At 71.0% G+C, this 47,768-nt stretch carries 40 protein-coding genes, 2 rRNA genes and 1 pseudogene; 17 read left to right on the top strand and 26 right to left on the bottom strand.

Features of this window, described 5'->3' with window-relative positions; translation table 11 throughout:
• The 3 genes from MTQ01_RS24610 to MTQ01_RS24600 form a co-directional block, all read left to right on the top strand.
• Positions 1-85, top strand: a 23S ribosomal RNA gene (locus MTQ01_RS24610); the annotation flags it as partial.
• Between the two features lie 68 nt (positions 86-153).
• Positions 154-270, top strand: a 5S ribosomal RNA gene (gene rrf, locus MTQ01_RS24605).
• Between the two features lie 250 nt (positions 271-520).
• Positions 521-1,675, top strand: coding sequence for a serine hydrolase (locus tag MTQ01_RS24600; RefSeq protein ID WP_247493079.1), 1,155 nt, complete (start codon positions 521-523; stop codon positions 1,673-1,675).
• A 233-nt stretch (positions 1,676-1,908) separates the two neighbouring features.
• Here MTQ01_RS24600 and MTQ01_RS24595 read toward each other — a convergent pair whose 3' ends face one another.
• The 4 genes from MTQ01_RS24595 to MTQ01_RS24580 form a co-directional block, all read right to left on the bottom strand.
• Positions 1,909-3,207, bottom strand: a complete 1,299-nt coding sequence (locus MTQ01_RS24595; RefSeq protein WP_282614106.1) for a glycoside hydrolase family 18 protein — start codon at positions 3,205-3,207, stop codon at positions 1,909-1,911.
• A gap of 475 nt (positions 3,208-3,682) precedes the next feature.
• Complete coding sequence (locus MTQ01_RS24590; RefSeq protein WP_282614105.1) at positions 3,683-4,696, bottom strand: RNA polymerase sigma-70 factor; 1,014 nt, start codon at positions 4,694-4,696, stop codon at positions 3,683-3,685.
• Positions 4,696-5,340: a carboxymuconolactone decarboxylase family protein gene (locus tag MTQ01_RS24585; protein ID WP_247493078.1), complete on the bottom strand. Its 645-nt coding sequence runs from the start codon at positions 5,338-5,340 to the stop codon at positions 4,696-4,698. Before MTQ01_RS24585 ends, MTQ01_RS24590 begins: the two co-directional genes overlap by 1 nt.
• 249 nt (positions 5,341-5,589) lie before the next feature.
• A complete protein-coding gene (locus tag MTQ01_RS24580) occupies positions 5,590-6,015 on the bottom strand; it encodes a nuclear transport factor 2 family protein (protein WP_247493077.1) in 426 nt (141 codons plus the stop codon).
• Between the two features lie 122 nt (positions 6,016-6,137).
• On the opposite strand from MTQ01_RS24580, the gene MTQ01_RS24575 reads away from it, so the two are divergent.
• Both MTQ01_RS24575 and MTQ01_RS24570 read left to right on the top strand, forming a co-directional pair.
• Positions 6,138-6,836, top strand: a complete 699-nt coding sequence (locus MTQ01_RS24575; protein ID WP_374207855.1) for a PadR family transcriptional regulator — start codon at positions 6,138-6,140, stop codon at positions 6,834-6,836.
• 26 nt (positions 6,837-6,862) lie between these two features.
• Entirely contained in the window at positions 6,863-7,657 is a 795-nt protein-coding gene (locus MTQ01_RS24570; protein WP_247493076.1) for an SGNH/GDSL hydrolase family protein, read from the top strand.
• Between the two features lie 258 nt (positions 7,658-7,915).
• Here the strand turns inward: MTQ01_RS24570 and MTQ01_RS24565 are convergent, their stop codons facing one another.
• The 7 genes and pseudogenes from MTQ01_RS24565 to MTQ01_RS24535 all read right to left on the bottom strand — a co-directional run bounded on the left by MTQ01_RS24565 (position 7,916) and on the right by MTQ01_RS24535 (position 15,780).
• Positions 7,916-9,745, bottom strand: a complete 1,830-nt coding sequence (locus MTQ01_RS24565) for a type VI secretion protein (RefSeq protein WP_247493075.1) — start codon at positions 9,743-9,745, stop codon at positions 7,916-7,918.
• A 125-nt stretch (positions 9,746-9,870) separates the two neighbouring features.
• A pseudogene (locus MTQ01_RS24560) lies at positions 9,871-11,265 on the bottom strand (ATP-binding protein); the annotation flags it as partial.
• A gap of 288 nt (positions 11,266-11,553) precedes the next feature.
• Positions 11,554-13,104: an SCO6880 family protein gene (locus tag MTQ01_RS24555; protein ID WP_247493073.1), complete on the bottom strand. Its 1,551-nt coding sequence runs from the start codon at positions 13,102-13,104 to the stop codon at positions 11,554-11,556.
• A complete protein-coding gene (locus tag MTQ01_RS24550; RefSeq protein ID WP_247493072.1) occupies positions 13,101-14,378 on the bottom strand; it encodes a hypothetical protein in 1,278 nt (425 codons plus the stop codon). Before MTQ01_RS24550 ends, MTQ01_RS24555 begins: the two co-directional genes overlap by 4 nt.
• A complete protein-coding gene (locus MTQ01_RS24545; RefSeq protein ID WP_247493071.1) occupies positions 14,368-15,186 on the bottom strand; it encodes a hypothetical protein in 819 nt (272 codons plus the stop codon). Before MTQ01_RS24545 ends, MTQ01_RS24550 begins: the two co-directional genes overlap by 11 nt.
• A 244-nt stretch (positions 15,187-15,430) precedes the next feature.
• Positions 15,431-15,616 carry a hypothetical protein gene (locus MTQ01_RS24540; protein ID WP_247493070.1) on the bottom strand — a complete coding sequence of 62 codons (186 nt, stop codon included), beginning with the start codon at positions 15,614-15,616 and terminating at the stop codon, positions 15,431-15,433.
• Positions 15,610-15,780 carry a hypothetical protein gene (locus MTQ01_RS24535; RefSeq protein ID WP_247493069.1) on the bottom strand — a complete coding sequence of 57 codons (171 nt, stop codon included), beginning with the start codon at positions 15,778-15,780 and terminating at the stop codon, positions 15,610-15,612. The genes MTQ01_RS24540 and MTQ01_RS24535 overlap by 7 nt, the downstream gene beginning before the upstream one ends.
• Positions 15,781-15,947: 167 nt before the next feature.
• On the opposite strand from MTQ01_RS24535, the gene MTQ01_RS24530 reads away from it, so the two are divergent.
• Positions 15,948-16,220: a winged helix-turn-helix domain-containing protein gene (locus MTQ01_RS24530; protein ID WP_282614110.1), complete on the top strand. Its 273-nt coding sequence runs from the start codon at positions 15,948-15,950 to the stop codon at positions 16,218-16,220.
• 442 nt (positions 16,221-16,662) lie between these two features.
• Here MTQ01_RS24530 and MTQ01_RS24525 read toward each other — a convergent pair whose 3' ends face one another.
• The 5 genes from MTQ01_RS24525 to MTQ01_RS24505 form a co-directional block, all read right to left on the bottom strand.
• Positions 16,663-17,436, bottom strand: coding sequence for a hypothetical protein (locus MTQ01_RS24525; RefSeq protein ID WP_247493067.1), 774 nt, complete (start codon positions 17,434-17,436; stop codon positions 16,663-16,665).
• Positions 17,437-17,521: 85 nt separating this feature from the next.
• The gene (locus MTQ01_RS24520) at positions 17,522-17,887 is read right to left on the bottom strand and encodes a DUF6086 family protein (protein WP_247493066.1); all 366 of its coding nucleotides are present in this window, start codon (positions 17,885-17,887) and stop codon (positions 17,522-17,524) included.
• A gap of 82 nt (positions 17,888-17,969) precedes the next feature.
• Positions 17,970-18,668, bottom strand: a complete 699-nt coding sequence (locus MTQ01_RS24515) for a response regulator transcription factor (RefSeq protein ID WP_247493065.1) — start codon at positions 18,666-18,668, stop codon at positions 17,970-17,972.
• A complete protein-coding gene (locus MTQ01_RS24510) occupies positions 18,665-20,053 on the bottom strand; it encodes a sensor histidine kinase (RefSeq protein WP_247493064.1) in 1,389 nt (462 codons plus the stop codon). The genes MTQ01_RS24515 and MTQ01_RS24510 overlap by 4 nt, the downstream gene beginning before the upstream one ends.
• A 398-nt stretch (positions 20,054-20,451) precedes the next feature.
• Complete coding sequence (locus tag MTQ01_RS24505) at positions 20,452-21,435, bottom strand: alpha/beta fold hydrolase (RefSeq protein WP_247493063.1); 984 nt, start codon at positions 21,433-21,435, stop codon at positions 20,452-20,454.
• A gap of 528 nt (positions 21,436-21,963) precedes the next feature.
• Here MTQ01_RS24505 and MTQ01_RS24500 point away from each other — a divergent pair.
• From MTQ01_RS24500 to MTQ01_RS24490, 3 genes are all read left to right on the top strand, one after another.
• Positions 21,964-22,278: a hypothetical protein gene (locus MTQ01_RS24500; protein ID WP_247493062.1), complete on the top strand. Its 315-nt coding sequence runs from the start codon at positions 21,964-21,966 to the stop codon at positions 22,276-22,278.
• Entirely contained in the window at positions 22,275-23,189 is a 915-nt protein-coding gene (locus MTQ01_RS24495) for a WXG100 family type VII secretion target (RefSeq protein ID WP_247493061.1), read from the top strand. The genes MTQ01_RS24500 and MTQ01_RS24495 overlap by 4 nt, the downstream gene beginning before the upstream one ends.
• A gap of 473 nt (positions 23,190-23,662) precedes the next feature.
• Entirely contained in the window at positions 23,663-24,007 is a 345-nt protein-coding gene (locus tag MTQ01_RS24490) for a hypothetical protein (RefSeq protein ID WP_247493060.1), read from the top strand.
• 91 nt (positions 24,008-24,098) lie between these two features.
• Here MTQ01_RS24490 and MTQ01_RS24485 read toward each other — a convergent pair whose 3' ends face one another.
• Positions 24,099-25,010, bottom strand: coding sequence for an alpha/beta fold hydrolase (locus MTQ01_RS24485; RefSeq protein WP_247493059.1), 912 nt, complete (start codon positions 25,008-25,010; stop codon positions 24,099-24,101).
• A 344-nt stretch (positions 25,011-25,354) separates the two neighbouring features.
• Here MTQ01_RS24485 and MTQ01_RS24480 point away from each other — a divergent pair, with 344 nt between their 5' ends.
• Both MTQ01_RS24480 and MTQ01_RS24475 read left to right on the top strand, forming a co-directional pair.
• Positions 25,355-25,924 carry an RNA polymerase sigma factor gene (locus tag MTQ01_RS24480; protein ID WP_247493058.1) on the top strand — a complete coding sequence of 190 codons (570 nt, stop codon included), beginning with the start codon at positions 25,355-25,357 and terminating at the stop codon, positions 25,922-25,924.
• Complete coding sequence (locus tag MTQ01_RS24475; protein WP_247493057.1) at positions 25,921-27,078, top strand: maleylpyruvate isomerase N-terminal domain-containing protein; 1,158 nt, start codon at positions 25,921-25,923, stop codon at positions 27,076-27,078. Before MTQ01_RS24480 ends, MTQ01_RS24475 begins: the two co-directional genes overlap by 4 nt.
• Positions 27,079-27,213: 135 nt before the next feature.
• On the opposite strand, the gene MTQ01_RS24470 is transcribed toward MTQ01_RS24475, so the two are convergent.
• Together MTQ01_RS24470 and MTQ01_RS24465 are read right to left on the bottom strand one after the other, a co-directional pair.
• The gene (locus MTQ01_RS24470) at positions 27,214-27,669 is read right to left on the bottom strand and encodes a hypothetical protein (RefSeq protein ID WP_247493056.1); all 456 of its coding nucleotides are present in this window, start codon (positions 27,667-27,669) and stop codon (positions 27,214-27,216) included.
• A gap of 125 nt (positions 27,670-27,794) precedes the next feature.
• Positions 27,795-28,133: an MmcQ/YjbR family DNA-binding protein gene (locus MTQ01_RS24465; RefSeq protein ID WP_247493055.1), complete on the bottom strand. Its 339-nt coding sequence runs from the start codon at positions 28,131-28,133 to the stop codon at positions 27,795-27,797.
• A gap of 324 nt (positions 28,134-28,457) precedes the next feature.
• Here MTQ01_RS24465 and MTQ01_RS24460 point away from each other — a divergent pair, with 324 nt between their 5' ends.
• From MTQ01_RS24460 to MTQ01_RS24450, 3 genes are all read left to right on the top strand, one after another.
• A complete protein-coding gene (locus MTQ01_RS24460) occupies positions 28,458-29,054 on the top strand; it encodes a TetR/AcrR family transcriptional regulator (protein ID WP_247493054.1) in 597 nt (198 codons plus the stop codon).
• 389 nt (positions 29,055-29,443) lie between these two features.
• Positions 29,444-31,003: a hypothetical protein gene (locus tag MTQ01_RS24455; RefSeq protein WP_308294443.1), complete on the top strand. Its 1,560-nt coding sequence runs from the start codon at positions 29,444-29,446 to the stop codon at positions 31,001-31,003.
• 335 nt (positions 31,004-31,338) lie between these two features.
• The gene (locus MTQ01_RS24450; RefSeq protein WP_247493053.1) at positions 31,339-32,127 is read left to right on the top strand and encodes a hypothetical protein; all 789 of its coding nucleotides are present in this window, start codon (positions 31,339-31,341) and stop codon (positions 32,125-32,127) included.
• A 155-nt stretch (positions 32,128-32,282) separates the two neighbouring features.
• Here MTQ01_RS24450 and MTQ01_RS24445 read toward each other — a convergent pair whose 3' ends face one another.
• Positions 32,283-33,014, bottom strand: a complete 732-nt coding sequence (locus MTQ01_RS24445) for a DUF4097 family beta strand repeat-containing protein (protein ID WP_247493052.1) — start codon at positions 33,012-33,014, stop codon at positions 32,283-32,285.
• Between the two features lie 284 nt (positions 33,015-33,298).
• Positions 33,299-34,486: a helix-turn-helix domain-containing protein gene (locus tag MTQ01_RS24440; RefSeq protein WP_247493051.1), complete on the bottom strand. Its 1,188-nt coding sequence runs from the start codon at positions 34,484-34,486 to the stop codon at positions 33,299-33,301.
• Positions 34,487-34,863: 377 nt separating this feature from the next.
• On the opposite strand from MTQ01_RS24440, the gene MTQ01_RS24435 reads away from it, so the two are divergent.
• From MTQ01_RS24435 to MTQ01_RS24425, 3 genes are all read left to right on the top strand, one after another.
• Positions 34,864-35,253 (top strand): hypothetical protein, encoded by a 390-nt coding sequence (locus tag MTQ01_RS24435; RefSeq protein WP_247493050.1) that lies wholly within the window; start codon positions 34,864-34,866, stop codon positions 35,251-35,253.
• A 158-nt stretch (positions 35,254-35,411) separates the two neighbouring features.
• Positions 35,412-36,125 (top strand): TetR family transcriptional regulator, encoded by a 714-nt coding sequence (locus tag MTQ01_RS24430; protein WP_247493049.1) that lies wholly within the window; start codon positions 35,412-35,414, stop codon positions 36,123-36,125.
• A gap of 418 nt (positions 36,126-36,543) precedes the next feature.
• The gene (locus MTQ01_RS24425) at positions 36,544-38,178 is read left to right on the top strand and encodes an MDR family MFS transporter (protein WP_247493081.1); all 1,635 of its coding nucleotides are present in this window, start codon (positions 36,544-36,546) and stop codon (positions 38,176-38,178) included.
• A 215-nt stretch (positions 38,179-38,393) separates the two neighbouring features.
• Here the strand turns inward: MTQ01_RS24425 and MTQ01_RS24420 are convergent, their stop codons facing one another.
• From MTQ01_RS24420 to MTQ01_RS24400, 5 genes are all read right to left on the bottom strand, one after another.
• Positions 38,394-39,557: a glycosyltransferase gene (locus MTQ01_RS24420; RefSeq protein ID WP_247493048.1), complete on the bottom strand. Its 1,164-nt coding sequence runs from the start codon at positions 39,555-39,557 to the stop codon at positions 38,394-38,396.
• Between the two features lie 70 nt (positions 39,558-39,627).
• The gene (locus MTQ01_RS24415) at positions 39,628-40,452 is read right to left on the bottom strand and encodes an alpha/beta fold hydrolase (protein ID WP_247493047.1); all 825 of its coding nucleotides are present in this window, start codon (positions 40,450-40,452) and stop codon (positions 39,628-39,630) included.
• Between the two features lie 3 nt (positions 40,453-40,455).
• The gene (locus tag MTQ01_RS24410; RefSeq protein ID WP_247493046.1) at positions 40,456-40,773 is read right to left on the bottom strand and encodes an acyl carrier protein; all 318 of its coding nucleotides are present in this window, start codon (positions 40,771-40,773) and stop codon (positions 40,456-40,458) included.
• Positions 40,770-45,674: a polyketide synthase gene (locus MTQ01_RS24405; RefSeq protein WP_308294442.1), complete on the bottom strand. Its 4,905-nt coding sequence runs from the start codon at positions 45,672-45,674 to the stop codon at positions 40,770-40,772. The genes MTQ01_RS24410 and MTQ01_RS24405 overlap by 4 nt, the downstream gene beginning before the upstream one ends.
• Before the next feature lie 143 nt (positions 45,675-45,817).
• Positions 45,818-47,768, bottom strand: a 1,951-nt coding sequence (locus tag MTQ01_RS24400) for an SDR family NAD(P)-dependent oxidoreductase (RefSeq protein ID WP_247493045.1), incomplete at its 5' end; no start/stop codon positions are given.

The raw sequence follows: 47,768 nt of genomic DNA, 5'->3' as shown, positions 1-47,768 counted from the left end.
GTAGACGACTGGGTTGATAGGCCGGATATGGAAGACCTGTGAGGGTTGGAGTTGACCGGTACTAATAGGCCGAGGGCTTGACCATAGATTTGCTCGCGTCCACTGTGTGGTTTCTGAGACAGCAACCCGTTCCGGTTGTGTGTTTCACCGTGTTTCGGTGGTCATAGCGATGGGGAAACGCCCGGTTACATTTCGAACCCGGAAGCTAAGCCTGTCCGCGCCGATGGTACTGCATGCGGGAGCGTGTGGGAGAGTAGGTCACCGCCGAACAATCATTGAAGCGAGTCCCCCTGGGTTTTCCCAGGGGGACTCGCTTTTTTTGTGTCCTGATTTCGGTGAGGCAGTCCTGTGTTTTCGCGGGTCCGGCTGAGGCTGTCCCCACCTCAGTGGTGATGCCGGCCGGATGGAGTTTTCCGTGGTGTCCGCCGAGGCTCGTGGTGGTGGTTCCGAGCGGAGCGAGCACAAGGGAGCGGGGAAGCCGATGAGGTCGGGGAAGAGATTCGCGGCACTGTATGCGGGGATGTGTGCTGCTGCGCTCGCCGGGGTGCTGGCGGTGTCGGCGCTCGACCGAGCTGCGGGGGCCGAGGCCCGTGACGGGCTGCGGGACGGCCTGGAGCAGATGGTGGCGGACGGTTTCCCCGGCGCGGTGGCGTACGTGCGGGACGGCACCAGGGAGGAACGGGCCGCCTCGGGCCTCGGCGACGTCGAGCGGCGGGTGCCGGCCGCCATCGGCGACCGGTTCCGTATCGCCAGCAACACCAAGGCCTTCGTCTCCACCGTGCTGCTGCAACTCGAGGGAGAGGGACGGCTGTCGCTTGCCGACAGCGTCGAGCGGTGGCTGCCCGGCACGGTCGTGGGCAACGGCTACCGGGGTGCGGAGATCAGCCTCCGCCAACTGCTCAACCACACTTCGGGAGTTCACGATCCGACCACGGAGGCTGAGTTCTTCGCGCCCTATCTGCAGGACGGTGATCGGGACCGTGTCATTTCGCCGCGGGAGGTGATCCGGCGTGCCGTCGAGCACGGTCCGGACTTCGCGCCGGGAGAGCGCTGGGGCTACTCGAACACCAACTACCTGCTGGCCGGCCTGGTGATCGAGGCGGTGACGGGCCGCAGCGCTCCGGAGGAGATCGACCTGCGGATCGTGCAGCCGCTGGGCCTGGACGGCACGTACTTTCCGGTGTCGGAGTCGTCCGTGGCGGGCCGGCATCTGCGGGGCTACGACCTCGACGGGCAGGACATGACCCGGTTCAGCACCTCCTACGACTGGACCGCCGGTGCGATGGTGTCCACGGTGGACGATCTGGCGCGCTTCCACCGGGCGCTGTTCGGCGGCGAGTTGCTGCCGGAGAGGCAGCAGCGGGCGCTGCTGGAGACGGTGCGTCTCCCGGACGCTCCGCGGTACGGGCTCGGGGTGCAGCGCATCGAGGTGCCGTGCGAGGACGGTGACCCGGACGGAGACGGGAGTGGCGCGGACGGCCGGTCGGTCGAGGCGTGGATGACGGACGGCGGCGGTCCCGGCTACACCAGCGTGGCGGTCGGCAGCGCGGACGGACGTCGTCAACTGGTGCTGGTGGGCAACGTGTTCGACCTCGCGGAGGAGTTGGCCGGCCGGGCGCCGGTGCCGCGCAGCGAGGCGGTGGCGCGGCTGCAGCGTGCGGCGCTGTGCGGGTGAGCGGCGCCGGCCGAGTCGCCGCGTGACTGCCTCGGCGCCTGCCTGCACGGCCGCGTACCGCCACGCACGCCCGCGTGCGGGCTGCGGGGGCCGTGTCGGCCGGGCGGGCACCGTGGGGTGTACGGGCCGCGCCCCCGGTCCGGGTGGGGGCCGGGGGCACGGTGTTCGGGCAGACGGGGCGGTCCGCTGCCCGGACGGCGAGGCGGGTCAGGCCTCGTGGTGCGGGACGTGGGTCAGGACGTCAGACCGTTGTGCATGGCGGTGATGAGCTCGCCGTCGGCGGTGTCGCCGCTGGCCTCCCAGAAGAAGGCGCCGCCGAGGCCCTTCTCCTTGGCGTAGCCCATCTTGTCGGTGATGGTCTCCGGGGTGTCGTAGCCCCACCAGTTGTTGCCGCAGTGGGCGTACGCGGTGCCGGCGACGGTGCCGGTGCTCGGGCAGGTCTCCTTGAGGACGCGGTAGTCCTCGATGCCGTCCTCGTAGGTGCCGGGCGCGGCGCCGGTGGCGCTGCCGCCGGGCTCGGACTGGGTCACACCGGTCCAGCCGCGGCCGTAGAAGCCGATGCCGAGCAGGAGCTTCTCGGAGGGGACGCCGATCTCGGTGAGCTTGGTGATGGCGGCGTCGGAGTTGAAGCCCTCGGACGGGATGCCGTCGTAGCTGTTGAGCGGCGAGTGCGGGGCGGTCGGGCCCTGGGGGGCGAAGGCGCCGAAGAAGTCGTACGTCATCACGTTGTACCAGTCGGTGTACTCGGCCGCGCCGGCGTAGTCCGCCGCGTCGATCTTGCCACCGTCCGAGGCGTCCGCGGTGATGGCGGCGGTGACGAGCTTGTCGTCGCCGAACTCGCCGCGGAAGGCCTGCATCATGTCCTTCATCGCCGCGTGCCCGCTCTCGTCGCAGGTCTCGCCGCAGGCGTTGGGGTACTCCCAGTCGAGGTCGATGCCGTCGAAGACGCCTTCCCAACGCTCGTCGTTGACGAGGTCGTTGCAGGACTTGGCGAAGCCGGCCGGGTCCTTCATCGCCTCACCGAAGCCACCGGACCAGGTCCAGCCGCCGAAGGACCACAGCACCTTGATGTGGGGGTACTCGGCCTTGAGCTTCTTGAGCTGGTTGAAGTTGCCGCGCAGGGGCTGGTCCCAGGCGTCCGCCACTCCGTCGACGCTCTCCTCGGCGGTGTAGGCGCGCTCGGTCGCGGCGAAGTTGTCACCCATGGTGCACTTGCCGCCCTCGACGTTGCCGAAGCCGTAGTTGATGTGGGTGAGCTTCTCCGCGGAGCCGCTGGAGACCAGGTTCTTGACGTGGTAGTTGCGGTCGTAGACGCCCCACTCGATGAAGTAACCGAGGTTGATGTGGTCGCCGGGGGCGGCAACTGCCTTGTCGTCGGCTGCCTTCGGCGGTTCGGCGTCGGGCGCGGCCTGGCCGGAGGGGGCCAGGCCCACCACGAGGGCGAGTGGGACGACGACCGCTGCGGTGACGGCGGCGATCCGCCGTCTGAGCCGTCCGGTCCTGGGGTGACGTCGTACAGTGCCTGCTCTCAAGGGGTGCTCCTCGAGCTGTGGTCCGGAAACCCGGAGGGGGAACGGGGGGACCTGCGCCGCCTTGCGAGTACGTGAGGTGCGCGTTCTCGCCGCAGTGTTCGCGAGCGTAGAAAGGTCCAGACCATTGGTCAAGGGTCTGGACCGAAGTACGAGGAGTGCCGGCGGCGCGCGGGTACGGGTGGTACGGGTGCGTGTGCGAGCTGCGACGGGTCGAATCTGCTCGTGCGAGTGCGTGTCCAGCGTATACGGCGCCCGGCGGTTGCGGCGGGCCCCGGCGAACTCGACGGCGTGCACGGGGAGTTCGTGGCGCGGGCTGCGGACGCACGGACTGTTCGGGCGCCCACGACGGGGGTTGGGGCTTCCGCCGGGTCAACTCGTCGCGGCACCGCGGGGGTTGGTCGCGGCGCGGGCCGGGCTGGGTGACGGGCCCGCGGGTCGTGCGGGGCGGGAGCTCTTCGGGTCGGTGGGGCGCGGGTCAGCGTTCGAAGCGGGTCGGTTCGCTCAACCGGGTCAGCTTGTGGGGGTTGTTGACGGTGTAGATGCCGGTGATGAGGCCGTCGACGATCTCCAGCGAGCCGAGCGCGGCGAAGCGGCCGTCGGCCTCGATCCACAGCCCGGGCCCGCCGTTGACCGGTACGGTGCGGCCGTCGATGTCGACGCGCCGATGGCCGGCGGCGAGCAGCCGGGCGACCTTCTGCGCTCCCGTCACCGGGCGCAGTACGGCCTTCACGAAGCCGCCGCCGTCGCCGACGAACACCACGTCGGGGGCGAGGAGTTCGAGCAGCGTGTCGAGGTCACCGCCGCGCACGGCCGCCAGGAAGCGCTCGGAGACCTGCTCGCGTTCGGCCGCGCTGACCCGTGTGCGGGGGCGTCGCGCCTCGACGTGGGTACGCGCGCGGCGAGCGATCTGCCGCGTGGCCGCGGTGGTCTTGTCGAGCGCGGCGGCGATCTCCTCGTGGGGCACCGCGAACACCTCGCGCAGCACGAACACCGCCCGCTCCACCGGTTGCAGCGTCTCCAGCACGGTCAGCATCGCCATCGAGACGCTCTCCGCCAGCTCCACGTCCTCGGCGACGTCGGGGGTGGTCAGCAGCGGCTCGGGCAGCCACTGGCCGATGTACTCCTCGCGCCGGCGTGCGACCGTACGCATCCGGTTCAGCGCCTGGCGGGTCACGATCCGCACGAGGTACGCGCGCGGCTCGCGCACCTGCTCGCGGTCGGCGCCGGCCCAGCGCAGCCAGCTCTCCTGCACGACGTCCTCGGCGTCGGCGGCCGAACCGAGCATCTCGTAGGCGACGGTGAACAGCAGCCCGCGGTGGGAGACGAACGGATCGTCGGCGTACGGGACGGAGCCGGGCGGGTCCGAGCCGGCCGGGACGGACCTGGACGGGACTGGGCCGTCCGGCCCGTCGGTCGCCGGACGGTCGTCGGCTTCGCGGTTGTCCCGGGGCGGGGGTGTGGGTTCGGGCACCCCACCACGATCGGTCATCACGAGGACGCGCGCCTTTCGCCCTGCCGAGCCGTGCGTTCGTCGGCGGCAGTGCCCGCGGCCGGGTGTTCGGGTGTCGGGCGCTGTGCCATGGGACGCAGGCCGCAGGAGGCGGAGAAGCCCTGCGACTCGATGCCCAGCGCGATGTTGGTTCTGGCCGCCTGGTTGGCCATCGCGACGTAGGCGGTGAGCTCCACCAGCGCGGGTGCGCCGAGCTCGGCGAGGAGACGGGCGGAGAGCTCGTCGGTCACGGTGGGAGGGGTGAACGACATCGCCTCGGCGTACTCCATCACGTCGCGCTCCAGCGGTGTGAAGACCTCCGACTCGCGCCAACCGGGCACCTCTCGCGCCTTGTTGACGTCCAGGCCCTTGTGGTGGGCCTCGAAGTAGCCGAGGTCCAGGCACCAGGAGCAGCCGACGAGCGACATCACGGCCAGGTGCGCGTACGACTTGAGGCCGTTGTCGCAGGCGTCCCACTTCTGCGTCCCGCGGCCCTGGGCGAGTCCGGCGCGGAGCACGCGGCGGTTGTGCCAGAGCACGCCGAGCGGCTCGGGGGTGTCGCCGAACATCCGTCTGGCCATCCGGGTGACCAGCGCTCCGTACGGGCCGGTGATGCGTGCCGGGGGAATTCTGGTGGTGGACATGGTGCCCTCCCGCTGTCCGGGTCTGTTGCGGCGCGTACGGCCTGTCTGTGGGGCCGTACGGCCGCCTGTCTGGTCCTGCACCCATCCAGACACCGGCCGCGGGAGGGATGTGACAGCGCGTCCCGCCGCGGAGCGAGTTCTCCCGGGGCGCGCTGCTGCGCCACCGCGTCCCGCGCTGCTGCGCCACCGCGTCCCGTCCTGCTCGCTACCGCGTCCCGTCCTGCTCGCTACCGCGTCCCGTCCTGCTCGCTACCGCGTCCCGTCCTGCCCGGTCGCCGCCGCCTGTGCGGCCGTCGCCTCGGCGGTGATCCGGTCGAACTGGGCGCCCATCGCCTCGGCCAGCGCGTTCGCCGCCGACAGCGGGCGGACCATCACCTGGAAGTCGTCGATCAGGCCGCTCTCGTCGAGGTGGAGGAAGTCGCAGCCGTTGATCTCCAGGCCGTTCACCGTGGCCCGGAAGACGAGCGCCTGGTCGCGGCCGTCGGGGCTGGTGATCTCCCGCTCGTAGCGGAAGTCCTCGAAGACCCGTCCCACGCCGCGCACGATGGCGGCGGTGAGCGCCCTGCCCTCGTACGGCTTGAACGCGACCGGGCTGGTGAAGACGACGTTCTCGGCGAGCAGCTCCTCGACTGCTTCGAAGTTTCCGGCCTCCACTGCGGTGCGGAATGAGTCCACGATGCTTCCTCCCTGCTCGGGGCCGCGGCCGTCCCAGTTCGTGGCGGTGCGCCCGGCGGCTCTACTGCTTGTCGAGTTGATTACTCAAAAAGGTTACTACTCACTTCCGCTACTCTTGGCTCATGGCACTACGCAATGCGGTACTCGCCGCCCTCCTGGACGGCGAGGCGTCGGGGTACGAGCTGGCCAAGGACTTCGACGCCTCGATCGCCAACTTCTGGATGGCCACGCCCCAGCAGCTCTACCGCGAGCTGGCGCGGATGGAGTCCGAGGGGCTGCTGTCCGCACGCGTCGTGCGGCAGGAACGCCGCCCGGACAAAAGGCTGTTCAGGCTCACCGACGCCGGTCGTGCGGCGCTGCGCGAGTTCGCCGCCGCCCCGCCCAAGCCCGGCACCGTCCGGGACGAGCTGATGATCAAGGTGGCGATGCTCGACGACGCGGAGCCGGGAGCCGTCCGCGTCCACATCGAGGAGCGCGCCCAGTGGGCGGGCGCCAAGCTCGAACGCTACGAACGTCTCCGCGGTCGGCTGCTCGACGGCCGCACCGAGGCCGAGCACTTCCGCGAGGGCGAGCGGGTGGGCCCCTATCTCGCCCTGCTGCGCGGTATCGCCTTCGAGCAGGACAATCTGCGCTGGTGCGAGCTGGCCCTCTCCGTCCTCGACGCCCGCGAGGCGGCGACGATGCGTACGGCGCCCGCCGCGGACGAGCCCGCAGGCGGCGAGGCGCCGGAGGGCGAGGCACCGGAGCGAGAGGCACCGGAGGGCGAGGCGCCGGGCGGGCCTGGCGGCGACGCCAACTCCCGCGAACGCAGAGCCCGTTGACCGTCCCGCACCGCTTCGGAGGACCCGTGCCGCAGTACCACCGCTACGTCGCCGTCGGGGACAGCCAGACCGAGGGCGTCGGTGACGGCGACGACGCCGCCGGGCTGCGCGGCTGGGCGGACCGCCTCGCCGTCCGGCTGGCCGCCGAGAACCCGGAACTGGGCTACGCCAACCTCGCCGTCCGCGGCCGTACGGCGCAGCAGATCCACGCCGAACAGCTCGCTCCCGCACTGGAGTTGAAGCCCGACCTGGTCAGCATCGTCGCCGGGATGAACGATCTGATGCGGCCCCGGTGCGACATCGGGGAGGTGGCGGGCCATCTGGAGGCGATGTTCGCCGCGTGCACCGAGGCCGGTGCCGAGGTCGCCACCTTCACCTTCCCGGACGTGTCCCGCTTCTCGCCGTTCGCCAGGCCGCTGCTGCCGCGCGTCGTCGCGCTCAACTCCCGTGTGCGCGAGCTGAGTTCGCAGTACGGCGTACATCTGGCGGAGATGTACGGGACGCCGGTGGTCACCGACGCGCGGCTGTGGAGCCCCGACCGGCTGCACGCAGGTCCGCTCGGCCACCAGCTGCTCGCCGACGCGGTGGCCGAGGTGCTCGGGCTCCCCGGCGCCGACGACTCCTGGACCCGTCCGCTGCCCCACCGCCCGGCGCCCGGTCTGCCGGCGACAGTCGCCACCGAGCTGCGGTGGGTCGGGACGTTCCTCGGGCCGTGGCTCGGTCGTCGGCTGCGCGGTCGATCCTCCGGAGACGGTCGCACGGCCAAGCGCCCGCAGCTTCTGCCCGCGGACCCCCTGCCCCTGCCGGACAGCCTCGGCTGAGGCGGTGCGATGGCGCCCGGCGCCGGGCAGCGAGTCGTGACGGCGGGCGCGTGGCGGTGGACGCCGCACAGTGGGCCGTGGCGGCGGGCCTGCGGCGGTGGCGGGCCGGTCGGGTAACCGCCGGCTGCGCGCGCGTACCTCAACAACCGGCCGGCGGCCCGGAGTTGACGCCGCCTGCCGGTGCGGCTTCGTCCCGTGTGAACTCGCGCGCCGGTGCGGTGCGGTGCGGTGCGGTGCCGGTGCCGCCTGCCGGTGCCGTCAGACGCGGGCGCGCAGCTCCGGCCACCAGGCGGCGGCCTGGTCGGGGGAGCGGTGGTACGCGTGGACGTCGAGCCCGTAGGTGGGACCCTCGGCGAGGAGCACCGGCAGGGTGGGCAGCGGTGCCACGGTCGCGGGGGTGTCGAGGACCACGGTCATTGGTGGGTCGAGCCGGCCGGAGGATGACCGTGCGGCCATGCGGCGGCCGAGCTCGACCACGTGTGTGGTGAGGGCGGTGACCAGCGGCATCGCGCCCGGATCACGGCGCGGGTCCTCCCGGGAATCGCCCAGCACGTAGAGCGTTCCCCCTTCGGCGACGAATGATTCCAACGCGAGGACATCGGCTCTGTTCGTCGTGCAGGAGTTGCGCACATGCAGCTGGGCCAGGCAGTCGAAGGCGTGCCGGATCAGTGCGGTGGCCTCGTCGCGCCGCTCCGGGTGGCCGATCAGTGCCGCCTCCAACTCGCCCGCCGCCCCGGAGTGAGCCGACTTGTGCTTGCGCAGTATCCGCACCGCGTCGCTCGCCGAACCGGCCACCGTCGTCCAGCGGTGCGCCTGCTTGAACGGCTGCCCGTCCACGGCCGCCGCGTGCAGGGCGCAGCGCAGCAGGGTGAGCGCGGTCTCGTGGGTCGTCTCGTCGATCTTCGCGGGGCTGCGTACGGGTGCCAGGAGGGCTGCGGCGCGCGAGGCGGCGGTCTCCATGTCCTGGCAGCCGCGCTCGGGCGACCAGCGCAGCCGTACGGGCGCGTCGGTGGTGTGGGTCGGGTCGTACAGGTGCGTCGGCCCCAACTTGCCGCGTGCGCCCACGGTTTCGGCCCAGAGCGCCGGGTCGGCGGTGACCACCAGCGCCGGTCCGCTCGCCTCGGCCAGCACCTCCGCGGGGGACGCGTCGCGCGGCAGCGGCGCGGCGTCGGCCACCACCGACGAGCCGAACGGTGCGATCAGCGCCGCGGCGGACGCCCCCTGCCCGGCCTGCGGACCGGCCGGGTCCTCGGCCCGGGGCGAGGTCCCCGGCTCGGTCCGGACGGGCTCGGCGGTCGGTGCGTACCGGGCGGGCTGTGCGGGCTGCGCCGCCGGTGTCTGCGGTACGTGCGGTACGTGCTGCTCCGCCGCAGCTGCCGCCGCAGCGCCCGAACGGCTGCCGGACGCCCTCTGCGTGTACGGGCCGTAGGCCGAACTGCCCTTCTCCGCGTAGGAGTTCGCCTGCGTGGCTGTGTCCGTCGACGTCTCGTGGGTGCCGGACGCCCCCGGACCGACGCCGGGCAGCCGCGCACCCGAAGCGCCCGGAACACCCGGAGCACCCGAGCCCGGAACACCCGAAGCGCCCGAAGCACCCGCGTCCGCCGCGGTGTGGTCCTGCGTGCCGGTGGGGCGGGTCTCGGCGCTCGCCCGGCGGGCCTGCGCGCCCGCGTGGCGGGCCTCCTCGCGTGCCGCCCGGCGCTCCGCGCGGCGGATGCGCCGCTTGGTCAGCGCGCTCATCACCACTACGGCCGCGGTGAAGAGCAGCATCAACTGGCCCACCAGCAGGCCCCAGAAGAGCCCGGGTCGGGCCAGTTCGTCCGCGGACGCCCGCGGCCAGGCGCTCGCCGGGTCGCCCGGTTCGCCGACCAGGGCTCGGACCGCGCTCGCGCTCTGTCCGATGCTGACGCCGCTCGGCCAACTCCCGTGCGTCATGAGGGCGGAGAGGCCGGCGGCGAGCCAGACGAGCACCGTCGAGGAGAGCAGCAGACCCAGCAGTCCGAGCAGCAGACCGTCCGGCACGCCGCCGGAACTGCGGCCTCCGCCGCCCTGCCGCCCGCCCGCGTCGCCGTGCTCCGGGTACTCCGGCATTCTCACGCCACCGTTTCGTCAGCCGTCGAACTGTGCCGCGCGGAACCACCTCGCCCGGGGAATCCGTGGCCCCCGTGGCCCATCGCTCCGCCCGGCAGCGCGCCGGAACTTCCGTCGTCCTTCTCGAAGGAGAGCGCCCGCCGTTCGGTCTCGGCCTCCAGCGCCTGGTCCAACTCGTCCATCTCCGAGGCCGGTTCGAGGCCGGGCCCGGGGGAGGACTCGGTCATCGCGCGGTCGGTGAAGACCAGCGGCCGTTCCGCCTCGCTCACCAGGTGCTTGACGACCTGCACGTTTCCGTTGACGTCCCACACCGCGATACCGGGTGCGAGCGTCGGGATGATCTCCACCGCCCAGCGCGGCAGCCCGAGGACCTGGCCGGTCGCCCGGGCCTCGTCGGCCTTCTGGGCGTAGACGGTCCGGGTCGAGGCCATCTTGAGGATCGCCGCGGCCTCGCGCGCCGCGGCGCCGTCGACCACGTCGGAGAGGTGGTGCACCACGGCGACGAAGGACAGACCCAGCCGACGTCCGAACTTCAGCAGCCGCTGGAAGAGTTGGGCGACGAAGGGGCTGTTGATGATGTGCCAGGCTTCCTCGACCAGGAAGATGCGCTTCTTGCGGTCGGGCCTGATCCAGGTGTGCTCCAGCCAGACGCCGACGATCGCCATCAGGATCGGCATGGCTATGGAGTTGCGGTCGATGTGCGAGAGGTCGAAGACCGTCAGCGGCGCGTCCAGGTCGATGCCGACCGTCGTCGGCCCGTCGAACATGCCGCGCAGGTCGCCGTCGACCAGCCGGTCCAGGACCAGCGCCACGTCCAGGCCCCAGGAACGCACGTCCTCCAGCGCCACGTTCATCGCGAGCGCCGACTCCTCCTCGGGGTGGCGCAGCTGCTCGACGATGTCGGTCAGCACGGGCTGGCGGCCGACGACCGTGGAGTTGACGTAGCTGTGCGCCACCTTCAGCGCGAAGCCGGCGCGCTCGTCCAGCCCGTGGCCCATCGCCACCTCGATGATGGTGCGCAGCAGCGCCAGCTGACCGGTGGTGGTGATCGACGGGTCGAGCGGGTTGAGCCGAATTCCCTTGTCCAGCGCGGCAGTCGGGTCCAGCCGTACGGGCGTGATGCCCAACTCCTCGGCGATCAGGTTCCATTCGCCGACGCCGTCCTCGCCCTGGGCGTCGAGGACGACCACCTGCCGGTCGCGGAACCGGAGTTGGCGCAGCACGTACGTCTTCTCCAGCGCCGACTTGCCGTTGCCGGACTCGCCGAGCACCAGCCAGTGCGGGGCGGGCAGCTGCTGCCCGTAGAGCTGGAACGGGTCGTAGATGTAGCCCTTGCCGCTGTAGACCTCGCGGCCGATGATGACGCCCGAGTCGCCGAGGCCGGGCGCGGCGGTCGGCAGATAGACGGCCTGCGCCTGCCCGGTGGAGGTGCGCACCGGCGTACGGGTCGTCTCGGTCTTGCCGAGTACGAAGCTGGTGAACGCGTCCGTGATCGCTGTGATGGGGTCAAATCCGGCCATTCGCCCGCTCCTTCCTCGTCCTGCACACCGCCCGCGCATCCCGCGCGGACCACCTCACTCGCGTGCCCCGCGGAGCCCCCGCGTCCCGCGCCGCACGCACACCCCGTACACCACTCGTACCCCGCGAGCCGTCCGTCACCCGGGCGTCCGTGACCCGGGCGTCCGTCCTCCCGGCGTCCGTCCCCCGGCCGTCGGTCACCCGGGCCCCTGTCGCCCCCGGCAGCTCCGGCATGCCCGACGCCCCCGACGCCCCCGGCGTGCGCTTGCGGCTCAGCCTCCGGCAGCCGCTCAACGCTTGATACCGGTCGCGAACGGCAGGGTGTTCACGAACGCCCGGTGGTGCTCGCGGTCGCACCACTCCAGCTTCAGGAAGCTCTTGCCCGCGGCGGCGCGGATGGTGCGCCTGTCCCGCACCAACGCGTCGGGGTTGCGGGAGGACACGGTCAGATAGCCGACCAGGTTCACGCCCGCCGCGCCGCTGGCCAGATCGTCGCCGCGCTGGTCGACCCGGCCGTGGGCGGCGACGTCGCGCGGGTCGATGGTGCGGTTCATCTTCGCCTGACGGGACGCCTCCGCCTCGTCGTTGGTCTTCTCCGTCAGCATCCGCTCGATGGCGACCTCGGTCGGCTCCAGGTCCATGCAGACCGCGACGGTGCGGATCACGTCCGGGGTGTGGACGAGCAGCGGGGCGAGGAAGTTGACCCCGACCGGAGTCATCGGCCACTCCTTGACCCAGGCCGTCGAGTGGCACCACGGCTCGCGCGTCAGCGATTCGCGGGTCTTGGCCTGGAGGTACGTCGCCTCCGTCGCGTCGAGCTCGGCCGGCCAGGCGTTGCGCATCGTCATCGCCTGGAGGTGGTCGATCGGATGGTCCGGGTCGTACATGGAGTGGATCAGCGAGGCCATCCGGCCCTGCCCGAGCGGCTGCCGCACCCTGATGTCCGCCTCGGTCAACCGGGCGCAGATGTCGGTGAGTTCACGCGTCATGATCAACGCGATGCCCTCGTCCTTCGACAGCTTGCGACCGCGCGAACTGCGCGCGGCCTTCGCCAGCGTGCTCGCCTCCGCCGCCAGCTCCCGCCCGTACGTCATACAGGCGACCAGATAGGCGCGGTGCTGCTCGCTGGAGGTCGACACCATCGACTGGAGCTGCTCGTAGGACTCCCGCAACCACTCGGGGGCCGCAGCGTCGCCGCGCTGGGCGACGTCCTTGGCGTGCGCGTCCGGGTCGGCGGGCAGCGTACGGGCCAGCATCTGGAGCCGGGTGACGTAGCCGTCGCCGTTGGCCACGTGCTTGAGCAGCGTGCCGAACCGGTCGACCAGCGCCTCCTGGTCCTCGCTGTCGCGCAGGCCCACACCCGGGCCCTCGATCTCGATGGCGGCCGTCACCGTACGGCGGTCGGCGTGCAGCAGCACCGCGATCTCGTCCGGCCCGAACGGCGCGGACAGCCAGCTGATCCGGCCCACCCCGGGCGGCGGACCGACCTCCACCTCGCGCCCGTCCAGCCGAACCCCGGCCTCCGCGGCGTCCGAACGGTACACAGCATCTCCCTTGCGCAGCAGACGCCGGTACGAGCGCTTGATCTCGTACCAGCGGTAGAACGTCCGGCCCCCGTACGGCATGTACACCACCGCGAGCGCCAGCATCGGCAGGCCGACCAGCATCACGATCCGCAACGAGAGTACGGGCACCAGCAGGCCGCTCATCATGCCGAGGAACGCCCCGACGACGATCAGCGCGATCTCCCCGGTCTCCCGGTTCTTGCCGACGATCGCGTTCGGCCGGGCCCGCCCGATGACGTACGTGCGGCGCGGTGCGGTGACGTGCGGAGTGGTCATCGGCGGTTACCTCCACCGCTGTTGCCCGAGTTGCCCTGGCGCGGGGGCGGCGGTGCGGCACTGCGCGAACCGTGCGCCGCGACGCCGCCGGCCACCGAGTTGGGCTGCTTCTGCTGGCCCTGCTGCGGAGCGGAGGAGGCGTTGCCGCCGCCGCGCGCGGAGTGGGTGTTGATGCCCTGCCGCAGCATCGCCGCCGGCGTGGACACCGCCGCCACCGCCTTGCCGGAGGCCGGATCGGCGCTCGCCGCACGGTGCTTGACGATCTCGTCGCCGAACCCGGGCACGAAGCGGTAGATCATCGCCGAGGCGAAGATGGCCAGAATGATGATGGCCAGTCCGGAAACGATCGCCGAGAACGAGTCCGGTCCGTCTCCCGAGGACAACGCACCGGCCAGGCCGAGCACAATCATGATCACCGGCTTCACCAGGATCACCGCGATCATGATGCCGGCCCAGCGGCGCACGTGGCCCCAGAGGTTCTTGTCCACCAACCCGCTGTAGACGACCACGCCGAGCAGCGCGCCGACGTACAACAGCGCGGCCCGGATGACCAGTTCGAGCCAGAGCACACCAGCCGCGAGCACCGAGACCAGCGAGACGACGATCAGCATGATCGGCCCGCCGCCGATGTCCTCGCCCTTCTCCAGCGCCTCGGAGAACGTCCCGAAGAACTTGTCCGTCTGCGACCCCGTGCCCGAGGCGATGATGTCCGTCACCGCGTCCGTGGCCGAGACCATCGCGTACAGCGCCAGCGGGGTGAAGGCGGAGGCCAGCACCACCAGCCACAGGAAGCCGATCGCCTCACTGATCGCCGTCACCATCGGAACGCCCCTGATGGCGCGCTTGGTCACCGCCAGCAGCCACAGGATCAGCGTGAGGATCGTCGACGCGGCGAACACCACGGCGTACTGGCGCAGGAACGCGGCGTTGGTGAAGTCCACGTCGGCGGTGGCGTTGACGGCGTCGGACAGCTTCTCGACCGTCCACGACGCCGCCTCGCCGCAGCCCCGCGCGAGCGCGGCGAGCGGGTCGAGGGTGTCGACCGTCTCGTTCCGCTCGTTCCCACCGCCACCACCGCCGCCGGTGGCTCCGTCCCCCTCCTCGCAGTACTCGCGGGCCAACCCCGAGACCAGGTCGCAGGGATCCTCGCTCTCCTCATCGCTCGGAGTGGGACTCGGGGAGGGGTCGGCAACAGCGGGTCGAGACAACGCCAGCGCGAGCACAGGGGCCGCGAGCGCAGGCGCAAGAACCCGTCGAAGTCGTTTAGCGCGCATACGTGAACCCTCCGAACCCCTCCACCGCTTCGGCGATTTCATCCGCCGAGGAGGCACGGTTGTCACCAGGCACCGGACTGGGGCCCTCGGTCTGCTGCGAAGAAGTGATCTTCCAGTCGCCGTCTGTCCAGCTGAGCTTCTGTGTGACGGTGAACCATGACTGCTTCACCGGCGTGGTGGAGTCCTCGCCGGTGAGGCCGATCAGACCGATGCACCAGACCTCCACCGTTGCCGAACTCGACGTGTAATCAGTGACCTTGGCGCCGATCGGGGTCGTCCGTGACACGAAGGTGGAGTCTGCCGGTGCCTTCCCCGCCTCATCGAGGCCGACGTTGCTGAGAAACTTCTCCGAGTACGCCTTGTCCAGCCGCGGACGCAGCTTCTCCCCGCTGCCGACCGTGTAGATAGTGGTGACTATGGCGTCGCGCGACGACTTCTGGAACATGCCGTCCCCGCCCAGCGCGACGGCGTAGTTGGTGGCCGCGCTCTGGACCCCCTGCCGGCTCTGTGCGAAGCCGGACGGGATGCCCTCGCCCCTGCCGCCCACCGGCTTCTCGCCCGTGGGCGCGGTCGGTTGAGCCTGCTCGCCCTTGGCGTCGTCGCCGCGACCGCCGTCGCTCTCCTCGCCACGCGTCGCGAACGCGATGGCACCGATGAGCAGCATCACGACACCCACCACGACCAGCATGCTCTTGCCGGGCCGCATGGGGGTCGGTCTAGCGCCGCCCTCGCTCTCCGGCAGGCGCGTACGCGTGCCTTGGTGGCCCGTCGTCGCGTGACCGCTGTCGTCGCCACCGCCGAAGCTCATGCTGCGCGTGCCCCCTCAGGCCGAACTGCCTACCAGTGTCGAACCATTGTCGCCTTATTCGACGGTAGCGGGGGCATCGGTCCTGTGGGGGCCTGGAGCACAATCCGCGAACCTCTCCCGGAAGCTGAGGGGTCAACCGGGCGTACTGAGCGGTCAGTTGGCGAGGCGACAGAGGCTCAGGCCCATGAACAGCACCGAGAGTGCCGTGAGCAGGGTCGTGAGAACCGTGTGGCGCCAGCCGCGCTCAACGTCCACCCAACTGCTCCTCCTCGCGCTCGGTCTTCTCCCGATGGATCGGGCACCGGCACGGCGGAAGCGCCATGCTCAGCTGGAACGGGCTGCACTCCTTGGCGTCCACGACGTGCTCGGCCTTGATGGTGCGTCGCTCACCGGTGCGCGGGTTCACCGCGTACACCTTGATCCTCAACATGGCACCGCCGAGGTGTGGAACAGCCTCCGGGCGGCCTTCTCCCACTCCCGCTCCGCAGCGAGCAGGTACGGCCGTACGAGCCGCGAGGCGTCCCCGTCCAGCGGCTCGTCGGGCGCTTCGGTACGCCGCCGTCCGGCAGCGATACGGGCGATAACATCCTTCATGTCGACCTGCCTCATTCCAGGTTGGCCACGCCCCGGGACTGGTGCAAGCAGTCGCCGGGGTCTTCTGTCTCTGCCACCGTAGCCAACCTGTAAACCCCTGGCAAGGCCTAGTAATTCCTGGTAGCTACTATGTTCGACCAGGCGTGCATGCGTACAGTCCAAGGGTGATGGAGTTCGACCCGAGATTCCCCAAGTGGGAGCAGATCGCCGAGGTCATCCGCGAGCGGATCGCCAGCGGCGAATACGGCCCGCGTGCACTCATCTCCGAGGTGCGCATGGAGCAGGAGTTCGGCACGTCCCGTCCGACCATTCGCAAAGTCACTCGCGCCTTGCGGGAAGAGGGCCTCATCACCACGCACCCCGGCATGGGCTCCTTCGTCACCGACAACCCCGCAGCCGCCGACGGCGACTCGGACTCCGGCGACACCACCAAGCAGTAGCCCAACCCGCCACCGCCGCACGGCTGTTGCCCCTCAACACCGCTACCACCGCGCCGACGCCCGCGTAACCTCACAACTCCCGGGTGCGCCCCCGCCGCTGCCCGCGCCAAACTCTCCCTGTTGGGCCCAACACCACCCCCACACGCAGGAGTTCATCTCCGCGCACCTACGTACCCACTGTTCCAACGCCGCATCTCAGTGCGCGCTGCTCCCAGTGACGGCTACCGCTGTCTGTCGGTGGGTCGCAGTTCGCGATGGGCGGGCGCATCGACGGGGCGCCCATCAGAAGCAATCGGAGACTCCGGTGCGCACGGCGATCGCTCCGGCTTCCGCTTATCACGCTGACTGAATTGCGCAGTCCACCACCGGTTCGTCGAGTAGCCCGGGGTATTTCTGAAACTATGCGTAACAGGGCAGATGCGCTTGCCAGTAGTTGATGGGTCTACGCTTTGCGTGCTTCATTTAGCTTGTTTGCGACGAGTTCTCGGGTGTCCGTGTCTGCGATGTTCAGAAGGTGTTCACCGAATTTCTCGCCTTCTTCTCCGTCTACCCACTCTGCGATGGAAACCGCGTGCGTAATAGCACGTGGAGATCTCGTGATTCCCAGTACCCTGGAGGCCAATTCAACCGAAATAATTCCGTGAGTAGAGGCAATAGTTGATGCTAGATCTACAAGCTGAGTCGATAGATCGAATGAAGGCTCGCCTTGTGAGGTAAGGGCGTCTGCGCCGCGAAGAATGGTGTTGCGGATTTCGTTAATGGATCTGGCGGCATCCTCCGGCCCTGGAATATAGCCAAGTTTGGTGCCAAGATATTCCCGGTCCGCCGTTTCGATGAGTGCACGAAGTGCGCTTATCCTTGGGATTTCGTTACCCTTGTATTCTGAGATTTCCGAACTGTCATCCAGTGCGGTCAGGAAGTGTCCGTATGTGTCGTTCACCGAGAAATGACGGTCGATGGACACTTCAGTCCATCCCGTCTTCGGAACGGAAGTCGCTGCCGATTTCAGCGCCTCATACCCTGCGGTCTCACCCCAGGTGACGAGAGTGAGGCACGCGAGATAACGATCATAGATTGGCGCGCTTCTATTGTTCAGAATTTCAGTCAGAAGAGGTACGCGCTGGAGATGTCTCATGTCATCCAATCCCGCGTAGATTATGTCATCTACGTCAGGTGTGGAGTTGCCATCAAAGTCCACTGTGAATACTTCGTTCACTCGGCGAGCACCTCGATTTTCTGCGTATCTCGATCTAAGAAATTCCCGCAAACTTTCCTCCGCTTGCAAAGTTCTACGCGTGCGCTCATTGCCCGACGGGCATACTCCAAGCAATCCTCTCATGTGTCTCCTGCCACGGGTTCATTTCCCTGAACTCAGGAGTCAGGTCCCAGTCTCCTCGATATGCGATCACTGTGCAAACATCAGAAACTCCTTGTAGGAGGGCTCGAAGCGCAAGATTGTTCGTGGTTGAAAGTCTTTCGCGCAACAAGTTCGCAAACGGCACGAAAAGCGCGCCATCTATCTCGCACTCGTCTTCAATGATGTGCGTGAGTCCCGAGTCGACTCCAAGGATTTGCGAAACTGTTTCAATCTGCTCGGTAAATATCCGAGCTACTGCATTCGATGGATTCCACAGTGCTGTCTTTTTTGTTTGGAAGTAGCAGCTCATGCTTTCCAGTTCGTTCAGCTGTCATGTCGGGACTGCGGTGACGTAGGGATCCCGCGGACGACCGCAGAGTGGGTCGGGCCTGTCAGGTGGCCAGGCCGTGGCGGTAGGCGTAGACGACGGCTTGGACGCGGTCGCGGAGGTCGAGTTTGGTGAGGATGCGGGAGACGAAGGTCTTCACCGTTTCGGGGCTGATGGTGAGGGCCGCGGCGATCTCGCTGTTGGAGCGGCCGTCGGCGACCAGGCGCAGTACCTCCAACTCGCGTGGTGTGAGACGGAGTTCGCGGTGGGTGGCTGCTTCGGCGGGGCGGATGCGTGCGGCGTAGGTGCCGACGAGTTTGCGGGTGACCTCGGGGTCCAGCAGGGCGGCGCCACCGGCCACGGTGCGGATGCCCTGGAGGAGTTGGTGGGGCGGGGCGTCCTTGAGGAGGAAACCGGAGGCTCCGGCGCGCAGCGCCTCGTAGACGTACTCGTCGAGGTTGAAGGTGGTCACCACGAGGACCTTCACCGGCCGGTCGACTCCGGCCCCGGCGAGCTGCGCGGTGGCCTTGATGCCGTCGAGCACGGGCATCCGGACGTCCATCACCACGACGTCCGGGCGGAGTCGGTCGGCGAGTTCGACGGCGGTGCGTCCGTCGCCGCATTCGCCGACCACTTCGAGGTCCGGCTGCGCGTCGACGATCGTCACCAGCCCCGTTCGCACCAGGGCCTGGTCGTCGCAGATCAGGACGCGGACGGTGGAGTCGGCGGGCTGTTCGTTCCCCGTCGCGGGGGCGGTGGTCACGACGGGGCTCCTCCGGTGGGCGCGGTTTCGTCCGAGGGTACGGCGGGGCTCTCGGCGGGGTCGGAGCCCTGCGCGGGTGCGGTGGACGGTCTGCCGGTGGGGACGCGGGCTCGTACGCGGAAGGTTCCGTCGTCCGCGGGGCCGGCGGCGAACTCGCCGCCCAGCACGGCGACTCGTTCTCGCAGTCCGGCCAGACCGCGTCCGCTTCCGCCGAGGGAGGCGGACCGACGTCGTGGGGAACTGCCCGGTGGACGCGTCGGGTTGGGGTGTGGCTTGTCGATCTCGGATGTCGCGGAGGGCGCCACGGGGAGGGTGGTGACCTGAACGGTCAGGTGGCGCTCGCCGTGCCGTACGTGGACCGAAGTGGGCTCTCCGTGGGCGTACTTGAGCGCGTTGGTGAGTGATTCCTGCACCACGCGGTACGCGACCAGATCGGCGCTGCCGGTCGGTTCGGACGGACGCCCCTCCTCCTCGAACTCCACCGGCTGACCGGCGGCGCGGGTCTGCTCGACGAGGGTGTGCAGCGGAGGCGTGTGCGGTTCTCGCGCGTCGTCGGCGGGGGCGGCCGGTTGGGGTCCGTCGTCCTTCGGCTCGCCCGAACGGGCCTGTCCACCACCGGCGTTGCTGCCCGCGGTGGCGTACTCGGGGTTGAGGAGGTCCAGCAGATGGCGCAGGTCGGTGATCGCCCGGCGTCCGGTGTCGCTGATCGAGGTGAGCGTTGCGTCGAGGCGGTCGGGCGCGGCGGTCAGGTACTTCGCGGCCTCCGCCTGGACGACCATGGCGGTCACGTGGTGGGTCACCACATCGTGCAACTCGCGTGCGATGCGCGTGCGTTCGGCGGTACGGGTCTCGTCCGCGACACGTCGTCGGCGCTCGACCTCCTCGGCGCGGCTGTTGCGCAGCCAGACTCCCGCGCCCCAGGCGAGCGACACCGCCATCAGGAACAGCAGGTAGCCCGCGGGCCCCTCGCCGGAGCCCAGATGCCCGAGCGCGAGTGCGAACGGCACATAGGAGGCGGCCAGCAGGCCGAAGGTGAGGCGGCGGTGACGTTCGACGTGCGCACCGGCGCTCAGCAGCGCGATCGGCAGGGCGCTGCCCGCGAACGAGTGGTACCCGCGCAGCTGGTCGACGGCGAAACCGGCCACCACCAGTACGACGGCCACGACCGGGAAGCGTCTGCGCACCGCCAGTGGCAGGCACTGCAACGCGATGGCGGCCAGCGCCAGCAGATCGAACGGGCGGTCCGGGACTCCGCCGATCTGCGTCCCTTTGTTGTGCAGCGAGGGTGTGAGCGAGCCGAGCAGTACGAGCAGGCCCAGCGGCAGATCGCGTACGTACACCGGCAACTGCTGCCAGCGAGCGGGTAGTTGGCGAAGATGCTTCATCTCGGCGGTCGTCCCGTCCGGTCGGTCTGTGCACGCGGGTGGTTCGCGGACGCGGTGGCAGCGCCCTGCGGCGCGGGGCGGCGGCCGGATGTCTCGGGCGCCTCGGAGGGCCGAGTGCGCCGGTTCGGCCGGCCGCGGGGCGGGGCCCGACGCTGTCCCGAGGCGGTGCGCCCCTCAACTGGCGTGCGGTGACTCCCAGTTGGCGTTGCCGGCCCGGTCGGCCACCGGGCACACGCGGTAGGACGCAGGGCCGGGACGGGCGGTTCAGCCGCGCGCCCGGGGTCCGTACAGCCCCCCTCCCGCCGTACGGACCCCGGGCGCGCGGAGTGTGTGGAGTGTGCGGCTCGGCCTGACCGGCGAGCCTGACCGGCGAGCCTGCCCGGATCGGCCTGACCGGCTCAGCCCCGGTCGGTGACCTGCGCGACGACTCGGGTGATCGAGGCGGCGGGCACGGCCGGCTCGTCGAGGTAGATGTCGTGGGCGCTCTTGGTCGCCGTGCGCAGCTTGCTCGCGCTGGACAACGCGAGCCACTTCTTCTGGCCCTCGGCCCACGACCTCTCCATGGCCTCGCCGTGCTCCGGGAACTCGGCGAGGTGCCGTACGCCGTGTTGGACCACCTCGACCGGAATGTTGCCGGCCGAGCGCACCTCACCGTCCGGTACCACCAGCCGCTCCGGGTTCTGGCCCTCCAGGGCCGCGATGGTCTGGTCACGCAGCTGCGCGGTCTGCCCCTCGGCGGACTTCGGCACGTCACGGGTGAGGTCGGCGCCCTGCGTGGGCGAGGTGGCGTCCATCAGGACCAGGCCCTTGACGCGGTCGCCGTGGTCCGGCGCGTAGCGGGCGGCGATCACCCCGCCGAGAGAGTGCCCGGCGAGAACGACCGGATTGTCGCCCGCCACCGCGTCCAGTACGCCGGTGAGGACCTTCCCGCTGTCGGCGAGGCTCTGCCGGCCGACCGGCTTGGCACTGGCGCCCGCGCCCGGGCGGTCGTAGGAGCAGGTCCGCTGTTTGGCGCCGAGCGACTTCTGGAACTCGGCCATCTTCGTCACGTCGTGGCCACCGCCGTGCAGCAGGACGACCACCGGTCGTCCGTCGGCCGGCTTCCCGGAGCAGGAGACGTTCACCGACCGGCCGTCGACCCGTATCTTCCGCGTGCCCTCGAACGTCTTCGTGTCCGCGTCCGCCTGCCCGTCGCTGTCCTTGCCGGTCTCGCGGTCCTTGCGGGTGTTGTCGTTGCTGTCGGCGCTCGGGCTGCCGGAGGCGTCGGCGCCGTTCGCCCCGTCCTCGTCGCAGCCGACGAGACCGACCCCGGCGACGGCGCAGCACAGCGCGACGGCGGAGGCGGCCCTGCGGGAGCGGATACGAGTACGGGTGCGGGTCATCTTGCCCTCCGGGGCGGCGAGTTCGGCGTGAAGTCCTGGTCCGCCGGGCCCCGCTGCGGGGCGCCGCGAACTGATCGGAACGCTACGGACGCCCGCCCGCCGAATCGTCCCCGCGCGGTGGACACCTGCGCGTAGCTCTCACGGGGGACAGCCGGCCACCGCGGGCCGCGAGAGAAGCCGTTCAACTCGTGCGGGCCGAGCGGTAGTTGCGGATCGCACGGAGAATGTCAGTGCATTCGGCAGGCGGAATCGCGCTTTGAGTGTTCTTCGGTGCGACTGTCTCAATCTGCCCAACTGGGAATTGCAGGCACGGGCTCTCCCATCTCTCCGTGCACGTTCAGTGTCGTCTCTCACAGAGCATCAGTTCTGCCCGTGTGTGCACCTGCGCGGTGGATAATCTCGGCTCACTCGCCTGCCCGTCGGGGGCCCAGGGGCGACAAGGCGAGGGGGAATTGACTGCCTCGATACGTCATGGCTGCGTATCGAGTGATCCGTCGTTTTCCGGGTGATGCAGAAAGAGGGGGGTCAATGACCAACGGCTACGACGTGGAGAGCAGCGCACTGCGCGCCTACGCGAAGGCTGTCGATGATGCTGCCGCGAGGATCGAGCGAATCAGGAAGCGAACTTCGGCGCTGACGATTCCGGATCACGCATTCGGGAAGCTTCCGGAATCCGGCGCGCTCAAAAAGGACTACGAAGACAAGTCCGACCAAGCCGCCAAGGATCTGACCGATGCGATAGACAGCATGGAGCTGATCGCCAAGGGCATCCGCGCCTCCGCGGGTGGCTACGACGACAACGAAGATGTGCAGTCCGTCCGCTTCGGGGGGTCGAACGGATGACCGCGGAGGGGGTTGGCAGGGGCGATGCGCTCCAGCGGATCAACTACACGCCGGATTCGCCGGGTTCGTTTCTGGACCAGATCGTGCGTGACGTGCTCAAGCAGTTCAATGTCGACGACCTGCTAGAGAAGGTCAGCGGCGACAACGAGAAGCTTCTCGCGGTCGCACAGAAGTGGCGCGATGAGGCGACGGCCCTGCGTGGCGTCGTCGAGGACCTCCAGGCGGAGCGCAAGACGCTGCAACGGTCCTGGACGGGGCCGGCCTCCACGGCGTTCGGCGTGGCTGCCAACGGGTTCGAGCTCGCCCTGCTCGGCGAGGCCGACGACATGGACACCACGGCCGAGTTGCTGGAGCTCGCCGCGCTCGAGTGCGGCGAGGCGGAGCGGCTCATGCTCGACCTCGTTGTCGAGCTGGTGCAGAGCATCGCGGTGACCGCCGCGACGAGCGCCATCCTCTCCCTGGTCACCTTCGGTGCCTCCGCGGCCATCGGCGCAGTGATCTCCGGGGCGAACATCGCCTATCGGGTGGCGCGCGGTGTGCGTATCACCGCTCAACTCGCAGAGCGTTTGGCCCGCTTGTCACGACGCATGCAGGCAAGGCAGAAACTCGAAAAATTGAAGACGGCAATCGATAAGATTCACGAAATCAACAAGAAGAAAAAGTCAGATCGAACGGCCGAGGAAGAGCGGCTCCTCAAGGGCGCCAAGTTTGTTGTCGGCAAGGCGACCAAGACGGCGATTGACGCGAAACCTGGAAAGCCGATCAAGGAGGCTCTTTTGGGGGACGAGGACCCGGTTGTGGCTGAGAAGAGGCAAGATTACGAGCGCAGCCCGGGGCCGCGAAGCTTCGAAGATCGTGTGATGAGCCCCGAGCCGGCACAGAAGCGTTCGGTCGAAGAGGTGTTCGGGTAGTCAGGGGGTCTGTGCGCCCCACCTCGGTGGCAGGCTGCGGGAGGCGCTGGTGCGAGCCGACTTGCTGCGTGGGAGGAGTGGCGGTCCAGTGCGATCCCGGGTCGGCTCGGTTCTTCGATCACGTCGAACATGAAGGCAACTCAATGCTGAGCAAGCAGCAGTACTCCGAGCAGGCTTGGGCCGAACGGCTCCTGGGTGCGCGAGAGGTGCGGGACCACCCTCTGCAACGCACTGCACGGAGAAGGCGTCCCCGCGTGCTCAAGGGAGCGCGGAAGCGGTCCGATCAGATTGAATCGATCCTGGCGGGTGTCTTCTTGACGCCGTGGGAGGAATTCGTAGCGAGACCCATAGCTCGTCTGTTCGCGCCGCTTCGGCGTGCGGCGCGGAGGCTTTTCGACTCCAATCCGATGACGTCGCAGCGGAAGGGCACGATCGGCGACGGTCTCGTGTGTGCCTTGTTCCCGCGTGTGCGGGTGTCGCCGCGTCGGGTGCTGGAGTGCACCGACAGGCGGCTGCTGCTGGTCTATCGGCACATCGAGCCGACGGGTGTCGAACTGGCGGAGGTCGGCTGGGAGATACCCCTCGGCCACCTTCGGTGGATACGACAGCGAAGGGACAGTTCGTCCTGCTTCTACGAGTTCGGGTTCGCCGACGGCTCATGGGCGAGCATCGAGTTGGGGCCTCCGCAGGAACTCGAAGCCGTACAGGGGTTCCTCGCGCTGTTCCCGAATGTGCATCTCCCGGCTGAGGAGAACCCGTCGAAGGGGTTGGCGAAGTCGCTCAGGCAGGAGTGGGAGTCGCGCCGGGCGGCGGTGTGAGGGGTGGAGCCAAGTGTTCGCCGGGGGCCGCCTGTTGGAGGGCGGCCCCCGGCGGTCTTGTGGGCTGTGTCGGTGAGGTCGGTGGGGCCGGTCAGGCGGTGCGGGCGGCGCCGTCGAGGATGACGCGTGCGACGAGCGCCGGGTCGTCGGCCATCGGGGTGTGTCCGAGACCCGTGAGTCGGACGAGGTGGGCGCCGGGCACCAGGCGTTTGGCCGCCGCGCCCTGGCGGATCGGCAGCAGCCGGTCCTTCGAGCCCCAGGCGATCGTCACGGGGACGTCCGGGACGTCGCCGCGCAGCCGCAGTGAGGAGCTGTGGTGGACGGTGGCCTCGAAGCCCGGTGCGTGCCGGTAGCCGTGGACGTCGGCTGCCGTGTGTTCCGGGGTGATCCGGGCGGGACGGGCGTACACCGTGCCGGTGAGCAGGGCGCGCCCCGCGGTGGAACGGCTCAGCGGCTCGATCAGCGAGTGCGGCAGTGCGCGGGCGGCGAAGCGCATGAGGCGCAGCGCCAGCAGTGCGCGCTTCTTGTCCACCGGCCCGTAGAAGCCTGCGGGGCTGAGCGCGGTGGAGGACCGGGCGAGGCCCCGACGACCCAGTTCGAGCGCGATCAGCCCGCCGAGCGAGTTGCCCGCGACGTGCGGACGCTCGATGCCCAACTCCCGGCAGAATCCAGCCAGTACGGTGCAGAAGCCGTCCAGGTCGTAGAGGAGGGCGTCGGGCATCCGGGGCGAGTCGCCGAAGCCCGGGAGGTCGACGGCGATCACGTCGTACCGCTCGCGCAGCGCCTCCGCCACCGGGTCCCAGCCGCCGAGGCGGTGGCCGATGCCGTGGACGAGGAGCAGCGGTTCGCCGCTGCCTCCGCGTTCGTAGCGCAGGCCGGCGCGCGCGGCGCCGGTCGGTGCGTCGACCGTGAAGGTGACGGTGTCAGTGGTGGTGAGGGTGTCAGCGGTGGTGTCAGCGGCAGCGGTGGTGGCGGTTGCTTCGGGCCGGTCGGCGGTGGTCATGTCTTCCCTCTGATTCTGAGCGGCGGCTGGGCGGCTGGGCGGGCGAGTGCGGACATCTCTGCGGAGACGGGTTCGTGCCGGGTCCGGTGGTTGCGCGGGGCTCGTACGTGCTCGGTGGCGTACGAGTCGCGCGTGCGGCGACTGGTGACCGACCCGGCTTGTGGTGGCGTGGTCGGTGGCGCGTTCCGTCTTGTAGAAAGAATGTCAACGATCCGCGCTCGCGCACACCCCTGGCCGGTGTTCGTGGCGAACAACAGTGGTCGCTCGTATCGCCCGAATCCCGCCCGCGGGTGGTGGGCGCGGACTATGGTCGGGTTTCGCGCGAGTAGCAGGAGGGGGAGGCCATGGTCGATACGCCGGACGGCGCGGCGCGGTGGGAACGACAGATTCAGGTGCGCCTGGTCCGTGGCGAGGCCGCAGCTCTCGGCGAGCTCTACGACCGGCATGCGCGATTCGTCCACGCGGTGGCGGCGCGGTTGGCCGGTGAGGAGCGTGCGGCCGGCGATCTGGTGGTCCGGGTGTTCGCCCAACTGTGGGAGCGTCCGCAGGAGTTCGACCCCGAGCGGTGTCGGCTGCGGACCTGGCTCGCGTCCAGTGCGTGCGAACTGGCGCGTCAGCAAAGAACGTTGGCGGATTCCACGTCGTCGCAGCCGCCCCGTCCCGATGTTCCGGCCACCGGGGTTCCGGCGGACACGGCCGGGCTCGCGCAGGTGGCGTGTCTGGCGGCGGTTCTCAGTTCGATGAGTTCCGGCATGCGCTCCGCGCTTCACCTCGTGCACACGGGGAACATGAACTACCGCCAGGCGGCGGCCAAGTTGGACATCAGCGAGCAGGAGGCGGCGCGCCGGCTGCGGGTGGGCCTTCAGCTGATCGCCGACGCGTCCGGGGCGGCCAGGGAGGAGGACAGACGATGAACGACGACTCCAGCGACCATCTGCGCCTCCAGCATCTTCTCGGCGCCTGGGCTCTGCACGCATGTTCGCCCGAGGAGATCGTGGAGGTGGAGGAGCACCTCGTCGACTGCGCGGCGTGCGCGTCCGAGGCGGACCAACTCCGGGGCGCGATCGGCCTGTTGCACCCCCACATGAACCTCGACCTGGCGCCCGCGCTGCGCGCCGAGGTGATCGGCGCCTGTCTGAGCGCCCGTGCGCCCGAAGTCGCCGTACCCGACTATGCGCAGCCCTACGACGCTGAGACCGCACGGCTGGACGCGCTCCTCGCCGATCTGAGCGACGAGGAGTGGGACGCCACCGTTCAACTGGAGTGGTTCGAGGGCGAGGAGACCACCAGGCGCGGTACCTCCGTGAGCGGCGTGCTCGGCCATCTGCTCGCGGTGGACGGCATGGTGTCCTCCTCGCTCGGGCTGCCCGACCCGGTGCGCGGGCGCGGTGGTGGCGAGCAGACGGGGCAGCGGCCGGAGGACCGTACCGAGGCGTTCTGGAAGCAGGTGGACTCCGAGCCGCTCGACCAGCGGCCCACCGCCGGTGGAGGGCCGGGTTCTCTGCGCGAGACCTGGCGGGAGCACGCACACGAGCTGATCCGAACCTGTGCCTTCAGCGGAAAGGGCGTCGCGGACATCGCCGTGCCCTACGGCGACGGTGTCGTACTGCCGCTCCGACTCGCCCTGCTGGACCGGGCGTTCGAGACCTGGATCCACGCCACGGACATCGCGGAAGCGGTCGACTACCCGTACCCGCCGCCCGTTCCCGAGCATCTGCGGACGTTGATCTCCGTCGCGGTGACCATGCTGCCCTCGATACTCGCCGCGCGCCGCCAGGCCGGACTCGCCTCGCCGCCGATGCCGGTCGTCCGGCCCGGTTCCGCGTCCCGCAGCCTTCGTCTGCGGATCGAGGGCGAGAGCGGTGGCGAGTGGTACCTCCCGCTGGACGACCCCGAGGGCCCCGCCGGCCCGGAGAACTGCGTCAGCGAAGTGGTGCTGCCCGAGGTGCAGTTCTGCCGCCTGGCGGCCGGCCACCTGCCGCCGAGGCAGGCGGCGGAGGGCCAACAGGGCGACCAGCAGGCGGTGGTGGAGCTGCTCTACGCGATGGCGTCGATGAGCCGTCTGTGAACCCGCGCCCGGTGGGCCCCCGGGCGCGGTGGCCTGCGCGGAGTGCGCGTACGTCCCGTACGGGCGTGTGTCCCGCACGCGCGGACGCCGGTGCCGTGCATGCGGCGGTGGACCGGCGCGGCCCGGTGGGTGCGCTCAACTCGCCTGCTGTGCCGCCGTGTTGAGGGTTGCGTAGCCGGTCAGCCGCGGGGTGACGGTGAAGCCGGGGCGGGCCGGCAGTCCGTCGAGCACCGCCCGGGACGGTCGGCCGAAGACCTCGAAGCGCTCCACCTCGCAGTGCTCCATGACGTCCTGGATGTAAGGGTCCGAGAGCTGCCAGTGCCGGAGCACGGAGTCGGAGTCGGCGTAGAGCTGGAAGCTGGTGGCGCGCAACGCGGCTTCGTCGACGAAGACGTCCACCAGGATCTGCGGTGCCCGCTGTTCGGCGAACGCGACGGCACGACGGATCGCCTCGCCGAACTCCTCCAGACGGCCGGGCAGGATGCGCATGGTGTTGCGGAAGAGGAGACGGGTGTCGGCCGGGGTCTGCGCGGACTGACGGGTCTGCGGGGTCTGACGGGTCTGCGGGGTCTGCGGGGTTGAGTCGGACACGGTGCCTCCAGCGGGTGCGAGTGCGGGCGCGGGGGTGCGCGGGCGGGGAGCCGGGCGCGGTTCGGGACGCACGCTAGAAGCTGAAGTCGAGTTGAAGTCAACCCGCGCGAAGTGTTGCCGCCGCCTCAGGACGTGTGGTCGCGCAGTCGTGCGGGTGCGCGGGCGTACCAGGACTCGCCGAGCAGTTCGCGCAGTTCGGTGGCGCGCAGCCGGGACAGTCGTGCCAGCACGCTGGCGTGTCCGCGGTAGTGGTCGGTGGTGAAGAACTTCTCCGGCTCGCTCTGGAGCAGCGCCTCGCGCTCGCCGAGGTCGGCGCGCCAGAGCACCAGCACACCGGGTTCGTCGTGGATGCGGGCGAAGATCTTGCCGGCCACGTAGAAGGCCGGAGTGCCGTAGCAGGAGCGTTCGGTGGTCTCGGGCTGTGCGAGCGCCAGGCGCCGCACGTCCTCTTCACTGGTTCCCATACGGGCATCGTCCTCCAGCGCGACGCGTTCGACCCCTCGGACGCGACGGACGCGACGGACGCGGGCGGGAGGAACGCGACGGACTCGACGGACGCGGGCTGTGGACGGGGTCTGTGGACGGGGTCTGCGCGTCGTACGTGTCCGGAGCGGTGTGTGTGATGCAAGCGGCGTGTGCCATGCAAGCGGTGTGTGTGATGAGAAGTGATGTGTGGGGCAAGAGGTGCTCGGGGGGCCGAGGGTGACGCTTAGGCTTGGGGTCCGGCTGTCGGCACGGTTCCGGCCGTGTCGGTGGCGGCGGACGAGGAAGAGCGGGGGTGCGGAGCCATGGCCCGCAAACAGCGGCGGGGCGAAGAGACGGCCGAACGGCTGCTGGACGCCGCTCTGGAGCTGTACACCTCGGCCGGACAGCCCGGGTTCACCGTGCAGGCGGTGTCCGAGCGGAGCGGTGTCAGCCTGGGCAGTCTCTACCACCACTTCGGCAGTTTCGACGGCCTCGCCGCCGCCCTGTACACCCGCTGCATGGAGCAGCTGTGCGGCGAGACGAACGCGGCGCTGCTGCGCACCCGTACGACCCGTACCGGGACACGTGCCTTCGTTGAGTCGTATCTGCGGTTCACCGAGGAGCATCCGGACGTGGCGCGGTTCGTGCACGCCTCCTCGCACGCCTCGTACCTCGTCACCCACGCCGAGCAGATCCGCGCGGCCAAGGAGCCGATGCGGAAGGCCCTCGCGGAGTGGATCGGTCCGCGCATCGCGGCGGGCGAGATCGCGCCGATGCCGCCGGAGGTGATCGACGTGCTGGTCGTCGGGCCGGTGGCGGAGACGGCGGCCCGGTGGTTCTCGCCGTTCTACGACATCGACCTGCGCACGGCCGCCCGCGTTCTCCCGGACCGCATCTGGCGCTCCCTGCGCCCGGACTGACACCCCCTCGGCCCCCTCGGCGTTCAACCCCCATACCCGCGCCCGCGGCCGGGCGCCAGGACACGCTGCCCGGCCTCCGCCCGTGTTCCGGCGCTGCCCGCGGCGCCCCGAATCGCGCCCGGGCCGCCCGCATGGTGCCCGTCCGAACCCGTCGTGATCGTCTCCGTTCGATCCGGACCACTTCGTTCGCCGGGCGGACCGGGTGATGAACGACCTTGTGAGTGAACGGGCGTCGCCCTCGTGCACCGGACCCCGCACGTTCGAGGGGAAGCAATCACTCGTGCGAGGGGTTGTGGAGGCGCGGCGCACCCCGGTTGTGCTCATCCTGGGCGCTCACCCGGGCGTTCCGCCCACAGGTGCCCTCCGAGCAAAGGACCACGATGCGAACCGTGCTGAACGGTGAGGTACATGTCCGATACGGCCAGATCTACGTGGAGAGCGTGGTCTGGGGCTACGCAATGGACGAGTACTTCGCCGGCCAGTCGAACGGTCTGTGCGGCGCGAGCGCGCCCGGCGGCCTCTTTCTCAACACCGGGCTGCACACCGGGTATGTGGGCTTCACGGTCGAGGTGCTGGACGCCGAACCGCCCACCGACGAGAGGTGGGAGGACGTCGTCGAGGCTCCGTTCCGGCCGAAGGCGACCGAGACGCTGCTCGTCGAGTGGGCCGGTGAGGACTTCTGGGAGCTGGAGCTGGAGGAGATCGACTACCGGGTCCGCTACAGCGCCGTCGGCATGGACGCGGCCCGCGACCAGGACACCCGGCGGGCCAACGACCCCGGGTACGACCGTTATCTGCTCCAGTTCTGGCCCGCTCCGCCGTCGCCGGACCACGTCATCAAGCAGACCAGCGAGATCGCCGCCTACTGGCACGACTTCGCGCGGGAGCTGCCGGAACCGCCGAGCGACGAGGAACGCGCGCTCCTCGTCGACTGGGAGGGACGGCAGCACCAGATCGACGAGGAGCGGCTGCGACAGCGGGCCGAGACCTCAGCGTGGAAGGGGCGGATGCCGAGCGAGCGCCTGCGGCGGGTCGGCGGCAACGTCATGGGCATGGTCACCATCGACCGCGACCTCCTCGACGAGTTGGAGGCCGTGCCGCCGAGCACACAGCGCTCCATCGCGCGCTGGGCGGCGTACCGGGCGTACGCGGCGGCGGGCCTCGCCGAGATCGGCTGGGTCAGCCGCGGTCTGGACGCGCTCGACCAGGGGCGCGAACTGCCGCCGCCGTTCGACCACATCGACCGCACCTGGGAGGCGCTCTTCGAGGAGGAGCGGGTGCCGCACAGCATCGTCAGCTCGCTGGAGGGCAGCGTCCCGTACATGCTCCAGCAGGCGATGGCGCTGCCGGCGATCTTCGCCGCCACCGACCCGGACCCGCTGCGGGCGGCCGTGGACTCGCTCTACGCGGCGGCGGCGACCTTCGGGCCCGAATACCCCACGCTCTTCGTCCAGTTGCGGCTGGCGTTCCCGCTGCTCACCGCGAACACGCCGCCACCGGTCCGCGAACCCGACCTGCTGAAGGGGCTCCTGGCGCACTTCCCGGAGGACGACCCGCGGGAGGAGGAGGCGGAGGACCGGGTGGAGGAACGCGCGGAGGACCGGGCGGAGAAGAAGGCGGAGAGGAAGGACGGGGGGCAGGGTCCGGAGGGCGGCTCGGAAGCGGCCGGCGGTCGTACGGAAAACGTGCGGGGCGGGGCGCCGCAGGACGCACCGGGAGAGTCCGCCGCTGCGGAGGCCGCAGACCCCGGGGCCGACGCGGCGACCCGGCCGTCCGAGCGGGACGCACAGGCCGAGCACGACGGGCGGGAGGAGCGGGACGAGCGGGGCGCACGGACCGAGCACGACGGGCGGGGCGGGGCGCGCGGGCCGGTGGCGTCGCCGGTCATTCCCGGTGCGCGCAGGCCGACGTCAACGAGCGGCGGTGCCACGGCGGTTGACCGCCCCTGACCCGACGCGTCGGCTCGGCCCGGCGGGCGGCGCGGCGGTGGTGCGGCGGGCGGTGCGGTGGGCGGTGCGGCGGTGGTCCGGTGCGGCGCACGAGGGGCGTCCGGTGCGGGCCGGCCGCGGCGCGGTGGCCGGCGCGGTCGGCGGTGTGCGTGCGCCGCCGGGTGCCGGACCGGGTACGCGCACCGCGGCCGGGGCGTCGGTTCGTCCGCCGGTCGAGTGCCCCGCAGGGAACGATATTCAAGGCATCCGGCCCAATCCGGTGCAATGGCCGTGCATTGCCGCGCGTCCCGTGGAACGACTGTCTGCTGCACAGATGTCGAGCAAAGGGGCAGCCCATGGGACAAACACAGTTGCTGGCGATCGATTTCACTTCCGGCATCGAGGACTCGTTCGCCTCGGTGGCGAAGTTCGTGCCGAAGCTCATCGCCTTTCTGGTCATTCTCTTCATCGGCTGGCTCGTTGCGAGAGTGATCGCCAAGCTGGTCAGAACGATCCTCGCGAAGGTCGGCTTTCAGCGGGTCATCGACAGGAGCGGGCTCGACGACAAGCTTCGCAACTCGCAGTTCGACGCGATCGAGATCATCGCGAAGCTGCTCTACTACGCGATTCTGCTGATCGTTCTGCAGGTCGCCTTCTCGGTCTTCGGGCCGAACCCGATCAGTGAACTGCTGAAGGGCGTCGTCGCCTGGATTCCGCAGCTGGTCATCGCGATCGTCATCGTTCTGATCGTCGCGGCCATCGCCAACGCGGTGAAGCAGCTGATCAGTTCGGCGCTGAGCAGCGTCTCGTACGGAAAGCTGCTGGCGAACCTCGCCTCCGGCTTCCTCCTCGCGCTCGGTGTCATCGCGGCGCTGAACCAGATCGGCGTGGCGGTCGCCGTCACCGTTCCGGTGCTGATCACGGTGCTCGCCACGGTCGGCGGCATTCTCGTCGTCGGTGTCGGCGGCGGTCTCGTCAAGCCGATGCAGCAGCGCTGGACCAAGTGGCTGGACAGCGCCGAGCAGGAGACCTCGCGGCTGCGCAGCTCCCGCACCTCCGGCGGCACGACCGGCACAACCGGTACGCACGGCACCGGCGGTACGGGTGGCACCGGTGGCACGGGAGGTGCGTCCCCCGGTCGGTGAGCCGCCCCGGCTGTCCGCACCCGCCACCGGCACGCATCCGCCACCGGCACGTACGTCCCCCACGGCACGTACCCGCCACCGGCACGGCGCCGCCCCCGTCGCGAGAGATCGCAACGGGGGCGGCGCCGTTTACGTGTCCGCGTGCCGCCCGCGGCTCAGGAGGAGGCGCGGACCTTGATGTTGCCGTTGCTGCTGCTGGCGTGGATCCAGTTGCCGGCGTCCGGGTCGTCGGTGACGTCGACGTCTGTGTCGCCCCGGGAGGTCTTGGCGGTCACCGCGTACCGGCCCTCGGGAACGGTCACCGCGACGTTGCCGTTGGAGGTGGAGGCGTCGATGTTCTGCTTCCGGGTCGAGACGATGTCGATGCTGCCGTTGGAGGACTGGACGTTGATGCCCTTTCCGGCCAGCTCCCGCCCCTTGATGCTGCCGTTGCTGGTCTTGACCCGTGTCGAGCCGGCGACCCGGTTCAGGTCGATGCTGCCGGAGCCGGAGCTCGCCCTCACCTCGCCCACCCGTGTGAAGCTGAACGACCCGTTGGAGGTCTCGCCGCTCACCGGCAGCCCCTCCGGCAGGTCGACGCTGTAGTCGACCGAGCAGTCGTTGCCGCAGCCGCCGAGCACCAGTACGCCGTCGTCGATGCGGTGCGTCGCGTCCTTCGGCTTGCTGCCGCGGTACTCCACCGAACGCCGCACGGACACCTCCGAGTTGGCCCGGGAGCCGCGCAGCGTCACGCTGCCGGACTCCAGGTCCATCCGTACGGCGGTGACCTTCTCGCCGTGCCGCGACTGGTCGTCGAAGGACTCGGTGTCCCACAGGCAGGCGCTCAACCCGCCGGCGGCGAGGGCAGTGACGGCGACGAGCGTGAGAGCGCGAGGCAGCGGACGCATGAGGGTTCCCCGTTTCAGCGGCGGTTGGCCGGTCGTGACGCGTGCGGCGGTGGTGCGGTGTGCGGCGGTGCGGGCGGCGCGGGCGGCCTCCCGGGCGCCGGACCCCACTGCTCGTGGGGCACCGACGGTCCCGGCGCCCGCGGACGCGCCCGGACGGCTGCGCGTTCGCCCTGCCGTCCCGCACCACGGTACGGACCCCGGCGCTGCCGACCCATCGGGGTAGCCCCCGACTTTCGTTGGGGCCAACCCTCGTCCGCCTCCGGGGGCCGACCCGTAGGGAGCGGTCAGACGGCCATCCCCGACATCCGGGAGAGCGCCGTCAACTTGGCGTTGCCGCGCCGGTGCAGGGAGGCCACGACGCGGAAGACCTCGCGGCCCATGGGGTGGATGCGGGCCATCTGCGGGGCCGCCCGCCAGGCGGTGGTGAGGCTGTCCAGGGCGCCGTCGCGGTCGCCGAGGTCCAGCTGTGCCCGCGCGATGTTGATGTGGGTGGGGGAGATGCGGGTGGGCGGCAGCTTGGCGAGCACCTCGGAGAAGTTCGACGAGCCCGCCACCCGCAGCGCCTCGTCGGGCCGGCCCAGATCGAGCCGGGTGGCCAGCTCGTGGGTCGCGGTGTTGCCCGGGCCGAAGATCATGCTGTGGCAGCGCACGTCCTCGCCCACGACCTGGGAGACCTCCCGCGCCGAACGGATGTGGCGCTCGGCCGCCCGCCGTCCCTCGCGCTTGTCGCGGAGTCTGCCGGCGAGCGTCATGCCGCGCAGGTTGAGCATTCCGACCGCGAAGGCGCGCTGGGGGCCGTGGAGTTGGGACTCCGCGCGGGCGATCGCGCGGTCGACGATGTGCAGACCGCCCTCGAAGTCCCCGCCGTTGAGGTAGGCGCCGGCCCGGTCGCGGGCCGCGATGGCCTCGCCGAGCGGATTGGGCTTCTGCCGCACCGCCCACTGCTGGCGAGTGACGGCCAGCTCCGCCAGGTCCATCCAGCGGTGGCGCGCCGAGATCCAGTAGACGCTGCTGTAGACGTCGGCGACGGCCATCCAGCTCTCGGAGGTGTTCGCGGCGAAGGCGTGGTCGGTGACGTCCCTGAGCAACTCCGGGAGCACCGCCAGCAGTCCGGTGATGTCCACGTCGTTGCGCAGGGTGTCGGCCCTCGTCAGGGCCGCGGCGACCCGGTCGGCACCGACCCGGTTGCCGCGCGGCCGGTCGTAGTCGCGCACCGCCGAGCGCAGCTCGTGCAGCAGGGCCTCGTTGCCCCGGCTCGGCGGGGACTGGCCGAGCACCTCGGCCATGGTCACCCCGAGCGCGCGGGCGATCGCCGCCGCCGTCGTCGGGGTCAGTGCTCTCGCGCCCACCTCGGCCTTGCTCAGCAGCGAGACGGAGATCGCGGCCCTCCTGGCGAGCGCCGCCTGGGAGAGGCCCCGGGCGTGCCGCAGCGCGGCGACGTTGGCGCCGGGAGCGAGAGTCGAGGTGCTCATCTCTTGAGTCCTCCGGGAGTCGTTGGCCCTGATGCGGCCCATGGTGACACTCGCGTCGACTCCCGACACAGGGTTGTGCAATGTGCGTGCAAGTAGCCGTAAGTAGCAGGTTGTTGACTGGTTGTGGCTGCAATGGGTGGTGGGGAACTGTCTGAGGAGGCCACAAGCGTGTCGAGAACTCTTCAACCGGCTGTTCGGGGAGGCGACTTCGGGGGCCGTCGCCGCAATCCGCCGCCGTCGAGGGCCCTTTGGGCGTCCGGCTCCGTGCCTCGGGTGCCCGACTCCGCGCCTCGGGTGCCCGGCTCCGCGCCCGGCTCGGGCTCCGACGCTGCGACCGGCGGCGGACCCGTACCGGTCGCCTGCGGTGTGGACCGGTGGTGCGCGTGACCGTGTGCGGTCTGGTGCGGCGGGGCTGGTGGTGCGAGCTGACCGCCCGGACGGAGGCGGTCGACGGACGGGTGGCACGGGTGCGCGCAGGCCGGGCGGGCACCCCCGAGGGGGCGTTGGTGTGGATACGGGCGTCGGTGCGGACGCTGGTGTACGGGTTCGGGGCGATCGAGGGTGCCCGGGCGCAGGCCTGGCTGGAGTACGGGCAGTGGGAGGCGGTGATGCGCCTCAAGTCCGGTGAGGCGTACGACTTCGGGGCACGACTGGGCGGGACCTCGCTCAGCTGGTCCGCCCGTCCCGCGCTCTTCGTTCCGCTGCTGGCCGACTGCGCCGCGTCCGTACGCCTCGAAGCGGCCGAGTCGGGGCCGTCCGAGCCGTGAACTCCGCGCCGGGGGCGGGCGCGGTGGTGCCGCTGCGTGTGCGCTCGTACGCGCTCGGAGTGCGCTTGCGTGCGCCCGCGTGAGGCGGGTCACGCGGGCGGCAAAGTGCAGGAAAAGGCTTCCGAAATAATTTTGCAGCCTCTGCAAACTTGCGTACCGTGCAAGGTGTGAGTGGAGCAGGTGCGGTGGCGAAGCTGGGGCTTCGGGAGCGGAAGAAGCGGGCGACGCGGGACGCGCTCGCCGGTGCGGCGGTTCGGCTCGCGGCCGAGCACGGCGCGGAGAACGTGACGGTGGAGGCCATCAGCGAGGCTGCCGGAGTCTCGCCGAGGACCTTCTTCAACTACTTCGACAGCCATGACGACGCCTTCGTCATGATCGACAACGAGAGCGCGGTCCGTGTCCGCGAGGCGGTGCTGGCCGCACCCGCCGAGCTGTCCGCGCTGGAGGCCGTACGGGACGTGTTGGCCGAGGAGTTGGCGGACATCGAGGAGCAGCAGGAGCTGTGGCGGCTGCGTGCGCAGGTGCTGCACCGCTCGCCCCGGCTGCTGGCGCGCAGCATGGGCGCGCACATGTGGGACGAGCGCGGGCTCGCGGCCGCGGTCGCGGAGCGTCTGGGGGCCGCGCCGCCGGTGCTGGCGCCGGACCCGCCGTCGATCCGTTCGAAGGACTGCTCGGTCTCGCAGCTCGACCAGATCATGGCGCTGGACCGGCAGCTCGACCTCTACTCCAAGATGCTCGCGGCGATGGCCTCCACCGCGGTGCGGGTCGCCCTGCAGCACTGGTGCGCGCACACCGAGCGGGAGGAGTTCCAGGACGTCTTCCGCAAGGTGTTCGACCAGCTCGCCGCCGGACTGAGGACTCCGGCCGTGTGAACCGGCCCGCGGCCGGCGGCGGGGGCCGCCGACCGCCGACGGGGCGGCCGGGCCCGTACCGCGGAGCCCGCGGCGCAGCCCCTGCGCGCGGTGCGGCGCCACCGCGGCGAGTCGCACGACCCGCGGCCCGCGTACGAACACCGGGCCGACGAACACCGGGCCGACGACCACCGCACGGACACGCACCGCGCGGCCGACCACCGCGCGGACACGCATCGCGCGTAAGACCACCGCACGGACGACCACCGCGCGGCCGATACGACCCGCAGACCTTCCCGCCCCTCGGGCGCGACGCAGATTCACGCCTCCGGGCGCGACCGAACACGAAGAGGACACCGTGACCGCAACACAGACGAGGGGCGACTCCCTGCCCCCGGACCCGCTGCCGCAGACCGCGGTGGAAGAGGGCCCGACGGCGATGACCAACCGGCAGATCCTCCAGGCGATGTCCGGGTTGATGGCCGGCATGTTCGTGGCGATCCTCGCCGGTACGGTCGTCGCGAACGCGCTGCCGCGGATCGTCGCCGACCTCGGTGCCACGCAGTCCGCGTACACCTGGGTCGTCACCTCCGAGCTGCTGGCGATGACGGCGACGGTGCCGCTGTGGGGCAAGCTCTCCGACCTCTACAACAAGAAGCTGCTGCTCCAGCTCTCGCTGGGCGTCTTCGTGCTGGGCTCCATACTCGCGGGGCTCTCGCAGGGCGTGGAGATGCTGATCTTCAGCCGCGTGGTGCAGGGCATCGGCGCGGGCGGTCTGACCGCGCTGGTCCAGGTGGTGATGGCCGCGATCGTGCCGCCGCGCAGACTCGGAAAGTACGCGGGCATCTTCGGTTCGGTATTCGCGGTGGGCACGGTCATCGGCCCGTTGGTCGGTGGTGTGCTGGTGGACACCCCGTGGCTCGGTTGGCGCTGGTGCTTCTTCATCGGTGTGCCGTTCGCGCTGGTGTCGGTGATCCTGCTGCAGCGCACGCTGAAGCTGCCGACGGTGCGCAGGCCGGACGCGAAGGTCGACTACCTGGGCGCGTTCCTGATCGTGGGCGGTGTCTCGGCGCTGCTGATCTGGACCTCGCTGGCGGGCAACTCCTTCGACTGGGCCTCCTGGCAGACCGCCGCGCTGACCTCGCTCGGTGTGGTGATGCTGGGTCTGGCGGTCTACGTGGAGACACAGGTGGCGGAGCCGATCATTCCGCTGGGCATCTTCCGCAGCCGTACGGTGACGCTCGCGACGGTCGCCAGCCTCTTCGTCGGTGTGGCGATGTTCGGCGGGACGGTCTTCCTCACGCAGTACTTCCAGCTGGCGCTCGGCAAGTCGCCGACCGAGGCGGGGCTGATGAGCCTGCCGATGATCTTCGGTCTGCTGGTCTCCTCGACCGGCGCCGGCCAGATCATCAGTGCCACGGGCCGCTGGAAGGTCTTCGTCGTCTCCGGTGCGGCGATCATGACGGCCGGCATGGGGCTGCTCGCCACGATCGACGTGGACACCCCGTTCTGGCAGCTGAGCCTGTACATGGCGCTGCTGGGCTTCGGCCTCGGCATGCTGATGCAGAACCTCGTGCTGGTCGCGCAGAACGACGTGCCGGCCCGCTACCTCGGCTCGGCGACCTCGGTGGTCTCCTTCTTCCGCAGCATGGGCGGCACGGTCGGCACCAGCGTGCTGGGCGCCGTGCTCGCCGCCCGGGTCGCCGAGGACATCGGCGCCGGAATGCCTGCGGGTGCCGAGGGCGGCGGCGGCCACGGCGCCGTACCGGACCTGGCCACGCTGCCGGGGCCGGTGCGCGAGGTCGTGGAGAACGCGTACGCCGCGGGTACCTCCGAACTCTTCCTGCTGGCCACGCCGTTCGCGGCGCTCGGCCTGGTCGCGGTGCTCTTCCTGAAGGAGAAGCCGCTCAAGACGACCAGCGGTTCGCAGCGGCTGGTCGAGGAGTCGAAGGCGGAGTCCGCGCAGGCGGATCTGCCGGGCTCGGACGCGCGGCCGGAGGTGACGCTGTCCAAGGCGGGAGCGCCGGTGGCCACCGGTTCGGGTGCCGACGGCCCCGAGGCCGACCACCGCTAGCCGCGGGCACGGCGCATGTGACGCGCGGCGCGGCCGGGGTGCCGGCCGGTTGACGCAGCAGTGGGGCCGCTCAAGGAAGTTGAGCGGCACCACTGCTGTTGCGTGAGGACGCGTACGGGCGCGTCCGTGCCCGTACGGCGTGGCGTACGGGCGTGTCCGGGCGCGTACGGGCGTACGCGTGGGCGCCGTACGGGCGCGGTGCCGGTCGGGGTGCCTCAGCGGGCGGCGTCGGCCAGGATCTCGGCGACCCGGCGCACCCCGCCCGCGGCGCGGAAGGTCTCGCCGATCCGCTGTGCGGCGGCGGCGTGGCCGCCCGAGGCGTCCAGCACGGCGTCGATCGACTTCGCCAGGCGCGGGGCGTCGACCCGGGTGAAACGCACCCGGACGCCCGCGCCCGAGCCGGTGACCAGGCCGGAGACGATCGGCTGGTCGTCCCTGATCGGGGCGACCACCAGCGGTACGCCGTGCCACAGCGACTCGCAGACCGTGTTGTGCCCGCTGTGGCAGACCACCGCGTCCAGCCGTTCCAGCAGCGCGAGTTGGGGCACCCGCGGCAGCGCGAGCACGTTCTCCGGCAGTTCGGAGGGGAGTACGCCGGCGGGGTCGACGACGATGCCGCGCACTCGCGGCGCGAGGCTCTCCAGCGCGCCGACGGCCTCGTGCAGGAAGCGGCTTCCGGCGTCGTCGTTTGCGGTGCCCAGGGAGACCAGGACGGTCTTCCGCCCGTCCCCGTCCAGCCACTCCCAGGGGAAGTCGGCGTCGGAGGTGCGCGGGGCGATGGCCGGACCGACCAGATGGACCCGCTCGTGGGGCAACTCCACCTCGGGGCCGAGGAATTCGGCGGTGGTGAAGGCGAGGACGCCGTGCGGGGAGAAGCGCGGATCGTGTTCGGCGAGGGGGTCGCCGTGGCGTTCGCGCAGACCGTCGAGCATGCCGTCGAGCCAGGCGGCCACCTTGGGCATGGAGGACAGCGGGTCGATCAGCTCGGCGGAGGTGGTCGAGGAGGTGAACAGGGGAAGCCCGTGGCGTTCGGCGACCAGCGCGCCGGCGACCGCGTGCTGGTCACTCACCACCACCTGCGGCCCGAACGCCTCGACCGCCGCCGTCACTCCCGGAGCCATGGCGTCGGCGAGCGGTACGAAGAACTCCTCCCAGAGGAACTTGAACGCCGCCGGGCCGAGCAGGTCCGGCGGGCGTGTCAGATCGCCCGGGCCCGCGCAGTCGTACAACTGCGCCTGCGGGCCAAGGAGTTGACGCAGCAGCGGTGCGTGCCCGGCCCAGGCGACCCGGTGCCCGTCGGCGGTGAGCCGGTCGGCGACACCGCGCAGCGGGTTGATGTGCCCGGTCAGGGGCGGGACCACGAACAGATAGCGACTCACCGCTGGTTCTCCTTCGTCCGGACGCGCCACCACCGCTGTCGGCGGTGCGCCCGGAACCCGCCGTCGGAGGTCATCCGTTCGTCGCGCTCCCGGCCGGGGTCCTGGCGTGGTGGTCGGCGACCCACTGGAGGATCAACTCCCGCGTCTCCTCGGTGCGTTCGACCAGCACGGAGTGGCCCTGGTCCGGCAGCACCACGGTGCGGCAGGCGTCCAACTTGGCTTCCAGCTCCGGTACTTGGGCGCTCAGGCCGCTGTCGGAGCCGAAGATGGCGAGCACCGGGCAGCGCAGCGCGCTCAGGTCGTCCTCGATGACCGCGCCGGTGGAGACCTCCTCGGCCAGTGTGGTCGACTGGAGGATTCGGCTCGCGTTGCGCGACAACTTGGCCGTGTGCGCGCCGTGTTGGGACGAGATCCAGTCGATGACCTCGTCCTTGCACAGCTGCCGCTTGGCGTCGCCGAGCCCTTCGGCCATGTGCTCGGTCCACACCCGCACCGGCGGCTCGGACTCGATCATCACGGCGGTGGCGACCCGCTCGGGGTACCAGGCGGCGAGCGCGGTGGCGACGGTGCCGCCGAAGGAGTTGCCGACGACGTGCACCGGCCGCTCCTCGCCGAGCGACTCCAGCAGCGCGGCCAGGTCCTCGACGAAGTCGTCGAGCCGGTACCCGGCGGCGGGCCGGTCGCTGCGGCCGTGGCCGCGCAGGTCGTACATGATCACGTCCACCCCGGCCTGTGCGAAGGCGGGGCCCAGGGTGAAGTAGTAGCTGGCCAGGCTGTCGGTGAGCAGCCCGTGGACGAAGACCACCACCGGGGGCTCGCCCTGCTGGTCGGGGCCGCGCACCGCGTCCAGGCGCTGGACGTGGGTGCGTATGGTGCGGGTGGCGAGTTTGGCCATCGCTCAGCCCTCCGCTTCGACGCGGTTGAGGGAGTCGACGACGAAGTCGACGAGCTCGCCGATGGTCAGCTCGATGATCTGCTCCAGCTCCAGATCGGCGATGAACTCGGCGAAGTTGATCCGGTCGCCGAAGTGCTCGCGCAACTGCCCGGAGAGCGTCACCAGATCGATGCTCTCCAGCTCCAGATCGTGGTGGAACGTGGTCTCACGGGTGATCTCGGCGTCGTCGAACCCGTACTCCTCCAGCAGGGTCCGCAGCATGCCGGTGATGTCGGCCAGGATCTGGTCCGCGTCGGGCGTCAGCGCCCTCTCCGTGGTCATCGTGCGTCTCCCGTGGTCGAGCGGTTGGGTGTGGGGGCGTGCGGCGGTACGGCTGGGGAGCCGTCGGTGGTGGTCCAGGCGACGACGTACCCGCGGTCCGGCAGACCGGGCGGATTGCGCAGCTCACGGGTGCGCACGTCGTACCGGGAGTCGCCCGCGACGACCACCAGCAGGCCGGTGTCGGCGTCGTGGGCGCGGACCTCGAAGTCCCTGGGCCGGCCGCCGAGTCCGGTTCCGCGGGCCTTGGCCACGGACTCCTTGGCGGCCCAGAAGCGGGTGAACCACAGGGCCTCGTTGCCGTCTCCGGCCGCCACCAGTGCGTCGAGCAGCACGAGTTCGGCCTCGGTGCAGGCCAACTCCCTGGTGGCGCGCGGGCGTTCGACGACCTCTTCCAGGTCGATGCCGACCGCGCCGCGGGAGGCGATGGCGACACCGGTCTCGCCGCAGTGCGCGATCGAGACGGTCAGCTCACCGAGCTTGCGGCCGTGCACACCGTCGGCCCAGGGGCGGCCGGTGGCGTCGTTGGCGAGGGCGACCTCTGCCGGGTAGATCTCCTCGCGGTCGCTCTCGGCGGTGCCGCGTCCGGCCGCCGCGGCCTCCTGCCAGAGCAGGTTGCGCACCGCGTCCTTGGCGGCGATGCGGCCGAGCAGCCAGCGACGGCGGCGGGTCGGCGCCAGCGCCTCGTACGCCGCCCGCTCGGCGGAGCCGCAGACGTTGCGCATGATCAGCCCGCGGGTGGCCAGGTCGGGCCACCGCTCGTGGACGGCGGTCCAGCCCTCGGGCTCGATGCGGGAGAGCGTGTGCCGGCCCGGGAAGCGGTCCACCGCCCGGATGCCGGGGTCGGTGTCGAAGCGGCGGTCCGTCCAGCCGTCGAACTCCGCCCACACCCGGCCGCGGTGGACCAACTGCATGTCCGCCGTCAGCGAGTTGTCGGTCAGATCGGTGATGCGGATCAGGCATTCGAGGCGTTCGCCGGGCGCCGGCTGCGGCCCGTGGAAACGGATGCGGCGCATCCCGGCGGGGAACACGGTGGTGCGCTCGGTGAGCGTGTCCATGATCCAGAAGCCGAGGAGCTGTCCGACGTTGTCCAGCAGGGCTCCGGGCGTGGCGAGCGAGACGAGGTCCCCGCGCACATGGCGCGCGCCGATCGCGGTGAGCTTCTCGACGCCCTGGAAGAGCGGACCGTGGAACATCCACCGTTCGCTGTACAGGCGTTCGGCGGTGAACTCCGGAACGTGCTCGCTCTCGGTCGGGAACTGCCAGGGCGCGGGCGGCTGTTCACCACCCGGGGAGCCGAACCCGGCGCTGTGCGGCGCGAGTTCGACGGTCGCCCGGCTGTAGCCGGTCAGCCCGACCACCACCCGGTCCGCGGCTGTCCGCTCCACGGTGACCGGCAGCGTGCACGAGGGGATCGCCTCGATCCACTGGAGCAGCCGTACGTCGTGCACCGCGACCGCCCGGGTCCCGGGCGCGGCCTCCTCGGCGATGCGCATCAGATGGGTGATGACGGTGGTGGCCGGCACGATCGGCCAGCGGTCGCCCTCGTCGGGCCAGCCGGGGCGCTGCCGGAAGAAGCAGTGGTCGAGCAGATAGGGCATCCGGTCGACGTCGATCCGCAGCTCGGTGGGGTGCGTCGCGGCGGGGACGGCCTCCGCGGGCGCGCCGGTGCGCGGCGGCTGTGCGGGCTGTACGGACTGTGCAGGCTGTGCGGGCTGTGCGGGACCGCGTGGTGCGGGCTGTGCCGGGGAGGGCCGTGTCTGCCGGTGCGTGGGCTGCGGCGTGCCGCGCACCCCCGGGCCGGGGCGGCGGGCGGCCTCGAACAGCTCTCCCGCGACGGCGGCGGTGTCCTCCATCAGCGCGGCCAACTCGCCCGCGAGCGGGAACCTGTCGGCCCGGCCCGCGAGTTCGGCCAGCGCGCCGCTCTCACCGCCGGCGGCGGCGCCACTCGTGCCTCCGGTGCTGCCGCCGTGAGCTCCGGCGGTGGGGCGGCCGCGACGTTCGCCCAGCAGCCCCCGGGAGTGCGGCGGCAGCGAGACCAGCGGACCGCCGAGGTCGAGCCGAACCGTCGGCCGGGCGCGGTCGGCCGCGGTCGCGGCGCCGGTCTCCGCGTCGGCGGCCGACGCCGCCGAGGCCCCGTCGGAGTTCCGGCCGGAGACCAACCCGCCGGAGACCCCGCCGGCGGGCTGCGCGGCGGTGGCCGCGACTCCCGCCCGTGCGGCGCGGTCGCTGTCGTGGAGCGGGGCGGTGTCCGGCGAACCGCCGTCCACCCACAGCGCGGTGGCGACCCGGCGCAGCTGCGCCAGGCTGTCGCGGGCACCGACGTGCGCGGGCACCACCAGCCGGTCGTGGCCGGCGAGGGTGTCGTCGATCAGCGAGCCGATCTGCCCGGCGCCGAGCGTCAGGAACGCCCGGAACCCGTCCCGGTGCATCGCCTCGATCATCAGCCGGAAGCGCACCGGTTCCAGCAGATGGCGTACGAACAACTCCCGTACGGCGTCGGCCTCCCGGGGGTACGGCGCGGCCAGCGTCGCCGACCAGACCGGCGTCTGCTGCGGGTTGAGCGTGTAGGTGTCGGCGGCGGCCCGGATCGGGTCGAGGTAGGGCGCCAGCATCGGGGTGTGGAAGCCCGAACGGAACGGCAGGACCTGGCTGATGACGCCCTGGGCGCGCATCCGGACCACCAGCTCCTGGACCGCCTCCTCGGGGCCGCAGATCATCGCCTGGTTGGGCGCGTTGTCGTGCGAGAGCACGACGTCCTCGCGGCCCGCCAGCTCCTCCAGCACCCGCTCGGCGGGCATGCCGAGGACGCCGAAGGCGACACCGGGAACGTTCAGCGCGTCCGGGTCGAAGGCTTCGAGGAAGGCGTCGACCTCGTCCGCCGCGTGGATGCCGCCGGCGGCCATCGCCGTCCACTCGCCGACGCTGTGGCCCGCCACGGCGTCCGGTACGACACCGATGCGGCGCAGCGCCGCGTCCAGCAGCCTGCCCAGCTGGAAGACGGCCTTGCCGTGCCGTCCGACGTCCCCGACCGAGGAGTCGGCGTCGAGCGTCCAGGGCAGGCCGAAGTGCGCGGCCAGCTCCGCGACCTGCGGCTCGAACTCCGCCTCCAGGCCGGGAAAGACAAAGGCGGTACGACCGCCGCCGAGCTTGCCGAGCAGGGGCTGCGGGCTGAACCACACATCGGTGCGTCCGCGCCACGGCTTGCCCTTGGCGACAGCTCTGCGGGCCAGCTTCAGCCGGCGCGCGTCCGGTGCGACGATGCCCAGCCGCACGGGCAGTCCGTCCCCAGTCTGCCGTGTCTCCAGGCCGCGCGCGAGCACGGTGGCGTCGTCGGCGTCGAGCAGTTCGGCCAGCGCCTCGGTGGTCGGCGCGGCGAGCCGCAGCACCGGCTCCGGCTCGCTGACGACCACGGCGGGCGCGCTCCGGTCCGCCGACGGCGCGGCGGCGGGCGGGGCGGCAGCGGCGGCACGGGCCGGCTGCTCCAGCACGACGTGTGCGTTGATGCCGCCGAAGCCGAAGGCGTTGACCCCGGCGCGACGCGGTGCGCCACTGGCCGGCGCGGTCCACGGCCGCGCCTTCGCGAGCGGCGCGAACCTGGTCGAGCCCAGCGCCTCGTGCGGCTGCTCGCAGTGCAGGGTCGGCGGCAGCGTCTCGTGGTGGACGGCGAGCGCCGCCTTGATCAGACCGGCGACACCGGCCGCCGGCATGGCGTGCCCGATCTGCGACTTCACCGAGCCGATCGCCGGGCGCACGGCCTCCTCGCCCGCCGCGTCGTGCGGCGCGGCGGGGCCGAACACCGTTGCCAGCGTGGTCAGTTCGGCGCGGTCGCCGGCCGGGGTGGCCGTACCGTGCGCCTCCAGCAGACCGATCGAGTCCGGTGCGGCCGGGTCGAGGCCGGCCGCCTCCCACGCCTGGGTGACGGCCCGCACCTGGCCGCCGGGGTCCGGGTTGAGCAGGCTCGCCGAGCGTCCGTCGCTCGCCACGCCGGTACCGGAGATCACCGCGTACACCCGGTCGCCGTCGCGCTCGGCGTCGGCCAGCCGCTTGAGCACGACGATGCCGGTGCCCTCGCCGATCAGCACGCCGTCCGCGTCCGCGCTGAGCGGGCTGATGCGCTGGCTGGGGGAGAGCGCGCCGAGCTGGCTGAACACGCTCCACAGGGTGATGTCGTGGCAGTGGTGGACGCCGCCGGCGAGCATCACGTCGCAGCGTCCGGAGGAGAGTTCGCGCACCGCGTGGTCGACCGCGACCAGCGAGGAGGCGCAGGCCGCGTCGACGGTGTACGCGGGCCCGCGCAGGTCGAGCCGGTTCGCCAGCCGGGAGGCGGCCAGGTTCGGGACCAGGCCGATCGCCGACTCGGGCTGTTCCGGGCCGAGTCGCTCGTGGAAGGCGGTGCGCACCGCCTCCAACCGGCCCTCGTCGACGTCGGGCAGCAGCTCGCGCAACGTGCTGACCAGCTGGTTGGCGGTGCGCACCCGCTGGTCCAGCCGTACCAGCCCGGGCGTGAGGTAGCCGCCGCGTCCGAGGATGACGCCGACCCGCTCACGGTCCTCGGGCAGGATGTCGCCGCCCGCGTCGAGCAGCGAGTCGTGGGCGACCTGGAGCGCGATGAGCTGGTCCGGCTCGGTGCCGGGGATCGACTTCGGCATGATCCCCAGGCGCGCGAGGTCGAACTCGGTGTCCTGGTCGCAGAATCCGCCGCGTCGGCAGTACACCCGGTCCGCCCGTCGGGCGTCCGCGTCCGCGCCGCCGTCGGGCTCGTAGAACTCCGCGCCCCAGCGGTCGGCCGGCACCTCGCTGATCGCGTCGACGCCCCCGACGATGTTGCGCCAGTACGCGGCCAGATCGCGGGCGCCGGGGAAGAAGGCACCCATGCCGACGATCGCCACCGGCGTCTGCACACCGGCGGCTCCCGCGCCCGGGGCGGTCGCAGGGGCCGCGTCCGGGGCCGGGGCTTTCGCGACCGCCGCGCCCGGGGCGGTCGCCGCGTCCGAAGTCCCGGGCGTCCGGCGGCCGTTCGGCGTGTCCGCAGTCATCGGACCGCTCACCAGCCGGAGGCGGTGTAGACGACCGAGTGCACCCGCGGCGGCCCGTACGCCAGCTCGGCGAGGAGCGAGATCGGGCCCTCCTCGGGGTCGATCAGCTTGATGCCGCGCGCGGTGTACGAGCGCATCAGCTCGGGGGTGACCATGCCGCCGTTGGTCTCCGCCGAGGCCCACGGGCCCCAGTGGACGGTCAGTCCGCGCCGCTCCTCGGTCGACCAGCGGCGGCCGAGCTCCTCCAGGGCGTCGTTGGCGGCGGCGTAGTCGCTCTGCCCCCGGTTGCCGAGGGCGGCGGCTATGGAGCCGAAGAGCACCGCGAAGCGCGGGCCGTTCGGCAGCGAATCCACCGCGTCCAGCAGCGAGTTGGCGCCGGAGACCTTGGTGGCGAAGACCCGGTGGAAGGAGTCCGCGGACTTCTCCGCGATCAGCTTGTCCTCGATGATCCCGGCGGCGTACACCAGCCCGTCCAGCCGGCCGTGCTCGGTGTGCACCTCCTTGACGACCGCCTGCACGGCCTCGGTGTCGGTGACGTCCACCCGGTGGTAGCGCACCTCGCTGCCCAGCTCGCGCAGTGCGGCGAGGGTGCCGCGCACCTCGCGCTCGGCGAGCGTGGCCGAGACCGCGCGCTCGATCTGGGCGGGCGACTTCATCCCGCTCGCGATGAACGCCTTGCGCAGCGCGGCCGAGTCGGTGGCGGACGCGGTGGCCGGGTCCTCCTGTGCGGAGGGCTCCGGCGTACGGCCGATCAGCTCGATCCGGCAGCGACTGGCGGCGGCGACCGTACGGGCGAAGCGGGCGGTGATGCCGCGCGCGCCTCCGACCAGCAGCACCACGGCGTCCCGGTCCAGCCCGATCGCGGTGGCCTCCGCGGCCCCCTCGCCGGCCGGTCCCGCGCCGGTCGAGCCGAGCGTGCCGAGGTCGGTGTGGCGCAACCGCAGCGCGCGGCGGCCACCACCGTCGACGAGCACCACCGGCTCGCGTTCGGTGCTGCCCAGCTCGGCGACGAGGCGCCCGGCAACCAGGGCCGGGGCCTCGTCGGTGCCCAACTCCAGCACGGTGGCGTGCAGTTCCTCGTACTCCCGCGCGACGCTGCGGAAGAACCCGCGCAGACCGCTCGCAGCGCCGTGCTCGCGCCGCTCGGCGGCCAGCAGCCGCTTCGGGCCGCCCTCCAGAACCGCCTTGAAGAGCGGGAACGCGCCCGGCAGCACCGACTCGTCCTCCTCCAGCGCGTCCAGGCAGACGACGGCGTCGGCCACCTGGGCGGGCGCCTGCCCGGTCGGCAGCAGCTCCGGTACGGCGCCTGCGGCGCGCAGCTGCTCGGCGAGCAGCTCGGCCAACTCCCCACCGCCCAGCACCTGCACGGTGCTGCCGGCGGCCAACGGCTGCGTCACCGGGCCGAGTTCGTCCTCCACGAACTCCAGCCGCTGCGGCGGCACCACGTGCTTCTCGCCGCTCTGCTCCGTGACGCCGCCGGTCAACGCGTCCGCCTGGGACGGGGTGTTGCCGCCGAGTGCCTGGGTGAGGAGTTGGGCGAGTGTGGTGGCGGTGCGTGCGGTGGTGAGGTGTTCGGCGTCGGTGGTGTCGGTGGGGAGGCCGAGTCGGGTGGCGAGTTCGCCGGCGATTTCGGCTCGTTTGATGGAGTCGACGCTGAGGTCTGCTTCGAGGTCGAGGTCGGGTTCGATCATTTCGGCGGGGTAGCCGGTGCGATCCGCGACGACTTCGAGCACCGCGTCGAGCACCCGGGCCGGGTCGGCCGGGACCGCTGCCGAGGGGGCGCCGCCGGTCGCCGCGTCCGCCCGGGGCGGGGTGTTGCCGCCGAGAGCTTCGGTGAGGAGTTGGGCGAGTGTGGTGGCGGTGCGTGCGGTGGTGAGGTGTTCGGCGTCGGTGGTGTCGGTGGGGAGGCCGAGTCGGGTGGCGAGTTCGCCGGCGATTTCGGCTCGTTTGATGGAGTCG

Origin of the sequence: Streptomyces sp. XM4193 (assembly GCF_023072595.1) — a bacterium.
Taxonomy (GTDB): domain Bacteria; phylum Actinomycetota; class Actinomycetes; order Streptomycetales; family Streptomycetaceae; genus Streptomyces.
The sequence above is the reverse complement of the archived record's forward strand: the minus strand, read 5'-3'. Positions and strand labels throughout refer to the sequence as shown.

Excerpts from the sequence above, each read along its gene's own strand:
- MTQ01_RS24600 (WP_247493079.1), top strand. The coding sequence starts at position 521 with ATGTGTGCTGCTGCGCTCGCCGGGGTGCTGGCGGTGTCGGCGCTCGAC.
- MTQ01_RS24590 (WP_282614105.1), bottom strand. The coding sequence starts at position 4,696 with ATGACCGATCGTGGTGGGGTGCCCGAACCCACACCCCCGCCCCGGGAC.
- MTQ01_RS24585 (WP_247493078.1), bottom strand. The coding sequence starts at position 5,340 with ATGTCCACCACCAGAATTCCCCCGGCACGCATCACCGGCCCGTACGGA.
- MTQ01_RS24575 (WP_374207855.1), top strand. The coding sequence starts at position 6,138 with ATGGCACTACGCAATGCGGTACTCGCCGCCCTCCTGGACGGCGAGGCG.
- MTQ01_RS24565 (WP_247493075.1), bottom strand. The coding sequence starts at position 9,745 with ATGCCGGAGTACCCGGAGCACGGCGACGCGGGCGGGCGGCAGGGCGGC.
- MTQ01_RS24555 (WP_247493073.1), bottom strand. The coding sequence starts at position 13,104 with ATGACCACTCCGCACGTCACCGCACCGCGCCGCACGTACGTCATCGGG.
- MTQ01_RS24550 (WP_247493072.1), bottom strand. The coding sequence starts at position 14,378 with ATGCGCGCTAAACGACTTCGACGGGTTCTTGCGCCTGCGCTCGCGGCC.
- MTQ01_RS24545 (WP_247493071.1), bottom strand. The coding sequence starts at position 15,186 with ATGAGCTTCGGCGGTGGCGACGACAGCGGTCACGCGACGACGGGCCAC.
- MTQ01_RS24540 (WP_247493070.1), bottom strand. The coding sequence starts at position 15,616 with ATGTTGAGGATCAAGGTGTACGCGGTGAACCCGCGCACCGGTGAGCGA.
- MTQ01_RS24535 (WP_247493069.1), bottom strand. The coding sequence starts at position 15,780 with ATGAAGGATGTTATCGCCCGTATCGCTGCCGGACGGCGGCGTACCGAA.
- MTQ01_RS24530 (WP_282614110.1), top strand. The coding sequence starts at position 15,948 with ATGGAGTTCGACCCGAGATTCCCCAAGTGGGAGCAGATCGCCGAGGTC.
- MTQ01_RS24520 (WP_247493066.1), bottom strand. The coding sequence starts at position 17,887 with ATGAGCTGCTACTTCCAAACAAAAAAGACAGCACTGTGGAATCCATCG.
- MTQ01_RS24510 (WP_247493064.1), bottom strand. The coding sequence starts at position 20,053 with ATGAAGCATCTTCGCCAACTACCCGCTCGCTGGCAGCAGTTGCCGGTG.
- MTQ01_RS24505 (WP_247493063.1), bottom strand. The coding sequence starts at position 21,435 with ATGACCCGCACCCGTACTCGTATCCGCTCCCGCAGGGCCGCCTCCGCC.
- MTQ01_RS24500 (WP_247493062.1), top strand. The coding sequence starts at position 21,964 with ATGACCAACGGCTACGACGTGGAGAGCAGCGCACTGCGCGCCTACGCG.
- MTQ01_RS24495 (WP_247493061.1), top strand. The coding sequence starts at position 22,275 with ATGACCGCGGAGGGGGTTGGCAGGGGCGATGCGCTCCAGCGGATCAAC.
- MTQ01_RS24485 (WP_247493059.1), bottom strand. The coding sequence starts at position 25,010 with ATGACCACCGCCGACCGGCCCGAAGCAACCGCCACCACCGCTGCCGCT.
- MTQ01_RS24480 (WP_247493058.1), top strand. The coding sequence starts at position 25,355 with ATGGTCGATACGCCGGACGGCGCGGCGCGGTGGGAACGACAGATTCAG.
- MTQ01_RS24475 (WP_247493057.1), top strand. The coding sequence starts at position 25,921 with ATGAACGACGACTCCAGCGACCATCTGCGCCTCCAGCATCTTCTCGGC.
- MTQ01_RS24465 (WP_247493055.1), bottom strand. The coding sequence starts at position 28,133 with ATGGGAACCAGTGAAGAGGACGTGCGGCGCCTGGCGCTCGCACAGCCC.
- MTQ01_RS24460 (WP_247493054.1), top strand. The coding sequence starts at position 28,458 with ATGGCCCGCAAACAGCGGCGGGGCGAAGAGACGGCCGAACGGCTGCTG.
- MTQ01_RS24450 (WP_247493053.1), top strand. The coding sequence starts at position 31,339 with ATGGGACAAACACAGTTGCTGGCGATCGATTTCACTTCCGGCATCGAG.
- MTQ01_RS24445 (WP_247493052.1), bottom strand. The coding sequence starts at position 33,014 with ATGCGTCCGCTGCCTCGCGCTCTCACGCTCGTCGCCGTCACTGCCCTC.
- MTQ01_RS24440 (WP_247493051.1), bottom strand. The coding sequence starts at position 34,486 with ATGAGCACCTCGACTCTCGCTCCCGGCGCCAACGTCGCCGCGCTGCGG.
- MTQ01_RS24425 (WP_247493081.1), top strand. The coding sequence starts at position 36,544 with ATGACCAACCGGCAGATCCTCCAGGCGATGTCCGGGTTGATGGCCGGC.
- MTQ01_RS24415 (WP_247493047.1), bottom strand. The coding sequence starts at position 40,452 with ATGGCCAAACTCGCCACCCGCACCATACGCACCCACGTCCAGCGCCTG.
- MTQ01_RS24410 (WP_247493046.1), bottom strand. The coding sequence starts at position 40,773 with ATGACCACGGAGAGGGCGCTGACGCCCGACGCGGACCAGATCCTGGCC.